Source organism: Nocardia coubleae NBRC 108252, from assembly GCF_001612805.1.
Lineage (GTDB): Bacteria > Actinomycetota > Actinomycetes > Mycobacteriales > Mycobacteriaceae > Nocardia > Nocardia coubleae.
In genome coordinates this window covers 169,473-225,360 of sequence record NZ_BDBD01000016.1, presented here as the reverse complement: position 1 = coordinate 225,360, position 55,888 = coordinate 169,473, and the positions used below count along the sequence as shown (strand labels likewise).

Sequence of the window (55,888 nt, the reverse complement as noted above, 5' to 3'; positions counted from 1 at the left end):
CCGAGGTGCCCGTGCACCACCTGCGACCAGATGGAGCCGTCGAGTTCGTCGTGCGTGTCGCCGAGCAGGATCAGCGATTCGCCCGGCTCGAGGCCGAGACCGGTCGGGATGCGCCGGTGCACGTCGTCGATCACGCCGAGCACGCCGACCACCGGGGTTGGCAGGATGGCGTCCTTGCCGGTCTGGTTGTAGAAGCTCACGTTGCCGCCGGTGACCGGGATGCCGAGCGCCGCGCAACCGTCGGCGAGACCGCGCACGGCCTGCTGGAACTGCCACATCACGCCCGGGTCCTCCGGCGAACCGAAGTTCAGGCAGTTGGTGACGGCCTTCGGGGTTGCGCCCGTGGTCGCCACATTGCGGTAGGCCTCGGCCAGCGCCAGCTGGGCGCCGGTGTACGGGTCCAGCTTGGTGTAGCGGCCCGAGGCGTCGGTGGCCAGGGCGATGCCGCGCCCGGACGTCTCGTCGATGCGAACCACACCGGCGTCGGCGTGCTCGGCGAGCACGGTGTTGCCGCGCACGTAGCGGTCGTACTGTTCGGTGATCCACTTGCGGCTGCACAGCTGCGGGCTGGCCAGCATGGTCAGCAGGGTTTCGCGCAGCTCGTCGGCGGTCTTGGGCCGGGGCAGGTTCGCGGTGGTGTCGGCGATCAGCGCGTCCTGGTAGTCCGGGCGCTGCACCGGGCGCTCGTACACCGGGCCCTCGTGGGCGACGGTGCGCGGCGGCACGTCCACCACGGTCTCGCCGTGCCAGCTGATGACGAGGTGGTCGCCGTCGGTGACCTCACCGATGACGGTGGCCAGCACGTCCCACTTCTTGCACACCGCCATGAACGCGTCGACGTTCTCGGGGGTGACCACCGCGCACATGCGCTCCTGCGACTCGCTCGACAGGATCTCGGCGGGGGTCATGTGCTTGGCGCGCAGCGGCACCTTGGTGAGGTCGATGTGCATGCCGCCATCGCCCGCCGCGGCGAGTTCGGAAGTGGCACAGGACAGTCCGGCGCCGCCGAGGTCCTGGATGCCGACCACGAGGCCGGCCTTGTACAGGTCGAGACAGCACTCGATGAGCACCTTCTCGGTGAACGGGTCGCCCACCTGCACGGCGGGCAGCTTCTTGCGGCCGGTGCCGGACTCGTCGCCGGAGAAGCTGTCGGAGGCGAGCACCGACACGCCGCCGATGCCGTCGAGGCCAGTGCGCGCGCCGAACAGGATGATCTTGTTGCCCGCGCCCGAGGCGAAGGCCAGGTGCAGGTCTTCGGTGCGCATCGCGCCCGCGCACAGCGCGTTCACCAGGGGGTTGCCCTGGTAGGAGGCGTCGAACACCGTCTCGCCGCCGACGTTGGGCAGGCCGAGGGAGTTGCCATAGCCGCCGATGCCGCGCACCACACCGTCGACAACGCGACGGGTGTCGGGGGCGTCGGCCGCGCCGAAGCGCAGCTGGTCCATCACCGCGATCGGGCGCGCGCCCATGGCCATGATGTCGCGCACGATGCCGCCGACGCCGGTGGCCGCGCCCTGGTACGGCTCCACGTACGACGGGTGGTTGTGGCTTTCGACCTTGAAGGTGACGGCCCAGCCGTCGCCGATGTCGACCACACCGGCGTTCTCGCCGATACCGGCCAGCATCGAGGCCTTCATCTCGTCGGTGGTGGTCTCACCGAAGTAGCGCAGGTGCACCTTCGAGGACTTGTAGGAGCAGTGCTCGCTCCACATCACCGAGTACATGGCCAGCTCGGCGTCGGTGGGCCGACGGCCGAGAATCTCCTTGATGCGGGCGTACTCGTCGTCTTTGAGACCGAGTTCCTTGTACGGCTGCGGAGCATCCGGGGTGGCTGCGGCGGTGGCGACGGTGTCGACCTGCAGTGTCACGGGAGACCAGGGTCCTTTCGGCCGGGGGGAACTTGGCTCCGAGTCTATCGGTAGGGCCGTCGCGGCCCGCCGCCTGTACTCCCCGGCCGCCGGTGGTGCGCGGATTCGGTCTGGTCACACTTGCGGTTCGACGCGGTGAGCACCCGTTACGCTGGCGCCGTGAACGAAAGTCCGGGGGTTGCCGAGCAGGTAGAGCCGCCGTTTTCCGCGCGCATCGCGTCGGGCGCGAGGGATCGGGAACAGAACTCGCCGCCGGTTCGGCACCGCGGGCTGCTGGTCGCCGCGATCACGTTGTTCGTGGTCTCCGGCGTGATCGCCTTCGTCGCGAACTGGTGGACCGGCTTCATCGACCTGCAGGTCTACCGCACCGGTGCCCGCGTCTGGCTCGACGGCGGCGACCTGTACGGACCGATGCCGCCGGTGCGCGGGCTCGGGCTGCCGTTCACCTATCCCCCGCTGGCCGCCTTGTTCTTCGTCCCGCTCGCCCTGCTGCCGCTGGTCGCGGCCGAGGTGCTCGTGCTCACCACCTCGTTGCTCAGCCTGGCGATCGCGCTGTGGCTCGTGCTCATCCGGGTGCGGCCCGAGTTCGACCGGATCACGGTGCTCGCCGTGGTGATCGCCGGTCTCGGCTTGGCGCAGTTCCTGGAACCGGTGCGGCAGACGGTCAATTTCGGGCAGATCAATCTGATCCTGATGGCCGCGGTCACCGCCGACATCCTGGTGCGCAAACCGTTCTGGCCGCGCGGAATGCTGATCGGCATCGCCGTGTCGATCAAGCTGATCCCGGCCGGTTACCTGCTGTATTTCCTGCTGCGCCGCGATTGGAAAGCCGCGGCGACGCTGGTGGTTTCGGCCGCCGGTGCCGTCGGCGTCGGCTTCTTGCTCTTTCCGAGCGACTCGGTCCAGTACTGGTTCCACACCGTCACCGACACCGGCCGCATCGGCACTCCGTATTTCGCCGGGAACCAGTCGATCAAGGGCACTCTGTACCGGCTCGGCATCGACTCCTCGGCGGCCACCGCGCTCTGGATCCTGCTGTCGGCGTTGACGATCACGCTGGCGGCGGTGTGGATGTACCGGCTCATCGAGGCGGGTCGTGACGTCGCGGCCCTGCTGGTGAACGCCGCCGCGATCCTGCTCGTCTCGCCGGTGTCGTGGTCGCATCACTGGGTGTGGGTGGCGCCGGCGCTCGTCGTCGCCGTCGACCTGGCGGTGCGCAGGCGTTCGCGCGCGTTCACGACGCTGGTCGCCGTGTTCACGGTGGTGTTCGTCATCGGCCCGCAATGGTTGCTGCCGCACAACAGCGATCACGAGCTGGACTGGGCGTGGTGGCAGCAGATCATCGGAAGTACCTACGTGTGGGCCACTTTCGCGGTCCTGGTGTACGCGGTGATCACCTACCGGCCTCAGTCCAGTGGCGTCGGCGTGAGGAAGGCGGCCAGCGCCGAGGCGTAGGCGGGGATGTCGGCGGCGCCCATCAGTTCGCGGCAGGAATGCATGGCCAGCTGCGGTGCGCCCACGTCGACGGTGGATATTCCGGTGCGGGCCGCGGTCATCGGGCCGATGGTCGATCCGCACGGCAGATCGGCGCGGTGCACATACCGCTGCAACGGCACCTCGGCCTGGGCGCACGCCAGCGCGAACGCCCCGGCACCTGCGGCGTCGGTGGCGTAGCGCAGGTTCTGGTTGACCTTCAGCACCGGCCCGCCGCCGACCTCGATCCGGTGCGCGGGTTCGTGCCGGTCGGGATAGTTCGGGTGCGTGGCATGTGCCATGTCGCCGGAGGCGACCACCGAACCGGCCAGCGCGGCAAGGTAATCCGCACGTCCGCCACCACGGGCGAGCACGATCCGCTCGAGCACGGCGGGCAGCAGATCCGATTGGGCGCCGCGATCGGACTGACTGCCCACTTCCTCGTGGTCGAACATCACCAGCACCGCCGTGGCCGCGCCGGGGTCGTCGGCGGCGGCGAGGAACGCCTGCAGTCCCGCGTAGCAGGTGCCCTGATTGTCCAGGCGCGGTGCGCTCACCAGGTCGTGATGGCGGCCGACGATGGTGCTCGGCGCCAGATCGTGCGTCATCAGTTCCCAGCCGAGCACCGAGTCACCGTCCACCCCGGCGCGCTCGGCCACGAAGTCCAGGAACGAGGCGGGCGAATCACCGATGCCCCAGATGGCGTTCACGTGACGCTGCGGGTCGAGCGTCACCCCACGCCGGTCCTCGGACAGGTGGATCGCCAGCTGCGGCACCCGCAGAATCGGTTCGTCGACGCGCACCAGCACATCGCGCATCCGCGCACCGTCGCGCACACTGAGCCGCCCCGAGATCCCCAGCTCCCGGTCGAGCCACGAATTCAGCCAGGCACCACCGTAGGGTTCGAGCCCGACCAGCTGCCACCCGGACCCGGCCAGATCCGGATGCTGCTTCACCCGCAGATTGGGGCTGTCGGTATGCGCCCCGACCACGCGAAACGGGTCGGCGGGCGCCGCGTCGTAATCGGCCCAGGCGATCAGCGAACCGCCACGGACCACATAGTGTTTCCCACCCGCGTCGTCCCAGGACCGCGCCTCGGTCAACGGCGTGAAGCCATTGGCATCCAATTCCGCCGCGACGGTCGCGCACACATGAAAAGGCGACGGCGAAGCATCGATGAACGCACACAATCCACTGGCCGTGGCCGCAGTCAGAGATACCGGCATAGGGCCGATCCTAGGGGCAATACCGTCGGCTCCGGCGGCCGAACGCCGGGACCGGCACCCGCTACTGGTCTGCGATCACCGCGAGCGCGGCGACGAGGTCGTTGTAGCGCCGGGCTCCCAGCCGCGCCTTCAACTCCTCTTCGGCCAGCTGTTCTTCCCGCCGGATCTTGGCCACGAGCTTGGCGCCGAGGCTGCTCAGCCCGATGAGAATCCGCCGCCGGTCATCGGTCGCCGCGACGCGGAAGATCAGGCCGCGCTCGGCGAGATTGTCGGCGTGCCGGGTGGCCGAGGACGGGGCGAGGCGGGCCTGCGCAGCCAGCTCCGACATGGTCACGCCGTGCTCGGTGGACAGCTGGGTGAGAATCGCCCAGTGGTCGTCGGTGAGGTTGTCGGCCGACAGCGCCGCGTCTAATCGGCGCACCCAATTTCGCTCTGCCGAGCGCAGCGCGCCGTGCAGCGTGGAACAGCCACTTATGATGGACACCGATCGCATTCCCACCTGCCGAGAAATTCATTCGAACAATGCTGCTCGAGCTAGGCGATAGAGTACAGAATGCCCACCTTCGACGAGAGCCGGGATGAGACGATCGAGATTCTCTCGATCGTGCCCACCCAGGGCCCGGGTGGCATCATCGCACCGTCCTGTACAGCGGCGATATCGCTGGCAGTAGACGAAATCAACAGCGGCACAGGGATTCTCGGCCGGGAGATCCGGCTCACGACCATCGACGGCGGCCGCCCACCGAGCGTGGTCGCCACCGAAGTCGAGGCGCTGCTGGCCACCGGAATGGTCGGCGCGATCACCGGCTGGCACACCTCGGCCGTGCGCCGTGCGGTCGCCACCGCCGTCGACAGCCGGGTGCCGTATCTGTACGCCACCGACCACGAAGGGCTGCCCGACGAGCGCGCGGGCGTGCTGATGGTCGGCGAACATCCCGATCACCAGACCGTGCCCGCCGCCGCGTGGATGGGCCGGGAGCTGGGGGTGCGGCGCTGGGCGGTGATCGGCAACGACTACGTTTGGCCGCGCCATACCGCGCACGCGCTGCGTCGTGCGCTGCCCTCACCCGCCGATATCGTGCTGGAACGCTATGTGCCGATGGGCACCACGGATTTCGCGAACTTCCTGGACGAACCTGCCCTGCTGTTCGCCGATGCCGTCCTGATCCTGATGGTCGGTGCCGATACCGCCCGCTTCAACAGGCAGTTCACCGCGGTGGGGCTGTCGGATTTCCTGCCGCGTCTCAGCCCGGCGGTGGACGAGAACGTGCTGCTCAGCGCGGGCCCCGGCGCCAACAAGAACCTGTATGTCGCCTCGAGCTTCTTCCTCGACGACAACGACGGCCGCCGCGCTCGCTACCGCCGCCACCAGGGGAAGTTCGCCCCGGTGCTCACGACGTTCGGCAATTCCACCTATGAGGCGGTGCATCTGCTGCGCGGTGTGGCCGACACCGTCGGCACGCTCGACGTGCCGACCGTGCAGGCCCGGCTGGCCGAGGGTCTCGCCGTCGAAGGCCCGGCCACCCGGCGCGGTTTCCTCGGCAATCAGGCCGTCGGCCCCACGCACCTGGCGCGGGCCGACGGGGTCGATTTCGACATCATCGACCGGTTGGACTGATTCAGGCGTTGACGAAGCTGTCGATCACGGAGAAGAACATCCCGAGACCGTCGTCGCTGGGCCCGGTGAGCGCCTCGGTGGCGTGCTCGGGGTGCGGCATCAGGCCGACGACCCGGCCGTTGGCCGAGGAGATGCCCGCGATTCCGCGCTGCGAACCGTTCGGGTTGTCACCGGAGTAGCGGAACACCACGCGGCCCTCACCCTCCAGCTCGTCGAGCACCTGCGTCGACGCCTGGAAACGGCCCTCACCCGACTTGAGCGGGACGAGGATCTGCGCGCCCGGCTCGTACCGCGAGGTCCAGGCGGTGTTCGTCGCCTCGACCGTGAGCCATTCGTCCCGGCAGATGAAGTGCAGGCCCTCGTTGCGGGTGAGCGCACCGGGCAGCAGCCCGGCCTCGCACAGCACCTGGAAGCCGTTGCAGATGCCGAGCACCGGCAGGCCCTGGCCCGCGGCGCGGATCACTTCGCCCATCACCGGTGCGAACCGGGCGATGGCGCCGCAGCGCAGGTAGTCGCCGTAGGAGAAGCCACCGGGCACGATCACCGCGTCGACATCCTTGATGTCGGCGTCGGCGTGCCACAGGCTCACCGCGTCGGCGCCCGCCAGGCGCACCGCGCGGGCCGCGTCGACATCGTCGAGCGTGCCCGGGAACGTGATGACCCCGATGCGAGCACTCATGAGACCCGGACGACCTTCCAGTCCTCGATCACCGTATTGGCCAGCAGCGCCTCGGCGATCTGTTCGAGCTGGGCGTCGGAGACGCTGTCGTCCACCTCGAGCTCGAATCGCTTGCCCTGCCGTACATCCGAGATGCCGGCGAATCCCAGACGTGGGAGCGCGCCGACCACGGCCTGCCCCTGGGGGTCCAGAATCTCGGCCTTCGGCATGACCTCGACCACGACTCGTGCCACGCAATGCTCCTCATGTGGTGTGGGGGTTACGCAGAAATCCTAGTTGACCCGGCCGTCGTGCCCGCGTTCCGGGGTCGGTGGCGCATAGCATCGGGTCATGCGTATCGCCCACTTCGGCCATTCCTGCATCCTCGTGGAACTGCACGGCGCGAAAGTGCTGTTCGATCCCGGCACCTTCGCGCACGGGTTCGAGGGCATCACCGGTCTGGACGCGATCGCGGTGACCCACCAGCACCCCGACCACATCGACCCGAACCGGATCGCCGACCTGATCGACGCCAATCCGGGCGCGCGGCTGCTGTCCGACCCGCAGACGGCCCAGCAGCGCAGCGAGGGCTGGGAGCCGGTATCGGCCGGTCAGGTGCTCGACATCGGCGACTTACAGATCACCGGTGGCGGCGGCCGCCACGCGGTGATCCACCCCGAGATCCCGGTGATCGACAACACGGTCTTCCAGCTGGGCACCGCCGCCGACCCCGCCCAGCTGGTGCATCCGGGTGACTCGCTGTGGGTGCCGCCGGTGCCGGTCGGCGTGCTCGCCATCCCGGCCGTCGCCCCGTGGATGCGGATCTGGGACACCGTCGACTACCTGCGCGCGGTCAACCCACGCACCGCCCTGCCGATCCATTTCGGCATCATCGATCGCTCCGCGCACGGCATCTACTTCGGTCGCCTCGCCGAGATGGCGCCGGCCGGTACCGAGTTCCGGGTGATCGACCCCGAGGACCAGGACCAGTTCTAGCGCCCGTAGGTGCTCAGGAACAACGCCTCGGCCAGCGCCATGTGCTCGATCTCGCTCGGATCGACGCTCTCGTTGGGCGCGTGGATGAGGCACTTCGGTTCCTCGACCCCGATCAGCATGATCTCGGCCTTCGGGTAGGTGTCGGCGAAGACATTGCACAGCGGGATGGAACCGCCCTGACCTTCCGTCGTGGCCGGTCGGCCGTACGCGGTCGCCATCGCCTCGGACATCGCGTCGCGGGCGGGGCCGTGTTCGGCGGCGACGAACGGTTCGCCGAGCCCCTCCAGTTCGATGTCGAGCCGCGCGTTCCACGGCGTGTGCGCCCGCAGGTGCTTTTCCAGCAGTTCGTAGGCGTGTTGTGGGTCGGTGCCGGGCGGAATGCGCAGGTTGAGCCGTGCCCGCGTGCTCGGCTGGATCGCCGCCGACGAGCCGACCACCGCGGGCACGTCCATGCCGAGCACGGTCAGCGCCGGACGGGCCCACAGCATGTCGGCGACGGTGCCACCGCCGATCAGGTCCACGCCGTCGAGGACGCCCGCGTCGGCCCGGAAGTCCTTGGGTGGATATTGCACCCCGGTCCACTGCTGGTCGGCGGTGAGGCCGTCGATGGTGGTGTTGCCGTGCTCGTCGCGCAGGGACGACAGCAGCTGGATCATCGCCGCCAGCGCGTCGGGTGCCGGCCCACCGAACATGCCCGAATGCATCGGCCCGGCGAGGGTCGTCACGGTGACGACGACATTCACCTGCCCGCGCAGGGTCTGGGTGAAGGTCGGCAGGCCGACGGCGAAATTGCCGCAGTCGGCGACCAGGATGGCGTCGGCGGTGAGCAGCTCGGGATTCGCGACGACGAATTTCTCCAGCCCGCCGGTGCCCTGTTCCTCCGAACCCTCCGACACCAGCTTGATGCCCACCGGGAAATCGGGTCCGATCGCGCGCAGGGCCGTGAGGTGGGTGACGATATTGCCCTTGCAGTCGGCAGCGCCGCGGCCGTACCAGCGGCCGTCCTTCTCGGTGAGCGTCCAGACCGGGGTTTCCCATGCCTGGTCATCGAGTGGTGGTTGCACGTCGTAGTGGCAGTACAGCAGCACCGTCGGGCTGCCGGGCGGACCCGGCCGGTGCCCGATCACGGCCTGGCTGCCGTCGGGCGTCTCGTGCAGGCCGACCGTCAGCCCGAGCTCGGTGAAAGCGTCGGCTACCCACTGCGCGGCCCACGTGCAGCCTTCGGCCGGGAACTGGCGCGGGTCGGCCACGGACCGGAACGAAACCAGCTGTGCGAGGTCGTTTTTCGCCTCGCCCATGAGTCCGGAAACCTTGGCGCGCAGCGCGTCGACATCGGGAGCCTTCGTCATCGGTGGCCTCACTTCGTCGTGTCGTCGAGATGCAGGGTGTCGAGATGTGCACGGTAGTCGGCCAGGTGCTGCGGGCAATAGACGGCGATCGCCTGGCCGACCGCCTCGGCGGCCTCCTTCGAGCCGATCACCGGGCGCTGTCCAGGCCCGGACGCGCCATTGCTCAGTGCGGCTTGGTATTTCGCCTTGATGTGGGCCGCGTCCGGATCCTGGCACACCGAACCGCCGTCGTCACCGAGCGCCGAGGCGATGACATCCGGCTCGGGCGCGGGCAGCCCCGCGGCGAGCAAATTGCTGTGCAGCTGTTGGGCTTTCGCGGTCGCCTCGTTGTTCCGGTGGATTTCGTCGAAGGTGAGCAACCCGATCAAGGCGAAGACGACGAGCAGCACGGCGGCCGTGAGGTATATCCAGATCCTGGTGCGATCGGGGGCATCTGCGGTACTCATCACTCGGCCTCCTGCGGAACGGCGATCTTCCAGCTTTCGCGGCGATTCCGATAGAACAGATAGGGAATGAGCAACCCGACGATGCCCATACCGCCGCCGACGATCGCGAAATACATCAGCGGATTACCGCTACCGAATTGCGAGGGCGGCACGAAACCGATGGCGAACGCCGCCACCGAGGACACCGATCCGAGCAGACACAGCGCGTACAACGCGGGCGCCCGGTAACCACGGGGATGATCCGGGTCGTCGCGACGCAATTTCGCGGCCGCGGCGAACATCAGCACATACATGATGAGATACACCTGCGTGGTGATCACCGACAGAATCCAATACGCGCTCGACACATTGGGAATCAATGCGTAGAGCAAGGCGATGGCCGTGGTGAAAACTCCTTGGGCGACGAGCATGTTCTGCTGCACACCGTGCTTGTTGAGCCGGGTGAGAACCGGCGGCAGATATCCCTCGCTCCGCCCGATCAGCAGCAGCCCCTTGGAAGGTCCCGCCAGCCAGGTGAGCATCCCACCCAGCGCGGCGGCCACCAGGGCGATGCCGACGATCGGGGTGAGGAATCCGATGTGAAAATGGCTGAAGAATCCGTCGAACGCCTGCATCACACCGGCCGTCAGACTCAGGCTGGCCGAGGGCACTACCCAGCTGATCGCCAGGGCGGGCAGGATGAAGATGACCAGCACCAACCCTGCCGCCAATGCCATCGCCTTGGGAAATTCCTTGCCCGGGTTGCGCAGCGACGACACGTGGACCGCGTTCATCTCCATTCCCGCGTAGGACAGGAAGTTGTTCACGATCAGGACCAGGCTCGCCAGGCCGGTCCAGGCCGGTAGCAGATGCGCCGAGTCCATCGGTGCCGCCGAAGGATTGCCCTGGCTGAGGAACACCAGCCCGAGGACGACGAGCAGCGTCCCGGGAATCAGCGTGCCGATGATCAGTCCCATGCTGGACAACCCGGCGACCGTCTTGGTGCCGCGCGAGGACACATACACCCCCGCCCAGTAGACGGTGATGATCACGATCGCCACGTACGGGCCGTTCGACGCGAGCGAGGGGTGAATGATGTAGGCGAAAGTGCTCGCCACATAAGCCAGCAGGCTCGGATAGTAGAAGATCGTCATGGCGAACTGGCACCACACCGCGAGGAAACCCAGCGGTTTACTCAGCCCGTCGCCCACCCATTTGTAGACACCGCCGTCCCAGCCCGATGCCAATTCCGCCGCCACCAGCGAGGTAGGCATGAGAAAGAGAACGGCGGGAACGATGTAGAGGAAAACACAGGCAAGTCCGTAGACGGCCATTGTCGGTGCCGAACGCAGACTGGCCACCGAACTCGTGGTCATCAGCGCCAATGTCACCCAGGACAGGTATTTCGTGGTGGTCGCGGCTTTCGTCGCGGTGCCCGTCATCAGCGCTGCCTCCTGCTGTGTTCACACAACTAGCGGAAACCCTCGAATAACGCTCGAGGATCGTAACCGTGCGGCAGCCGACCGGCGGCTTCGAAACGGGCACGATTACAGCGCGAATATTCGGACAGCGAAGGCAGGGCAGCCGATAGGCCGCCGCCGCGCGCGGGTGATCGCCGATTCGCGCGCGGCGGGGCCGGTCAGGCGGCCTTGCTGGCCGGGACCGGCTCCCAGCGGTAAACGGTGCTGCGGGCACCGTGGTAGAGCGCGAGGTCGACCGCGTCGAGCACGGCCTGACGCGGACCCGAACGCTGCAACTGCGCCCCCGAGATCGCCAGGCGAAGGACGCCGCCGCGCCGGGCCGTGCGGGCCGCGCCCATCACCAGCGCCCGGCACCACCAGGGTTCGGCCCGGAAGCCCTCACCGATGCCGTACACCCGCGAGCGCTGCGCCACATTGTTCTCCAGGTCGAGCATGGTGGTCAGGCCGAGGGCGAGGCGGAAACCCACGTCGGGGAGGGCGGCGAGCGCACCGGCGGAGGCGTCCCAGCGCGGGGCCGCGAACAGCCGGGTGCGCAACTGCACCTGCTCCATCACCCGGTCGGCCGCTTTGAGCCGCAGCGTCGCCTCGTGCCGGGGCAGCGTCGCGAATTCGGCCCGGCGCGACTTGGTGGCCGCCTGGTCGTAGCCGTGCAGCACGATGGCGTCACCGGCCAGCCGCCGCCCGCGCAACCACGATTGCGTCGCCGGGTCGTCGACCAGCCGGTATTTTCCCTTCAGCCGGGGCGCGACCAGCAGCGACAGCCGCACCCCGCGCTGATCCATCAGCTCCGCGAACTCGATCGCGGCATCGCGCGTGGTATCCCGGATTCCCGACACCGAAACGATCAGCTCGCCGTTCATGTGTCAACGATGGCAGCCGGAGGTGACGGCAGCGTGGTTGCGCGATGAACAGTAGCGAGCGTCTATTTGTCGGCCAAGCCCACCGTGTCCAGCACCCAGGCGTACTCGAACGCGACTTCCTTCCACTTCTCGTAGCGGCCGCTCACCCCGCCGTGACCCGCGCTCATCTCCGTTTTCAGCAGCACTTCGCTGTCACCGGTCTTGGTGGCGCGCAGCTTGGCGACCCACTTGGCCGGTTCCACGTACAGCACGCGGGTGTCGTTGAGGCTGGTGATCGCCAGGATCGGCGGATAGTCCTTGGCCTCGACGTTCTCGTACGGCGAGTACGACTTCATGTACTCGTAGACGTCCTTGTCGGCCAACGGGTTACCCCACTCGTCCCACTCGATCACCGTCAGCGGCAGCGACGGGTCGAGGATGGAGGTGAGCGGGTCCACGAACGGGACATTGGCCAGGATGCCCGCGAACAGCTCCGGCGCCAGGTTAGCCACCGCACCCATCAGCAGACCGCCCGCGCTGCCGCCGTCGGCGACGAGCCGGTCCGGTGCGGTGGTGCCCGCGTCGACGAGATGGCTTGCCACGGAGACGAAGTCGGTGAAGGTGTTCATCTTCGACAGGGTCTTGCCGTGCTCGTACCAGAGTCGGCCCATCTCGCCGCCGCCGCGCACATGCGCCACCGCGAACACCATGCCGCGATCCAGCAGCGACAGCCGCGACACCGAGAACGACGGATCGATGCTCGCCTCGTAGGAGCCGTACCCGTAGAGCAGCATCGGCTTGGGGCCCGACGGCAGATCGCGCCGCTGGATCAGCGAGATCGGGATACGGGTGCCGTCGGAGGCGACTGCCCAATCCCGGTGCTGCTCATAGTCTTCGGCGTTGTAGCCGCCGAGTACCGGCTGCTCCTTGCGCAGCAGCAGTTCCCCGGTAGCTGGCACGTAGTCGAACACCTGCATCGGGGTGATGAACGAGGTGACACCCACCCGCAGCGTCGGCTGCTCCCACTCCGGGCTGGAACCCATACCGGCGGAGAACAATTCGAGCCCGAACTCGAGTTCTGTCAGCTCGCCGTAGCCCGCCGGGGTGAGCGGCCACACCGCGAGGCGGGGCAGGGCGCCGCGGCGGTAGCCGAGCACCAGGTGGTCGGCGAAGGCGTCGATGTCCTCGAGCCGCACGTCCTCGCGGTGCCCGATCAGGATCGTCATGGCCGACGGGTCGGTGGCAGGTGCTTGCGCGAGGACGAAGTTCTCCGCCTTCACGCCGTCGACCACGTCGTTGTGCAGGATCAGGAAACGGTCCTCACCCGCGATCACCGCGTGCTCGGCCGAGTACTCCACGCCCTCGCGCCGGGGCAGCAGCACCCGGAACTCGCCCTCGGGGTTGTCCGACTCCAGCACCCAGCCCTCGGTGGTGATCTTGGAACCGAGCCAGATCATCAGGTACTTCTCGGAGCGGGTGGCGCCGACGCTCACCCAGTAGCGCTCGTCCGGCTCGTGGAAGACCTTCACGTCGTCGGTGGACGCGGTGCCGACGCGGTGCCGCCACACGGTGTCGGGGCGCCAGGATTCGTCGACGGTCTGATAGAAGATGTGCGTCCCGTCCAGCGACCAGGTGGCCCCCGGTGCGGCGCCGACGACCTCGTCGGGCAGCAGTTCGCCGGTGCGCAGGTCCTTGATGCGCAGGGTGTAGCGCTCGTCGCCGGTGCTGTCGACCGAGTAGGCGAGCAGGTTGCCGTCGTGGCTCAGCGAGAACGCACCGAGGGCGAAGAAGTCGAGACCCTCGGCGAGCACATTGCTGTCGAGCAGCACCTGCTCACCCTCGATGGAGGTGTCCACCTCGAGTTGCGGCGGCGTCCAGGCGTCGATGCCCTCGGCCTGCGCGTCGATCGGACAGCGGCAGTGCACGCCGTACTGCTTGCCCTCGAAGCTGCGCGAGTAGTACCAGTACTGCCCCAGCCGGGTCGGCACCGACAGGTCCGTTTCCTGGGTCCGCGCCTTGATCTCGTCGAAGATCTTGTCCCGCAGAGGCTGCAGCTGATCGGTGCGCGCCGCGGTGTAGGCGTTCTCCTCCTCCAGGTACGCGATGACCTCGGGATCTTCCTTGTCCCGCAGCCACTCGTACTCGTCGACGAACGTGTCGCCGTGGTGCACCCGTTCGACGGGCACCTTCTTCGCGATCGGCGCCGACACCACCGTCTGATTCTCGCCAGCCATGGGTCCACCGTAGTCGCCGCCCCCGACCCCGGCCCGCCAACTCGGCCGTCACCGGGATCCGCCCCGCTCTGGGCGGTGAGTATTTCTGCGGATGGCGGCTCGGGGCGGGGTCCGTAACCTGCTCGCATGGGGATTCGCGGAACGGTTCGTTCGCTTGTTGTCGCCGGTGCGCTCCTGCTGGCTTCCGGTTCGGTTGTCGTCGCGCCCGCGGTGGCGTGTGCGTGTGGCGGGGTGGTGAGCGGCGACGGCTCGGCACGGGTGGACAGTGAGACCGCCGTGCTCGGCTGGGACGGTCGACGCGAGACCATTCTGATGCGGTTGGGGATGCGGTTCACCGGCGCCGATGCGGCGCTCATCGTGCCGACCCCCACGCCTGCCACGGTGTCGGCCGGTACTGCCGCGTCGTTCGCCGAGTTGTCGCGACTCACGGCGCCGGAGGTGGTCGTCGACCGCTACTGGTTCGACAGCGACAGGTACGAATCCTCCGCCGGTGCACCGGGTTCCGGGCCGGAAGTGCTCGGCCAGGTGCAACTGGGTCCGCTCGAGGCGACAACGCTCCGCGGCGGCGACCTCACCGGTGTGCGGGAGTGGTTGTCCACCAACGGCTATCAGCTGCGGCCGGAGGTGAGCGCCACCCTCGAGCCGTATCTGCGCGAAGGCTGGTCGTTCGTCGCCATGCGGCTCACCAGCCCCGAACCCCTCGACGGCGCCCTCGACCCGGTTCGCCTCACCTTCGATTCCGATCGCCTCGTCTATCCGATGCGCATGTCGGCGGCGGCGACCACGCCCCAATCGGTACACCTCTACGTCTTCGGCGACCACCGCCTTACCCGCACCGACGCCGATACCGAATCCCAGTTCATCACGACCGAATTCGCTTCACCCGTGAGCGCTCTCACCGACCCCGATCTGATCGCGCTCGCCGCGGGCAAGAACTATCTGACCGAACTGTCGGTCTCCATCCCCCGCCCCGCCGCCATCACCACCGACTTCACTTTCGCCCCGGCCGACACCGACGCCATCGTGCGCGACCGCATAGTCGAGAAGGAGTACGTCGAAATCCTCGGCTTCCCAGCCGGTTACGTCCTTGTCGCCGTGGCGCTTTCGATCCTGGCCGTGGCGGGCGGCGCATTGCTGCGCCGCCGCAGGACCCGCTAGGCCCCGAGAGCGGGCCCGATGGTGGGCCAGGAGTGGTGCAGGGCGTCCTGCCAGTAGCCCCACGAGTGAGTGCCGACCGGGTGGTAGTCGATGTCGGCCCCGATGCCCGCGGCGGCCAGACGCTGACCGAAGGAAGCCATGCAACCGTTGACGCCGACCTCGATGGGACCGCCGAGAACGATGTTCTCCGGCAGCTGAGGCTTGAGCTGGGCCTCGTGGTGGCCGGGGATACCGGTGCCGGTCGACATGTACAGCGCCTTGCCGCGCAGGTTGTCGAGCAGCTGGGCGGGGTCGTGCGCCGCCCATTCGGGACTGCCCGGCGCACCCCACATATTGAGCGGGTTACCACCGCGGTTGGTGATGGAGAACATCATCGCGCCCGCCGCCATGCCCATGTCGGGGCACGCGCTGTAGCCGGCGACGGCCCGGTAGAGGCCGGGGTTGCGGGCGGCCAGGATGTAGGCCGCGTTGCCGCCCATCGACAGGCCGCCGATGGCGTTCACGCCGTTGCCGTCGAAGCGGGCGTCGATCAGGCCGGGCAGTTCACGGGTGAGGAACGTTTCCCACTTGTACCGGCCGAAACGCGGGTCGTCGGCGATCCAGTCGGTGTAGTAGCTGGCCTGTCCGCCCATCGGCAGCACCACGTTCACGTGCTTGCCACGGAAGAACGCCTCGGCGTCGGTGGCATTGGTCCAGGTGCTCTGGCCGATGCCCGGATCGAGGCCGTCGAGCAGGTAGTACGTACCGCGCGCTCCGCCACCCGCCGGGTGCAGAACCTGCAGCTCGATATTGCGACCCATCGCGGGCGAGGTGACGGTGATCGCGGTGCGGTTCGGCGTGAGCACACGCTCCCCGACGATGTCCGCGGCCGCGGCGGGTGCGGGCTGCAGAACGCCCGGACCGATGAACGCGATGGCGAATGCCAGCACTGAAGCAGCAACACCTGAACGACGCACGATCTACCCTCCATAACCGCATGCCAATGACAGTCCAAAGTAACCCACCGATGAACGTCGAGGAAGCATTCGGCGATTTGGGCGTTTCTTCGGCAAACTTTCGGGTATGTATTGCCCGCTTCGTCCGAAATCGCAGGTCAGCGGGTAAGAGCGCCCCGGATCGAACCGGCGAGATAATCCAGATCGGCGCGCGCGGGCGAGGTGGGTCGTGCGCGCAATCCGAAGCCGTCGCCGGGCGTTCTCGGAATGACGTGCAGGTGCACGTGGAATACCTCTTGGCCGGCCGTAACACCGTCGGCGAGAAAGAAATTCACGCCGTCGGCGGCCACCTCGCTGTCACGCAGGGCCGCCGCGATCCGCTGCCCCACCTGAAACAGCTTGCCGCCCAACACCGGATCGAGTTCGGCAAGGCTCGGCGCGGCCACCTTGGGCACCACGAGCACATGACCGGGCGTCACGGGACGAATATCCATGAACGCCAGCACATCATCGTCCTCGTACACCTTGGAAGCGGGCGCCCGACCGGCGACGATGTCGGAGAAGATCGTGTACGGATTCATCCGCGCACGGTATCGAAAACGCACGAGAGCCCGCCACCGCCGCCGCAGGGCGGGCAGTGGCGGGCTCACGCGCACGGCTCTACAGAATCGGCGAGGGGGTGTACCGCGCGGCCTCCGGGTTGGCCTCGACCAGCTTCTGCACCTGGGCGATCACCTCGGACACCTGATCGGTGGCCGCGCCGATGAACGCGGACTTGTCGGCCAGTGCGGCATCGAGTGCGGCGCGGTCGAGCGGCATCCGCTCGTCCGCGGCAAGCCGGTCGAGCAGATCGGGTTCGCGACCCTGCTCACGCATGGCCAGGGCGACGGCGACCGCGTGCTCCTTGATGACCTCGTGCGCGGTCTCACGGCCGACACCGGCCCGCACCGCCGCCATCAGGATGCGCGTGGTGGCCAGGAACGGCAGGTACCGGTCGAGCTCGCGCGAGACCACCGCCGGGTAGGCGCCGAACTCGGCGAGCACGGTCAGGAACGTCTCCATCTGCCCGTCGATGGCGAAGAAGGCATCGGGCAGCGCGACGCGACGCACCACCGAGCAGAACACGTCGCCCTCGTTCCACTGCGCACCCGCCAGCTCGGCGGCCATCGAGCCGTAGCCGCGCAGCACCACCTGCAGGCCGTTCACCCGCTCGCAGGACCGGGTGTTCATCTTGTGCGGCATGGCCGAGGAACCGACCTGACCCGGCTGGAAACCCTCGGTGACCAGCTCGTGGCCCGCCATCAGGCGGATCGTGTGCGCGAACGACGACGGCCCGGCACCCAGCTGCACCAGCGCCGAGAGCACATCGTGGTCGAGCGAGCGCGGGTACACCTGGCCCACGCTGGTGAAGACGTTCTTGAAACCGAGGTGGGTGGCCACCTGCTGTTCGAGGGCGGCGAGCTTGCCCGCGTCACCGTCGAGCAGGTCGAGCATGTCCTGGGCGGTGCCCATCGGGCCCTTGATGCCGCGCAGCGGGTAGCGGTCGATCAGCTCGCGCAGCCGGGTGAGGGCGACGAGTACCTCGTCGGCGGCGGAGGCGAAACGCTTGCCGAGCGTGGTGGCCTGCGCGGCGACATTGTGCGAGCGACCGGCCATCACCAGCGCCTGATACTCGGCGGCCCGCTCACCGAGCCGCGCGGCGATGGCGACACCGTGGTCGTAGACGTGTTCGAGCGAGAGCCGGATCTGTAGCTGCTCCACGTTCTCGGTGAGGTCGCGGCTGGTCATGCCCTTGTGCACGTGCTCGTGCCCGGCCAGCGCGTTGAACTCCTCGATGCGGGCCTTCACATCGTGACGGGTGACCCGCTCGCGTTCGGCGATCGAGGCCAGGTCCACGTGATCGATGACCCGCTCGTAGTCCTCGACCACCCCTGCGGGAACGTCGATCCCGAGCTGCGACTGGGCGCGCAGCACCTCGAGCCACAGCTTGCGCTCGAGCACGATCTTGTTCTCGGGCGACCAGAGCGCGACGAGCTCCGGGCTGGCGTATCGGGTGGCGAGGACATTCGGGACGAGGCTCACGAGCACTCAGTCTAGTTGCCTGACCCGTTCGCCCTGCTGGGGCATCATGTTGGGCACCACGGGCGGGGCCACGATGTCGATCATCTCGAGCAATCCGGCTCGGGCGGGGCGGCGCGGCTCGGGGTGTCCCTCGATCAGCGCGGCGACGACGGCACCGTCGACGACGGCGACGAGCCTGCGTAACTGCTCGGGGCGCACCACCCGGTCGGAGCGGCGCAACACGTCGGCGAGCAGGTCTTCGAGCTGGGTGCGTAGTCGTAGCTGGACCTCGCGTAGCTCGGGGTGCCGCGCGGAGGCGACCGACCGCTCGTAGCGGGCGATCAGTTGGCCGCGGGCGTCGAGATCGCTGTCGTCGGGGCCGACCAGCAGGTCGAGCACCAGGTCGACGGTCGCCTCGGTGCCGCGCCTGCGGTGGCTCACATCGCCGACGCGGCGGCGCATCGCGTCGAGTTCACGGGCGCCGCTGAACTCCACGGCGCTGGCGATCAGATCTTCCAGGGAGGCGAAGTAGTAGGTGGTGGACGCGAGGGGAAGATCGGCTCTCGAGGCCACCGAACGATGTCGCACGGCGTCGAAGCCGCCTTCGAGCAACAGTTCAGCCGCCGCCGCCACCAGAGCCTGGCGACGTCGTTCGCCTTTCGGAGTCGTCGCGGTGGTCACCGTGCCATCGTGCCAGTCATCATCAGTTCAACCGTGCGCAATCGTCATCGGGGAAACGCTGGGAATTCGGGATATCTGAGTTTTACCGTATCCCGGCACCGATGTGTTCGTACTAGGGAAAGTTGTTGGGGGACATCACCGTTGACAACCGGTCCAGCGCTGCGGAAATGTCGTTTGTGGCGCCTGCGAAGGAAAAGCGAATCGTGCGAAGACCGCGCTCGGTATCGAAGTCGAGACCCGGTGCCACCGCCACTCCGGTTTCGGCGAGAACCCGTGCGCACCACTCCAGTGAATTACTGGTCAAATGACCGATATCCGCGTAGGCGTAGAAGGCGCCGTCGGCGGGCGCCAGATCGGTGATGCCGAGCGCGGGCAAACCCTCCAACAGCAACGCCCGATTGGTCGCGTACCGGCGCACGTGCCCGTCGAGTTCGTCCTTGGCCTCGGGTCCGAAGGCGTGCACCGCCGCGTACTGCGAGATCGCGGGCGGGCACACGGTCATGTTCGACGCCAGCCGCTGCAACGCGGGACGCAGGTGCGCAGGCGCGAGCATCCAGCCCAACCGCCATCCGGTCATCGAGAAGTACTTCGACACCGACCCGATCACCACCGCGCCGCGGGAGAACTCCCACGCCGAGGACGTCGGCGTGCTCGCGCCCGCGTAGGTGATGCCGTGGTAGATCTCGTCGGAGATCAGCAGCGTGCCGTGCGTTTCGCACCAGCGGGCGATGGCGGCCAGCTCGGCCGGGTCGATCATGGTCCCGGTCGGATTCGCCGGGCTCGCCAGCACCAGCCCCGCGGGCGGTTCGGGTAGCGCCTCGAGCATCGCAACCGTCGGCTGGAAGCGAGTCTGCGGGCCGCAGTCCAGCTCGACGACCCGGCAGCCGAGGGCGGAGAGGGTGTTGCGGTAGGCCGGGTAGCCCGGCCGGGCGACCACGACGGTGTCGCCCACGTCGAAGGCGGCGAGGAAGATCAGCGTGAACGCGCCCGACGATCCGGTGGTCACCACCACCTCGTCGGGGTGCACGTCGTAACCGTAGGTCTCGCTGTGATGGCCCGCGATGGCCTCGCGCAGCGGCAGGATCCCGAACGTCTCGGTGTACCCGAGCAGCTCGTGGTCGACCGCCGCACGTGTCGCCCGCAACACCGGCGCGGGCGCCTGGGTCGACGGCTGCCCCGCCGCGAGTACCAGCACGTCACCGTGCGACCTGGCGCGTTCGGCGGCCGCCTTCCACACGTCCATCACGTAGAAGGGAGGAATGGTCGACCGTAGCGATTCTGTGGACACCCGAGAGACGGTAGATCACCCGATCGCGCGCCTGCACAGATATGGTCGGCACAATGGCTCCGACAGCGAATACGCAGGCACCGACGCCACCGGCAGTGGGGCGCCGGGCAGGGTCGTGGGGGCGGTATGAGGCGGACTGAGGTGCACGGACTCGCGTCGGGTGAGGTGCGGGAGTCCGACCGCGACACCGCATCTGTCGACGACACACCGAACAGGTCGGGCACCTCACGTCCGCGTCGTTCGAATGTGAACGGCCTTGTCCTGCGCGCCAATTGGCGCGAGCACCTGCCTGCGCAGGTTCCGGTGCGGGAGCGGGTGACGGCGTGGGTCGGCAAGTATCCCGCACTCGGGGAGGTCGCGGCCGACCTGCGGCGCGGTGACATTCGGAAAGTGTTCTGGGAGCGGCCTTCTCGGCAGGCGACGGAACTGTGGTCACGCAGGCCGAGCAGCGAGCGGGTGCGTGCGGTGCTCGTCGAGCGGCGTGTGCTCATCGCGGGCGTCGCGGTGGTCGCGGTGCTCGTGGCTTCGGACGGGCAGTTCGGCGGGCTCGTCGACCGGCCGCTCGCACCGGGTGAGGCCCAGCGGGTCGCCATCGCCTATCCCCCGCAGATCCCGCCCAACCCGCAGTCGGTGCGCCGCCTGCTCGTCGCCATCGACAACGGTGAGAAGCGCCGCGAGGCCGCGGTGGTCGCCGCGGCGGCCCGCGCCACCCTGGAACGCGCCAAAGCCGAGGCGGCGGCCGCGTCGTCGGGACAGTGGCAGGACTGGATGGGTGAGCGCGCCCCCGTAGTGCCCGGCGTCATGGTTCCCGGTTCGAGCACCCCGTCGACCGGCGGTTTCAGCCTGCCCGCCAAGGGCCTGTTCACCTCGGGATTCGGCTCACGCTGGGGCACCATGCACCGCGGCATCGACATCGCGGGACCCATCGGCAGCCCCATCTACGCCGTCGCCGACGGCACCGTCGTCGAGGCGGGCCCCGCCCAGGGCTTCGGCCTGTGGGTCCGCATCCGCCACGACGACGGAACCATCAGCATCTACGGCCACATGTACGACTTCTTCGTCTCCCCGGGCGAACGCGTCCCCGCGGGTATGCAGATCGCCCGCATCGGCAACCGGGGCGACTCCACCGGCCCCCACCTGCACTTCGAGATCGTCCAGAACGGCCAGCACGTGGACCCGCAGGCCTGGCTGGCCCGTCACGGGCTCAGCCTGACCTGACCGGCTACCGCTTCCGTTCCGGGACAACGACTTCCGTGGCGCCGATGTCGGTGCGGAAGTGGCTGCCGGGGAGCTTGATCTTGGCGAGGCGGGCGTAGGCGCGTTCGCGGGCCTCGGCCAGATCCTCGCCGATACCGACGACATTGAGAACGCGGCCACCCGCGGAGACCAGCGCCTTGTCCTCGCGCAGGGCCGTGCCCGCGTGCAGGACGAGGGTGTCACCGTCGAGGGCGCCTTCCTCGGCGCCGGTGATGACGTCGCCGGTGCGGGGACGGGCGGGGTAGTTCTCGGCGGCGAGCACGACCGTGATGGCCGAACCGTCCTTCCAGCGCGGCGGTTCGACCTCGGCGAGGCGGCCGGTCGCGGTGGCGTGCAGCAGCTCGGCGAACGGGCTGTCGAGCAGCGCGAGCACCGCCTGGGTCTCGGGGTCACCGAAGCGGCAATTGAATTCGACGACCGCGGGACCGTTGGTGCCGATCGCCAGACCGGCGTACAGCAGCCCGGAGAACCCACTGCCGCGCCGAACCAGTTCGGCGGCAACGGGCTTCACGACATCGTCGACGATCTCGATGAGCGTCTCGGCGGGCAGCCACGGCAGCGGGGTGTAGGCGCCCATGCCGCCGGTGTTGGGGCCCGCGTCGCCGTCACCGACGCGCTTGTGGTCCTGCGCGGGCAGCAGCGGCACCACGGTCTCGCCGTCGACCAGGCAGAGCAGCGAAACCTCCGGCCCGTCGAGGAACGACTCCAGCAGCACCGGATGCCCCTGCTCGAGCAGCTCGGCACCGTGATCGCGGGCGGCCCGGCGATCGGCGGTCACCACAACACCCTTGCCCGCGGCCAGGCCGTCGTCCTTGACCACCCAGGTGGGGCCGAAACGGTCGAGCGCGGCATCCAGGTCGGCCGGGTTGTCGACGATCTCGCTGTGCGCGGTCCGCACACCGGCCGCCGCCATCACATCCTTGGCGAACGCCTTGGACCCTTCGATCCGTGCCGCGTCGGCCGACGGGCCGAACACGGGGATCCCGGCCGCGCGCACCGCGTCGGCCACACCGAGCACCAGCGGCACCTCGGGCCCGATCACCACCAGGTCGGCCGCGACCTCCCGGGCCAGCGCGGTCACGTCCTCGGCCGAGCAGGGATCGACCAGTCGCAGCTCGGCCTGCTGGCCGATACCGGGATTGCCGGGCGCGGCGATCACCGCCGTCACCGACGGATCCCGGCGCAGCGCCAGGACGAGGGCATGTTCACGGGCTCCGGAACCGATGACGAGTACGCGCACCGCCACAGATTAGTCGCGCCGCCGCGCGTCCACTCGCGACCCCCTGATCCCGACATCTGCCCGTCCACCACCGTTCACCCTGGCCGAACCGGGTTCCGCTGGGCCACAATGGAACCAACAGCGGAACCGGGGGACGATCGTGGGACTACTCGACGGCATGATGGGCAACGCGGGTCGCATCGACCCCGCCGCCGCCCAGCAGGAATACGCCAAACTCTTCGGCCAGGGCGAGCAGGTGTACGCCGCCTACCTGCTGGTCCGCGACGCGATGCTGTTCACCAACCGCCGCCTCATCATGATCGACAAACAGGGCGTCACCGGCCGCAAGGTGAGCTACCACAGCATCCCGTACCGCTCGATCACCCACTTCGCCGTCGAAACCGCGGGCACCTTCGACCTCGACGCCGAGCTCTACATCTGGCTCAGCGGCAGCCACCGGTGAAGCAACGCTTCAACCGTCAGGTCGACATCTACGAGGTACAGGGCATCCTGTCCCACTACGTCGCGATCTAACTAGGCTCGCCTGCATGGCATCCGTTTTCAGCGCGATCATCGCAGGTCAGATCCCCGGCCGGTTCGTCTGGGAGGACGACGAATTCGTCGCCTTCCTCACCATCGCCCCCGTCACCCAGGGCCACACCCTCGTGGTGCCCCGCGCCGAGATCGACCAGTGGCAAGACATCGACCCCGACGTGATGGCCCGCCTGATGGCCGTCGCCCAGAAGATCGGCCAGGCCGTCCGCACTGCCTTCGAGGCCCCACGCGCCGGCCTCCTCATCGCCGGCCTCGAGGTCCCCCACCTGCACACCCACGTCTTCCCCGCCTACTCCATGGGCGACTTCGACATCTCCGGAGCCGACAACTCCCCTACCCCCGAATCCCTCGACGAAGCCCAGTCCAAAATCAAAGCCGCCCTCCGCGACCTGGGCTACGGAGCCAACGTCCCGGCCTGATCGCTACTGGTGCCCGTGCCAACCCACGGGCACCGCCACGGCGATAACTCGGTCGCCGCCGATATGGACACCGTGGATACGGTGGGCGAGCGGCTTTACGTCGCCCGGCCCAGCCGCAACGCTCGCGGGCCGCGGGAGGCTGACAGCGTCGGCCCGTCAACTCGAGGGGTTGGTCAGTAATGGAACCGGAATGGGTCGGCGTGCGTCTAAAGACATCGAGTGGTTCTGTGCGAAGAGGAGAGACGATGCGACTGGTGGGGATCGCCGTGGGGGTGGGCGTTGCGCTCGTGCTCTCCGGGTGTGGGCAGAGTGTGGACGGGCAGCCGGAGGTGAGTGGGGCTCCGTTGACGAAGGAGCAGTTGTTCGAACCGTGTGGGGTGCCGGAGAGTGCGTTGGTCGCGGCGGGAGCCGATCCGGCGTCGAAGGATGACAATCCGTTCTCGGTGCCGAGGGCTGAGTGGAAGGGGTGCGGATGGCGAGCCGATGGCCATTTCATCTACTTGAGTTCGACAACTCACTCGATGCAGGAAATTCGCGAGAACGACTATTTTCACGATTTTCAGGACGTCACGATCGGCGGCCGAAAGGCGGTGCAATACCTCCTGGGGACGCGAACGCCTCCGAACCAATGTGAAATTGCCTTCGATACCAGCAAGGGGCGCGTCACCGTCACAGCGACCAAGTTCATCGACAACAACTCGCCTGCCGACCCATGCGTGTTGGTCAACGAAGCCGCACCACATTTCGTCGACGTAATTCCGAAATAGCACCTGGTAGCGATCTAGGACAACCCATGGCACCCAATCAACTTGCCCAAGAATTCCAAACACTGGCTGGGGAAGCCGCCGCCGGCCGGCTCATCATCGAGTCCGACGCGGCCGAACGCTGTGCAAAATGGTGCGAGGACTATATCGTCGAGCTGCAAACGCTCGCTGGACGCACCCAACGAATGGTGGTAGTCGACTCGTTCGGTGACCTGAACTCCGCCACAACTCTCGGCAAGAAGTTCGCCGATCTCGCAGAGGGTGGCCCAGGCTCCGGTTCCTACACAGATGCCGCCAGCCAGCATATCGAAATCCTTCGGAACATGGCCGATATGTACCGCAAAGCCGGTGCCGCATTCAAGAACTGCGACGAAGCCTCTCAACTGGCGATCAAGCAGCAGACCAACAAGCTCGACTGACTACTGGGGGAAACCATGCCGTTCGTAGCTTTTATGACCGGACTGTCGAATCTACGCGCGGCCACGGATCGCGTCGGCTCACTGTTCGATTCCGATATCTCGCCGGCGCAGTCCGAACTGGACGCGCAGGCCGACGGAAACAAGGAGCGGAACCGCATCTACGGCGAGAACCAGGCCCTGGCCTCGGGTTTCTCCGGGGAGTACACCCAGCAGGTCGTGCCGCCGGTGATGGAATCTTTCACCGACATGTCGCATTCCCGCATCATGCAGTTTGTCGAGTCGATCGACATCGGCCAGATGAGTACAAGCATTCAAGGCTGGACCCAGCTGGCCAACGACACGACGGCCAAAGCGACCGCCTTCCACGACAACATCAGCAAGGAGATGGAGCGTGGGTGGGCCGGTAGCGCTGCCACTCAGGCGCTGGCCAGTACCAAGGCGTATCTCGCGGATATCCACAAGGTCGATCAGGCCGCCAAGTTGATCGCCAACAAGATGGACGAGGCGCGGTCGGGCTTTCAGCAGGTGAAGTACTCGGTCCCGCACGAGTCCGACGACCAGGGCGACAGCAAATTGGGAATCCTGGTGTCCGTTCTCTCGCCCGCCACCGGGAAGATCATCGATAGCGCAAGCGCCGGCCGGGCGGAAGCCGCGCAGGCCGCCGCCCGTGAAGTCATGCGAACGGTCTACCAGCCGGTTGCCCAGCAGTCCGACACCCAGGTCCCCAAGGTGCCGGGACCGTCCAAACCGCAGCAGGACAACCCGGGGAACGGCGATCCCGGCGACGGCCCCGGCAGCGGAAACACCAACGGCGACAACAACAACACCGGTGGAACCCCGGGTACAAACCCGGCGAACACGACCACCGAGCCGGAAGACCCGACAACGACCGAGCCGGGCGACGAGGACAGCGGCGACGATTCCTCATCGTCGACGGAGGAACCCGCCGCCACGACACCCGAGGACACGACACCGGCCTCCACCCCGGCGACGAACCCAGCCGCAACCACGCCCGCAGGCACCACCCCGAACGGCCTGGGCTCAGGCGGCGGCGCAGGCGCAGGTGCGGGCGCGGGCGGCGGAAGCCCGAGCGTTCCCGGCGCGGGCAGCTCCCTCCCCGGCGCAGGCGGTGCCACTCCCGGCGCCGGAGCAGGCCAGAAGCTCGCCGCGTCCGCAGGCGGCTCGGCCGGCCGGGCGGGGATGCCCGGCATGGGCGGCATGGGCGCACCGGGCGCGCGCGGCGGCAAGGACGACGAGAACGAACACGGTGCTCCCGACTATCTGCGCGGCGTGCACGAGGAACTGCTCGGTCCGGACCGGGCGCACGTCCCGCCGGTCATCGGTGGGGACGCATGACCGACAATTGGGAGCTCACCCAGTTCGAATTCTGGGTCGCCTGGGAAACTCTCGGCCGCGATCGCATGCCGTGGCCGCTGACCTTCACCGCGGGTGTGGAAACCCAGGCCGAGTTCGACCGTGAATGCCGGATCGCCGCCGACTCCCTCATCGCCAAGATCGGCGACGACGAGTCGCTGTACCACGCCCTGCACGCCTTGGCGCATCCGGAGATCCGCATCGAATTGTTCGGTCACCGTTTCGACGGCCGGACCCGCATGGTCCGAGCGTGTGCGACAACCGAGTCAACCATCGGCACCGTCGCGGCTCAACTCCCCGGCCCCGAATACGGCCAGGGCGGCAATATCCTCATCTACCTGCGCCCCGCCCACGCCGTGACCCAGCGGCTGATCTCCGTCCTGCCGACGGTTCCGCCGGGCACAAGCCAGGGTTTCGACCTGCACCGAGACGAATTCACCACCACCCCAGACCCTTACGCCACCCGTCGTACTCCGGCCGAACACGCCCTGGCGTTCCTCGAACGCCCGTTCCGCACCTACGCCGAATTCCGCGTCGACAAGGGCCCTGCCCTGGACGGCTGGCAAGAGGGTGGCACAACACTCCAGGTCATCGACTACACCGACGACGGCCGCTATCTTCTTCGAGACGCGACCCGAGTCTCGGCCCACCCCCTGACCACCGACCGCTTGAACAACGAGCTCCAAAACCTCATCGCCCGAGCGGCCGCCGATCAAAACCAGTCGGCTTGGTAGGCAGGCACTTTCACTGCGCGGTGTAGCCGCCGTCGACGAGGTGATAGCTGCCGGTGATGAAACTGGCGGCGTCGCTGGCGAGGAACAGGACCAGGTTGGCGACCTCCTCCGGCGTACCGAGGCGGCCGATCGGATGCTTGTCTTCCAGGAACTTGGTGGTTTCGGGATCGTCGGCCAGGAGCGGGGTGCGGATGTAGCCGGGTCCGACGGCGTTCACACGGACATTCTGCCGCGCGTATTCGAGCGCACCGTTCTTCGTCAGCCCGAGCAGCGCGTGCTTGGCGGTGACATATCCGGCGTATTCGGGATTTCCGACACTGGCGAGGATCGAGGCCATATTCACGATCGCCCCGCCACCGTTCGCCGCGAGTACCGGCAATTGCTCGCGCATTCCGTAGAACACGGAATCGAGATTCACCGCCATCACCTTGCGCCACCCCTCGATCGAATAATCACCGATCGCGTTGCGCTCCCCCGTGATCCCCGCATTGTTCACAGCGATCCCCAACGGCAACATTTCCTGTGCTGCGGCAACACTCCTTGCCACGTCCCCAGGATCAGCCGCATCCCCGGCCAAAGCCACCGCAGTTCCCCCGTTGACCACGATCTCGTCGGCAACCTCTCGCGCCGCCCCCTCGTTCAGATCGAACACCACCACCGACGCCCCGTTCCCCGCCAGCCCGAGCGCCACCGCCCGCCCGATCCCCGACCCCGCCCCACTCACCACAGCCGACCGATGCCCCACCTCGTAAACAGCCACGCCGATCCTCCATCCCGTTGCTACCGCACCGATGAATCAGGACGAGCTCACCATTTCACAGTAGACAGACAGTCGGCCTGTCGAGCGATGCCGCACGAAAAAGCCCTGACCCGAACGTCGGGTCAGGGCTGAGAGAGCCCCCTGTCAGGATTGAACTGACGACCTTCGCTTTACAAGAGCGGTGCTCTACCACTGAGCTAAGGAGGCGGGTCCCCGGAGGGCAGCGACCATCATAGCCGGACACGTCCGCCGCGTGACACCGAGTTCGGTGTCACGCGGGGACGCCCAGCGAGCGGTCCCGGCGCAGTATTCGGAAGGTACTGCTCAGGACTGGGCGCGGGCGGCGTCGTCGGCGGCCATGGCGTCGCGCAGGCTCTTGGGACGCATGTCGGTCCAGTTCTTCTCGACGTACTCGACGCACGCGGCCCGGCTTTCTTCGCCGAACACGACACGCCAACCCGCCGGGACCTCCGCGAACGCGGGCCACAGGGAGTGCTGCTCTTCATCGTTGACCAGAACGAAGAAGCGGCCGTCCTCGTCGTCGAAGGGGTTGGTGCTCATTTCACCTCACTGGATACTGGCGCTGTGTACGGGATCGCTGAGGCCGGCAAGCCCCGAGCGTTGTGTCGACCCTAGCAAGCCATACGTTACGCGTAGGCGGTTACCTCAGCTCGCGAAGAAATCGAGCAGGATCTTGTTCACGGCCTCGGGCCGTTCAAGGTAGCCGAAATGACCCGCGTCGGGGATTTCCTGGTACCGGGCACCGGGGATGGCCTCGGCGACCTCGCGCGACAGGTACGGGGGAATCATCCGGTCGTCGGCGAAACCGATCGCCAGACAGGGCACGGTGATCGCGCGGTAGGCGGCCACGCGGTCGAAGTCGTGATCCATGGCGCGCTGGGCGCGGATACCCGCGGTGGCCGGTCCGCCGGTGAACTCGAACAGGTCGAGCCAGTCGCGGGCGGCGTTGCGGTCGGCCATGGTGGCGGGCGACAGGTTCATCACCGCGGTGACGGCCGCCTCGAACTTGGCGGGCAGTTGCACGCCCGAGGCGTCGAGGTCCTGCTCACCGGCCGACAGGGTCTTCTGGAACTGGTCGAGACGGCCGTGACCGGCCATGAACACGGCCTTGCGCACGAGATCAGGGCGGGCGAGGGCCAGTTCCTGGGCCACCCGCGCACCCATCGACGTGCCGGCGACCAGCGCGGGACCCTCGTCGAGGAGTTCGATGAGCGCGGCGGTGTCGGCGACCAGCTCCTCGATGCGCATACCGCCCGCGGCTTCGTAGGACGGCGCGATGCCGCGGTTGTCGAAGGTGCAGACCCGGTATCCGGCCGCGACCAGCGCGGGCACCTGGTGCAGCTCCCAGACGCGTCCGGGCGAACCGGTTCCCATGATCAACACCACCAGCGGACCGCCGCCCTTGACGTCGGTGCCCTTGGTACGGTCGCCCTTGACCTGATAGTTCAGTGCGATGCCGTTCACCGTGGCCAGTGGCATGGGGAAACCTTTCGGTCGGGTTGACGAACCAATCCACGGTAACCGGCGCCCGATACTATTGACTACTCGCACGAAGAGCGTTGGAAAACCGGGAGGACGAACCACTATGGCCGCGAAGAGCACCGCCAACGACATCGCCGACGACGAGCTCGAGCCGCTGGCCGACGAGACCGCTCGTCAGGCGCAGCGCGTGGTCGCGGCATATGCCGAGGACGCCGACGAGTGCCGCATGCTGCTGTCGATGCTCGGCATCGGCCCCAGCTGAGAACCACCTAACTACAACCTCAAAACGGCACCCTGCGACGCAAAGGATGCGTGAGTGGACCAGATGATCGATGAACAGTCCAACGACCGTCCGTCCGGAGAACCCGTGGCACCCTCGGGTGCGGGATCGGGATTCGTCGTCGTCGCCAACCGGCTCCCGGTCGACCTCGAGAAACTGCCCGACGGCACCACCCGGTGGAAGCGCAGCCCCGGCGGTCTGGTGACCGCGCTGGAACCGGTACTGCGCAGCAACAAAGGCGCCTGGGTCGGCTGGGCCGGGGTGCCCGATGTCGACGTCGAGCCGATCATCGAGGACGGGCTGGAGCTGTATCCGGTGCCGCTGTCGTCGCAGGAGGTGGAGGACTACTACGAGGGGTTCTCCAACGGCACGCTGTGGCCGCTGTACCACGACGTGATCGTGCGGCCCGTGTACGACCGGGCCTGGTGGGCGGCCTATGTGGAGGTCAACCGGCGCTTCGCCGAGGAGACCGCGAAGGTGGCCGCCGAGGGCGCGACGGTCTGGGTGCAGGACTACCAGCTGCAGCTGGTGCCGAAGATGCTTCGCATGTTGCGCCCGGATCTGACCATCGGGTTCTTCCTGCACATCCCGTTCCCACCGGTCGAGCTGTTCATGCAGATGCCGTGGCGCACCGAGATCGTCGAGGGCCTGCTCGGCGCCGACCTGATCGGTTTCCATCTGCCCGGTGGCGCGCAGAACTTCCTGTACCTGGCCCGCAGGCTGGCCGGTCAGCCCACCTCGCGCGGCACCATCGGTGTGCGGTCGAAGCTGGGTGTGGTCCAGGTCGGTTTTCGCACGGTGCGCGTCGGCGCGTTCCCGATCTCGATCGATTCCGCCGAACTCGACGAGCACTCACGCCGCCGGTCGGTGCGTGAACGCGCGGCCAAGATCCGCGCCGAACTGGGCAACCCCAAGAACATCATGCTCGGTGTCGACCGCCTCGACTACACCAAGGGCATCGACATCCGCCTCAATGCCCTCCAGGAGCTCCTGGAGGAGGGTCGCGTCGACCCGGCCGAGACAGTGATGGTCCAGCTGGCCACGCCGTCGCGTGAGCGCGTACAGAGCTACATCAAGATGCGCGGGGACATCGAACGTCAGGTGGGCCGGATCAACGGCGAATTCGCCCGCGTCGGCTACCCGGTGGTGCACTACCTGCACCGGCCGATCCCCCGCGACGAGCTGATCGCCTTCTTCGTGGCCGCCGACGCCATGCTCGTCACACCGCTGCGTGACGGCATGAACCTGGTCGCCAAGGAGTACGTGGCCTGCCACAGCGACCTCAACGGCGCCCTGGTACTCAGCGAATTCACCGGTGCGGCAGCCGAATTGCGGCAGTCCTACCTGTGCAACCCGCACGACCTGGACAGCGTGAAGGACGCGATCGTCGGCGCCCTCGACGACGACCGCGACACCAAACGCCGTCGCATGCGCTCCATGCGCCGCCAGGTCCTCACCCACGACGTGGACCGCTGGGCCCGCGCCTTCCTCGACGCTCTCTCCCAGGGCAATGTGGCCGGCTCCGCGCTACTCAGCGAGGACGACGACAACTACCCCGACACCAGCCGTTAGGACTCAGACCGGCGTGACCTGGGAAACCAGCCAGCGATCGCCGGTCTTGTCCAGCGAGACCCGGACGCGACTGCCCGAGGCGGTGCCCTGCGGCGCGTCCTTGCTCGTGGTCACCTGATTCAGGTACAGCAGCACCACCGCGTGCTCGGGTTCGGCGGAGATCACGCCTTCGGCCTGCGTTGTCGCCTTGACCGTGAGCTGCTTCTCCTTGGCGCCGGGCGCGATGGCTTCCTCGATGAGCCGCAGGTAGTCGTTGCGGAAGGACTCGCTCAGGCCGTCGGCCGCCTTGGGCAGCTCGGTGTCGACGGTGACGTGTTCATAGCTGAACATGGCGCTCACCGTGCGGCTCGCCGTGCTCATCGCCTCGCCGCGGGCCTGCTCGGTGCGGTCGTGCTCCCACAGCTGATAGCCGCTGACGCCGAGCACGGCGGCGGCGATCAGGCCGAAGACGGCGAGGACGCCGAAAATGATCTGTGCGCTTCTGCGGCTCATCCGACGAACTCCACTTTCGACACGGTCATGCCCGTCTCACCGTTGGTCACGGTGATGCGGAATCGGTACTGACGCGATTGGGGTTCGGGCGAACCGTTGTTGGTCACCGTCTGCTTCGCGGCGACGAGCACCTGCGCGGATTCGAGGTCGGCCGAGACGATGGCCGACTCGACAACACTGCCGTTGGACACCACGTTGGCCTGCTTGACGACATCCATGAACGGGTCGACTCGACCGTCGAACTCGGACTTGAAGTCGCCCGAAGCCACGGCAAGGATGCGGTCGATGTCTTCCTTGGCGGATTCGGCGCGGATGGTCGTCAGGTTCAGCACGGCCTGACGTGCGGTCTCGGTGTACTCCGCGCGCAGGTCCTCTTCGGCGTCGGTCATGAACGCGGCGACAGCGGAAACCCCCGCGCCGACCATGAGCGCGAGCACGAGGACGGCCGCCGCCGCGACGGCGAGGACCCGACGCACGCGCGACTTCTTCTCCGCGTCGGGGACGTTCGGCACCGCCGAGTCCTCGGACTGCGCGATGCCGCCGGTGAACTTCACGGTCGGAGCGGACGAATCGACGGCGTCCTTGTCGATCTTCTCGGTCGGGGCGGCGGGCTCGACGGCATCCTTGCCGAACTTCACCGTGGGTGCGGCGGCGCCCTTCGCGAACTTCACCGTGTCCGCCGACTGGGCGGCCTCAGCGGCTGGTGATACGGATTCGCTCTTACTCACGGCCACCGTCACGGCCGCCTTCTCCTCGGCCGGTGGCCCGGCCGAGCGTGCTGCCCGGCGACGCGGGCGGCGGTTGTCGTTGTCGTTCATCGTTGCTGCTCCTCCAACATCGCCTGCCAGCTGGCCGGAACGGTGCCCGAACCATCGGTGGCGATGTCACCTTGGCGGTAGGTGCGTCCGTCTGTTCCCAGGTACGTACCCGTCGACGGATCATAGGGGCGCGCTGCGGCGGGCGTCACAGCGCCCGTCGATGCGCCTGCCGGTGCGGACGCCGGAGCGACCGGCTCGACCTCGCCGAACGGCGGGTTGTTGCCCTCGGGCACGAACCCGGTCCGGCACAGTTCGGGGGTGGGTGCGCGGCGGCCGGGGAACTCCATGCACGGGGTGTTGCGGATGCCGCGGACCGCGATGTTCGAGTCCTGCGGGACCTTGCAGTACAGCCCGGGCGGAGTGTCCATCGGCGTCAGCTCGCTGGGCTGGCGCCACTGCTCCGCGGGCAGGAAGCCGGTGGTGCAGGCGGGCGGGTCGTTGAGCACGGTCATGAAGTCGACCATCACGCCGTACTTGGCCGGGCCGCGGATGGCGGTGCGCAGCGCCGCGATCAAGGGTGGGAAGACGACCAGAAGTTGTTCCACGCTGGCGTTGTACGTCACGCCGACCTGCCCGAGGCTCACCAGGTTTCGTGCCAGCAGCGGCAGGGTGGGACGCAGATCCTGGAACTGCTTGTTCACCACCTCCATCGCGGAAGGGCCGTTGTTCAACAGGTTTCGCAGCGTCGGGTCGCTTTCGCGGAGCTGGTCGGTGATCGTGGCCAGATCGTTTGTCCAGGAGCGGATATCGGCCTCGGACTCGATCTGGGTGTCGAGCAGCGGGCCGATCTGGTCGAGCAGCTTCTTGGTCGGTTCGATGTCGGTCTCGGCCTGCTGGATCAGCAGCGCCGCGGAGTCGATGAACCGTTGCAGGTCGGGTCCGGCACCGTTGAACGCCAGGAACGCCTCGTCGATCACCTGGCGCAGGCGGGTGTCGGCGACGGTGGCGAGCAACTTGTCGGCTTGATCGAGCATCGCGCCGACGTCCTGCGGCAGGTGGGTGCGCTGCACCGGGATCACCGAGCCGTCGCGCAGGTGTCCGTCGGCGGGCTGTTCGCTCGGCACGAGGTCGACGTACTGCTCGCCGATCGCCGAGACACTGCGCACCCAGGCGCTCGAATCGGCGGGGACCTTGTAGTCGCTGTCGATCGAGAGGTCCGCCTCGACGCCCGCGGGCGTGAGCCGCACCGCCTCCACCTTGCCGATGTTCTGGCCCCGGTAGGACACATTGGCCGTCGGGTAGAGCCCGCCGGTGGCGGCGAGCTGCACGGTCACCGCGTACCGGCCGATGCCGAACATCGCGGGCACATGCAGGTAGCTGCCGCTCATCACGACCAGACCGATCACGGTGAGCACCGCGAAGATCGCGAGCTGGGCTCGCACGAACCGGGTGAGTTTCATCGACCCGCCCCTTCCTGGCCGGGCAGCGGCGCGGTGATACCGGGGATGGCGGGCAGGCCGGGAATGGCCGGTAGCCCGGGGATGGCGGGCGCGGGGGCCGGTGCGGGCGCCATCGGCGCGGTGGCCGGGTCACCGGCATCCGTGGCGGTCGACGGCGCGAACGAGCCGACCACACCCTCGACACCGCCGAAGCGACCGCCGAGCGGCGTACCGGTGAGCCAGTTGCTGTCGAGACGGCTGGCGGTCAGGTCGAAGGTGATGAACAGATTCAGGTAGTCGCCCATGATCGCGTTGTCGATATTCCTGATCGGGAACGGGAAGGTCGGCAGGATGCCGAGCGCCTGAATCAGGTTGGTTCCGGTGTCGGCCAGCGTCTGCAGCACGGGGCCGAGACTGCGCAGGTTGGCCACCAGGTCGTCGCCGCTGGTCTTGATCAGTCGTTCGCTGACGTCACCGAGCTCACCGAGCGCCGTGATCGCCCTGGTGATGTCGGCCGATCGGTCGGCCAGGGCGGTGAGCGCGGGATGGATCTGCTCGATCGCCTCGGCGATCACCTCACGCTGACCGGCCAGTTTCACCGCCAGCTGATCCAGACCCTCCATCGCGGCGATGATGCTGCCGGTCTGGCGCTGCAACCCGGTCGTCAGCTCGTTGAGCTGCGGGAGCAGGTCGGCGATCTCGTCCTCACGACCGTTCACCATCGCGTTCAGCTCGGTGGTGATCGTCTCGAGCTGGGCGATACCGCCGCCGTTGAGCACCACCGACAGCGACGACAGCACCTGTTCGGTGGTCGGGTAGGCACCGGCCCGTTCGAGCGGGATGACATCGCCGCCCCGCAACTGTCCGGCCGGCGGTTCGCTTGTGGGCGCGGCCAATTCGACGTGGTTGCTGCCGAGCAGACTGGTCTGCCCGATCTTGGCGACCGCGTTGGCAGGCAGGCGCACATCGGGATTGAGCGAGACCGTCACCAGCGCGTGCCAGCCTTCGACCTCGATCCCGGTGACGTTGCCGACCTCGATGTCGTTCACCCGCACCGGCGAATTCCGGGTCAGCGTCGTGACATTGGGCATCTGGATGCGCACCGTGTAGGAGCCGTCCATCCGCCCCTCGGAGCCCGGCATGGGCAACGAGTTGAGCCCGTCGAACTGACAGCCGGTGGTGCCGAGCGCCACGGCGACGCCGACGGCCAGCCCGGCGAGTATGCGCCGCCTCATCGCGGTCCTCCTGGAATAGCAAGCCCCGCAAGGCCTTCGGGCACGGTGATCGGCGCCGCGCCGGGCGGCTGGTCCTGCTGGACCGCACCTTCAAGGCTCGGGTCGCTGTACACCAACTGCTCAGGGAAGGCGGTGACGCCGCTGGCCGGGTTGGTCATGATCGGCACATAGTTCATGGCGAGCGAACTGATCACGGGCGCAAGGAATTCCGCGCACAGGTCCGCGGATTTGTCGGAGTTGTTGTGTTCGATGGCCCGGATCGACCCGCACAGGAAGCTGAGCGGATTGGCCGTGTTGTTCAGTGCGACAGCGCCGGTGAGCGAGCCCTGAGCCGGTTTGTAGAGCTGGTAGAAGTTCACCATCGCCGTGGGGCCGGAGTGCAGCACCCGTTCGATCTCGGGCCGATTGTCCACCAGGGTCTGGGTGACGTCGGCGAGCCGCTCGACGCCCTCGGTCAGCTCACCACCGGTGCCCTCGAGGAACCGCTTCACATCAGCCAGTGCCACATCGAGACTGTCCAGACCGGCGCCGAGTTCTTCCGACGCACCGGCCAGCACCGACGACACCGACGCGAGCCTGCCGCTGAACTGCACGATCTGCTCGTTGCTCGCCGAGAGCACCTCGACGAACTTCTGCAGGTTGCGGATGGTGGCGAACAGGTCGGTCCGCCCGTCGGACAGGGTGGTCAGGGTCGCGGACAGTTCACGCAGGGTGTCGCGGAACTTCTGGCCGTTGCCGTCGAGGTTCTGGGCCGCGGTGTCGACGAAGCGGCCGAAGGAGCCCTGCTTGTCGTCACCGACCGGACCGAGCGCGGCCGACAGTTTGGTCAGCTCGGCCTTGATCTCGTCCCACTCCACCGGCACCGCGGTGCGCTCGAGCGGAATCTGCGCTCCGTCGGCCAGTTTCGGGCCGCCGCTGTAGGCAGGCGCGAGCTGCACGAACCGGGCCGAGACCAAGGACGGCGCGATGATGACGGCGCGCGCGTCGGCGGGCAGGTCGATATCGCTGTCGATGCTCATCTTCACCTGAACCTGGCCGCGGCCCGGTTCGATGGAGTCGATGCTGCCGACGGTGACGCCGAGTACCCGCACCTCGTCGCCCGCGTACAGACCGGTGGTCGAGGTGAACGAGGCGGTCACCGTGTTCTTTCCGACTCCGGTCACGAGGTAGACACCGACCGCGACAAGCGCCGCGATCACCACCACCGCCACCGCGATCGTCCAGCGCGGCAACCCGCGCACCTGCTGGGTGACACTCATCGCGGCGGATCCTCCTCGGCAGGAGCGATATACGGCGTCCTGGGGTGGGTGAAGATGTCGATCACGTCCTGGGGCAGTTGTTCGGGCCAGACCAGCGCGTCGACGAGTGGACGGAGCTCGACACTTGACGCGTTCACCACGTAGGCGTTGAACCAGGGCCCGTTGCCGACCTGCTCGCCGAGCGCGGCGGCGTAGGGGCCGAGACCGTCGAGGGCGTCGTTGAGATTCTGCTTGTTGCGCTGGAGCAGGGCGAGGACCGAATTCAGGCGGTCCAGCGTCGGCCGCATCTGCGGCTCGTTGTCGGCGACCAGGCCCGAAAGCTGTTTGGCCACATCGTCGATGTACACGACGAGCTGGTTGATCGCGGCCCGGCGCCGGTCGAGCTCGCCGAGCAGCGCGTTGCCGTCGATGAGCAGCGTGTTGAGCTGGGTGCTGCGGTCGGCCAGGATCTTGGTGACGTTCTGTGCCCTGGCCAGCAGGTCGGTCAGCGCCTGGTCGCGGGTGTTGATGCTGCGGGAGAGCGCGGTGACACCGTCGAGCGCGTTGCGCAGCGGTCCCGGCGTATCGGCGAACGCCGCCGACAGCGTGTCGAGGGTCTGGTCCACCTGCTCCAGGTCGAGGTCGCGCACCGTCCCGCCGAGATCGCTCAATGCTTCGTTGAGCGAGTAGGGCGAGGTGGTCCGCTCGACCGGAATGGTGTCCCGCGCGCCGATGGCGCCTGGGCCGTCCGGCACCACGTCCAGCGATTTGCGGCCGAGCACGGTGTTGGTCTTGATCGCGGCGGTCGTCTTCTCCCCCAGCACGATCGACTCGTCGAGGTCGAACTTCACCAGAACCTTGTCGCCGTCGAGGCTCACCTGCCGTACCTCGCCGGAGCGCACACCGGCCACATGCACCGGGTCGCCGGGGACGAGACCGCCCGCGTCGAGGAAGTTCGCGGTGAAGGTCGCACCCGAGCGGATGAACGGCAGGTCGGTGAATTGCAGCGTCGCGAGCGAGATCGTCAGCGCCAGCACCACGCCGACGATGCCGATAGTCGCCGCGGGCGACTTGTCGTCATTCATTGGGCTTACACCTTCCGGTGACCTGCAGCGCCGGCATGTGGACTTCCATCGGCTTGCCATCGGGGCCACTGATCAAAAAGTTGGTACCGCAGATGTAGAGCTGGAGGAAGGAGCCGTAGGAGCCGATCCGGATGAGCTTCTTGTAGGTATCCGGCAGTCTGTCGAGCACCCATTGGATGTGATCGGACCCCTCGTCCAGGTTGGTGGCGAGCCGACCGGTCTGTTCGATGGTGGAGCGCAGGTCGGGACGGGCTTGCACCAGCAAGTCGTTGACCTCTTTGGTCGCGCCCGCGATCCTCGGCAAGGCGTTGCCGATCGGATCGCGCTCCGCGGACAGGTCGCTGACCAGGCGCTGCAGTTCGTCGATGGTGGTGGCGAATTGGTCGCCGCGATCGCTGACCGTGGCGAGCACGGTGTTCAGGTTGTCGATCACGCTGCCGATCAGCGCGTCGCGATCGGCCAGGGTCTTGGCGAAGCCGCCACCGCTGTTGAGCAGCGACACGAGCGTTCCGCCCTGCCCCTGGAAGATCTGCAGCAGCGCCTCGGTGAGGTCGTTGACCTGCGCCGGGTCGAGCCCGCGCAGCAGCGGCTTGAATCCGCCGAGCAGCAGGTCGAGGTCGAGGGCGGGCTGGGTCTGCTCGAGGCCGATGGTGTCGCCGTCGGAAAGCCGGCGAGCCGAACCCGGCCCCTCCAGCAGCTCCAGATACCGGTCGCCGACCAGGTTCTCGTACTTGATCGCCGCCCGGGTGCTGGCCAGGACCGCGTACTTGGTGTCGACATCGAACTCGACGTGCGCGAGGTTGTCGTCGCCGACCTTCACCGAGGTCACCGAACCCACCGGCACACCGGCGATGCGTACCTTGGCACCAGGCACCATGCCCGAAGAGCTGGTGAACACCGCGCGATAGCCGTTCTCGCTGGAGAACCGCGCCTGACTCAAAACGATTGCCAGACCGGCGAATACCAGCGTCATCACCACGGTGAAGATCGCCAGTTTTATCGTCGTCCCTGTGTTCTTCACCGTGTCACTCCCGGCATTCCGTCCAGCAGCAGCTGGAATACCCGAGGCATGCCGTGGAATTCGTGGCGCGTGGTCGGTGCGTACGGAGCGCCCTCGCTGGTGTCGGTCACCAGGTAGTCCGAATGGCTGTCGGGTACGCGGTCCAGTACGCCTTCACAACGCGGGCCTCCCGTGGCATTCACCTTCGGTAGGTCGTCCGGGTAGCTGTAGGGCTTGGCGCCGAGCATGAAGCTCGCGTTCATGCCGACGCCAGGCAGCAAGCCACCGAACATATCCTCGGCGATCGGCATCAGTGTGCCGAGACCGTTGACGACACAACCCACCGATTCGCGGTAGTCGTACAGTACTGCGGTAGACGGTCGCAGCAGGTCGAGTGCGGTCACCAGGTCGTTCTCGTTCTCCCGCAGGACAGTTCCGGCCGTGTCGGACAGGCCGATCACATTCACCAGCACGTTGTCGAGCTGACCCTGCATTTCGGTGATGGTCTGCGCGGTGCCCGTCGAATTGTCGACCGTGCGCAACAGCGGATCGGCGACATCGGCGTAGATCCCGGTCACCTGCGCGGTCTTGTCCAGGTCCGTCTGCAGCGTGGGCAGGTACGGATTCAGTTCGCGCAGATAGCGATCCGATCGGACGAGCAGATCGCCGAACTTGTCGCCGCGCCCTTCGAGGGCGGTACCGAGCGCGGTCAGGGTCGCGTTCAGCTTTTCGGGCTCCACCTGGGCGAGCACATCGGACAGGTGCTGGAACAGGGTGTTGAACTCGACGGTCACCGAGCTCGCCGAGACGGTGCTGCCCGGCGCCAGCGACTTCGAAGAAGGCTGTTCGGGCACAATGAAATTGACGTATTTGGCGCCGAACACCGTGGTCGAGCGGATGTCGACCCCGGCATTGTCGGGCACGAGCTTCAGCTGATCGGGGTCGAGTTCCAGCCGCAGGGTCGCACCGTCGGCGGCCAGGTCGATGTCGGCGACCCGGCCGATCTCGACGCCACGCACCTTCACCTTGGCGTCGGGGTCCAGCACCAACCCCGAGCGTGGCGCGTCGACCAGCACCACGGCGGTGTTGGTGAACGCACCCTGGAACAGCGCGATCGCGAAGGCCGCGCCCGCGACGAGTACGCCGACGAGGGCAAGCGCCGCGAGCTTGCGCCCGAGCCCGCCCTGCAGTGCGGCAACGATCCGTGAGGTGTCCATACCGCTATCCCGAGAGGTGGAAGTTGCCGGAGGTGCCGTAGATGGCCAGCGAGATCAGCAGCGTCACCGTGACGACCGCGACCAGCGAGGCCCGCACCGCGTTGCCGACCGCCACACCGACGCCGACCGGACCGCCCGCGGCGTGGAAGCCGTAGTAGGTGTGGATCAGCATCACGGCCAGCGCCATCACCATCGCCTGCGCGAACGACCACAGGATGTCGCTGGGGATGAGGAAGGTCGAGAAGTAGTGGTCGTAGACGCCCGCCGACTGCCCGTAGATCACCACGGTGGCGAAGCGGCTGGCGATGAACGAGGCGATCACCGCCAGGGCGTAGAGCGGCACGATCGCGATCATGCCCGCCAGCACCCGGGTGCCGACCAGGAACGGCACCGGCCGGATCGCCATCGATTCCAGCGCGTCGATCTCCTCGGCCACGCGCATGGCACCGAGCTGGGCGGTCGCGCCGGCACCGATGGTCGCGGCCAGGCCGATACCGGAGATCACCGGCGCCGCGATGCGCACATTGATGAAGGCGGCGAAGAAGCCGGTGAGCGCCTCGACGCCGATATTGCCGAGCGAGCTGTAACCCTGCACCGCGATGGTGCCGCCCGCCATCAGCGTCAGGAAGCCGACGATGACCACGGTTCCGCCGATCACGGCGAGAGCGCCACTGCCCATGCTGATCTCGGCGATGAGCCGGATGGTCTCGGTGCGGTAGTGCACCAGGGCGCGCGGTACCGAGCCGAGTGCCTTGACGAAGAAGATCGCCTTGTCACCGAGGGAGTCCATCGCTTTGGACGCCCGCTCGTAACGACGGACCGCGCGGGGAAATTTGGAACGAACTACGAAGGCCATGTGTTCACCGCACCGTGAATTTCAGGCCGATCGCGGTGACGACGACATTCACCACGAACAGCGCCATGAAGGCGAACACGACGGTCTGGTTCACGGCGTCGCCCACACTCTTGGGCCCGCCTTTCACCTGCAGCCCGAGATAACAGGCGACCATTCCGGCGATGAGCCCGAACAGGCCCGCCTTGATTTCGGAGATGATCAGCTCGGGCAGATTGGTGAGCAGCGGAATGCCGTTGACGAAAGCACCGGGATTCACGCCTTGCAGAAACACCGAGAACGCGAAGCCACCGACGATACCGACCGTGCACACCAGGCTGTTGAGCATCAGCGCCACGAACATCGAGGCGAGCACGCGTGGCACAACCAGCCGGCTCACCGGGTCGATGCCGAGCACCTTCATCGCGTCGATCTCCTCGCGAATGGTGCGGGCGCCGAGGTCGGCGCAGATCGCTGTCGCGCCCGCTCCGGCCACGATCAGCACCGTGACGATCGGGCCGACCTGCGTGACGGCGCCGAACGCGGCGGCCGCCCCGCTGAGGTCGGCGGCACCGATCTCGCGCAACAGGATGTTGAGGGTGAAGACGACGAGCACGGTGAACGGGATGGCCACCAGCAGCGTCGGCAGGATGGAGACGCGGGCGACGAACCAGGACTGGTCGACGAACTCACGCCATTGGAACGGCCTGCGGAAGGCGGCTCGTGCCACTTCCGCGCCGAGTTCGAAGAATCCGCCGACTGCCCGCAACGGGACAGCAAGGAGGTCGTTCACCGGCAATCCTCCTCGTTAGACGGGCGAACCATGGCGTCCGCGTTTCCGTACCTCACCGCCACCCCGATCTGAAGACTGCCCAAAGACTAGAACACGTTCTCACGAATGTCTGCGATTTCCGGAGACTTGTACCAGGAGTTTTTCCCGGAAAATGCCATCCGAACTGAAACGACTCCTGACCGCTTCACTCAGACCTCCTGTGAGACACCACACACGCCGACGTCCATGTCTACCAATACCTGGACCGGCGTACAACAGATCTGCGGCGAGCCGGGTCGGCCACTTTCCGCCCGGCCAACATCCGGCAACCCTCAGCCGAGATCGCGAAGCGCTCGCGCCGAGAAAGTGTGATCGGCCGGGCGGCCGGCGAAGTACTGCTGCAGGGTCGAGGCGAGATCGTCCTCGGCCCACTGTTCGCCCGCGGCGTCGAAGCGCTGCTCGACCGTCGGCGGCGCCATCAGCGCGACCATCGGGCCGTAGACCACGAAGACCTGCCCGTTCACCTCGTCGGCCGGGGGTGAGGCCAGGTAGGCGACCAGTTTCGCGACATGTTCGGGAGCGAGCGGGTCGACCTGACCCTCGGGCGCCTCGGAGAAAACAGCCTCGGTCATGGCTGTGCGCGCACGCGGACAGATCGCGTTGGCCCGCACGCCGTAGCGCGACAATCCGCGCGCCGCCGAAAGGGTGAGCGCCGTGATGCCCGCCTTGGCCGCACCGTAGTTCGCCTGGCCTTCCGGACCCAGCAGACCGGCCTCGGAGGAGGTATTGATCAACCGTCCGTACACCGGTTCGCCCGCCGCTTTGGAGGCCGTTCGCCAATACGAGCAAGCATTGCGCGACAAAAGAAAATGGCCGCGCAGATGAACGGCGAGTACCGCGTCCCAGTCTTCGTCGGACATGTTGAAGAGCATGCGATCGCGCGTAATACCCGCATTGTTGACAACGATATCGAGGCCCCCGAGCGATTCCCGCGCGGTGGCGACGAGCGCGTCGGCGGTGGCACGTTCGGCGATACTTCCACCGACGAATTCCGCTTTTCCGCCGAGTTCGCGTATTGCGGCGATCGTTTCGGCGGCCGCGTCCTCGGTGAGGTCGTTGACGACCACCGCCGCGCCCGCCGAGGCCAGCGCGAGCGCCTCGGCCCGGCCGAGACCCGCGCCCGCACCGGTCACGATGGCGACCCGGCCCTCCAGTGAAGTCTGCATCACACTCATCGGGCCGACTTTAGAACGTGTTTCACCATCCGACAAGAGGCGATCACGCCAATCTCAGCGCGGCCTTCGGGCACTGCGCCACCGCCTCCTCCGCATCGGCGACACGGTCGGCGGCGATATCGCCCTCGGCGACGGTCAGCTGATCGTCGTCATCGAGTTCGAACATGTCAGGGGCGATTCCGACACAGACGCCGTTCGCTTCGCAGCGGTCGAAATCGACGATGATCTTCATGGGATCTTCCTTCCAGACGGTCTCGGCGAGAGTAACCCGGATGGCATACCTCGCGCGGCGGAACCGGCACCGATTCACTGTCAATACTGGAACATGTTCCAGTCGCTGTGCAATGATCGGCTCACCGAAGCTGGAGTTCGACACCGAGGTGGGAAGCATGCGCGTCGCGTACACGCCGCAGCAGGAAGAATTGCGCGCCGAGCTGCGCGCGTATTTCGCCGGGCTCATGACACCGGAGCGCAAGAAGGCGCTGAGCCTGCAGACCGGCGAGTACGGCGAGGGCGACGTATACCGCGAGGTGGTGCGTCAGATGGGCCGCGACGGCTGGCTCACCCTGAGCTGGCCCAAGGAGTACGGCGGCCAGGACCGGACCACCATGGATCAGCTGATCTTCGTCGAAGAGGCCGCCATCGCGGGTGCGCCCGTCCCGTTCCTGACGCTCAACTCGGTGGCGCCGACCATCATGCAGTACGGCACCGAGGAGCAGAAGAAGTTCTTCCTGCCCCGCATCGCCGCCGGTGAGCTGCACTTCGCGATCGGCTATTCCGAGCCGGGCGCGGGTACCGACCTGGCCTCGCTGCGCACCGCCGCGGTGCGCGACGGTGACGACTTCGTCATCAACGGTCAGAAGATGTGGACCAGCCTCATCGCCTACGCCGACTACATCTGGCTGGCCGTGCGCACCGACCCCGCTGCCAAGAAGCACAAGGGGATCAGCATGTTCATCGTGCCGACCTCCGCCGAGGGCTTCTCCTGGACGCCGGTGCACACCATGGCCGGGCCCGACACCAGCGCCACCTACTACCAGGATGTTCGCGTTCCCGCGTCGTCGATGGTCGGCCCGGAGAACGGCGGCTGGTCGCTGATCACCAACCAGCTCAACCACGAGCGGGTGGCGCTCACCTCGGCCGGGCCACTGTCGCTGGCCGTGGCGCAGACGACGGCGTGGGCCCGCGACACGCTGCTGCCCGACGGTTCTCGCGTGATCGACCAGGAATGGGCGCGGCTGAATCTGGCCCGCGTACATGCCAAGGTCGAATATCTGAAGCTGCTGAACTGGGAGATCGCCAGCCGCGCCGACCAGGGCGGCGAGGCCGCGCCGCGTCCGTGGGATGCCTCGGCGTGCAAGGTGTACGGCACCGAGCTGGCCACCGAGGCCTACCGGCTGCTGATGGAAGTGGTCGGCGCCGACGCCTACCTGCGCCAGGACTCCCCCGGTGCGGTGCTGCTCGGCAGGCTGGAGCGGATGCACCGCGCCGCCCTGATCCTCACCTTCGGCGGCGGCACCAACGAGGTGCAGCGCGACATCATCGCCATGACCGCCCTGCGCCAGCCCGCCGCCGCCCGCTGATCCACGAAAGCCGGTAAACCGCTATGGATTTCACCCCTACCGAAGCCCAGACCGACCTCGCCCGCCTCACCGGCGAGGTCTGCGCCAAACTCGTCACCGCCGATCGGCTGCGTGAGCTCGACACACCGGGCCGCTTCGACGAGCAGCTGTGGAAGGCGCTCGCCGAAACCGGCGTGCTCGCTGCCGCACTGCCGGACGCGCTGGGCGGCAGCGATTTCGGCGAGCTCGAGCAGTCCGCTGTCCTGCGTGAACTCGGCCGTTCCGTTGCCGCGGTGCCGTACCTGTGGTCGATCGTGCTCGGTGCGGGTGCGCTCGCGCGGTTCGGCGCGGCGGACCAGCATGCGCTGGCACAGCGCGCAGGGGCGGGTGAGGTGGTGCTGACGGCGGCCCTGTCGGCGTCGCTGCACGATCCGATCGGTGCACCCGGGATCACCGCGACTCCTGCCTCTGCCGACAGCCCCGCCTCCGCGGCCGATCCGGCGAGCAGCAACCCGACCGCCGCCGGTATCTCGGCCACCGATTCAGCCGGTGACGATTCGCCTTCGCGCGGCACGGGTGCCGCGTGGACATTGACCGGCGTCGCGACGACCGTCCCGTACGCGGACCGGGCAGAGCGAATCCTGGTCCCGGCGTTGATCTCCGGCAATGACTCGGCTGCAGGCACCGTGGCGGTATTCCTGGTCGACCCGGCGAATGCCGTGGTGACGCCGCAGCAGGTCGTCGACCTGTCCCCCGAATTCCTCGTCGAGTTCGCGAATACCCCGGCCGAACTGCTCTGCACCGTGGAATCCGGCGCCGACATCCTCACCTGGCTGCGCGAGCGCGCCTGGCTCGGCCTCTCCGCCCTGCAGCTCGGCACCCTGGAACGCGCACTCGACATCACCGCCGAGCACACCCGCACCCGCGAACAGTTCGGCAAGGCCATCGGCTCCTTCCAGTCGGTGGCCCAGCGCCTGGCCGACGCCTACATCGACATCGGCGGCCTCCGCCTCACCGTCACCCAGGCGGCCTGGCGCCTGTCCGAGGGCCTGCCCGCCACCGAATCGGTCCACATCGCCAAGTTCTGGGCAGCCGAAGCGGGCCACAAGGTCGCCCACACCGTCGTCCACGTCCACGGCGGCCTCGGCATCGACCGCGACCACATCACCCACAACTACTTCACCGCCGCCAAGCACCACGAATTCGCCCTCGGCGGCGCGACCCCCCACCTCCTCGCCCTCGGCGCCCAGCTGGCGGGATAAGCGACAACCGCCGCGCGCCGCGTTTCGAGCCGGCGGTTCGACCTGCCGGCCGCCCGCTGCGACCACGACTTCGACGCGGTCGCAGCGGTTTTCGCATACTCGTGAGCTCGCGACGCTTCATCCGACGGGTTGCGCATACCGATGCCGACCAGGGCTGTCGTTCACCGACTCATAAGGTCAAGTAGCGCTGCAAGGTCGGCGCGATGTCGGTGACGATCTGAGTTGGAGCGAGAGCCACCACCGGCGGTAGGCGCAGGATGTAGCGGCACAGGGCCAGGCCGAGGAGTTGGGTGACAATCAATCCGGCCCGGCGCGGGGCGTCGGCCGGATCGCCGAAGCGCAGGACCGCGGGGAGGACCTGGGCGGCGAAGATTTCGCGGACTCGCTCGGCTACCGCGTCGTCGGTGATCGAGGTGCGCAGCAGGATCAGCAGGACGGTGTTGTCGTTGTCCTCCCAGATGGTGAGGAAGCGGCGGATCAGTAACTCCCCCAATGCGTTCGGTTCGGCGGCGCCGAGGTCGGGGAGGTCGAGGTCGATCTGGGCCGCTGCGGCGAACAGTCCGTCCTTGGAGCCGAAGTAGCGCATCACCATCGATGGATCGATGTCGGCGTCGGCGGCGATGGCGCGGATGGTGGCCTTGGCGTAGCCGTCGGCGGCGAAGCGGGCGCGGGCAGCGGCGAGGATGGCCGCGCGGGTGGCATCGGAGCGTCGGACCGGCTGCTCTTGCGGTGCGGATGGCATGCCAACGATTGTAGGCCAACAACTGTTGACTTTCTAGCGCCCCCAGCTCTACCGTTATGCCTACAAGCGTTGGCAAACACTCGTTGACCAGGAGTCGAAATGGCCGCCACCACCCTCCCCGCAACCACTTCCGTCGTCATCGTCGGCGCGGGCCCCGCCGGCCTCACCACCGCGATCGTGCTCGCCGAAGCGGGCATCGATCACGTGCTCATCGACCGTCTCGCCGAGGGCGCCAACACTTCTCGCGCCGCCGTGGTGCACGCCAGGACACTCGAGGTGCTCGACGAGCTCGGTATCGCCGACGAACTCGCCGGACTCGGCATCGAGGTGCCGACCTTCAAGGTGCACGACGGCCCGAAGACCCTGGCCACCATCGAATTCGGCGGCCTGCCGACCGCGTTCCCCTACACCTTGATGGTCCCCCAGGATGTCACCGAGCGCGTCCTGCTCGCTCGCCTCCACAAGGCGGGCGGTCGGGTGCACCGCCCGATCACGGTGACCGCGGTCCGTAACGAAAAAGACTCCGCCACCGTCGAATACGTGAACGCCGACGGCACACCGGGCAGCATCGCGGCCGACTACGTGGTCGGCACCGACGGTATGCACAGTGTGGTCCGCGAGCAGGCGGGCATCGGCTTCACCGGCGACACCTACCCCGCGTCGTTCGTCCTCGCCGACGTCCGGATGACCTGGCCGTCCCCGCGTAGCGAGGTATCCCTACACCTTTCACCCGAAGGCGTCACCGTCGTCGCCCCGCTCCCCGACGCGGGCGGCGAGCGCTACCGCGTGGTCGCCACTGTGGACGAGGCACCCGAACACCCCACGCGCGAGGACATCCAGGCCGTCCTCGACGCCCGCGGCCCGGCGGGCGAGGTCCGCGTCGACGAGGTCCTGTGGAGCTCACGCTTCCGCGTGCACCACCGCGTCGCCGACCGGTACCGCGCCGGCCGTGTCCTGCTCGCGGGCGACGCCGCCCACGTCCACAGCCCCGCGGGCGGACAGGGCATGAACACCGGCATCCAGGACGCCGCCCTGCTCGGCACCCTGCTCGCGAAAGTCGCGGCGGGCGAGCCGGATTCCCTGCTCGACGCCTACGAAACGACCCGCAGGCCCATCGCGACCGAAGTCGTCGCCTTCACCGATCGCATGACGAAAATGGCCACCCTCGGCTCCACCCCCGCCCGCACCCTCCGCAACGCCGCCATGCGCGTCCTCACCCGAATCCCCGCCGTCCGCACCCGACTCGCCTACCAACTCGCCGAACTCCGCGCCCGCTGAGCCACCACGCTCTGGTGACGGCAAAGCCCGAGAGGCCGCCGCCACCAGAGCGTGGTGATCACATGTCCAGCGGTGGCGCAGGCCCGGTAGACGCGAATCGGCCCGCTCAGCGAGATGCTGGGCGGGCCGATTCGATGGTGTCACCTCAGGAGGCGCCTGCGTCGGCGTGCTCATCGGCGGGACGGGCGTCGGTCTGCTCCTTGGCCCAGCGGTAATCGGGCTTACCGGCGGGTGAGCGCTTGATCTCGTCGACGAACCACAGGCTGCGTGGCTGCTTGTAGGAGGCGATCTCCTGGGTGAGCAGCGGCCTCAGCTCGGTGAGGGTGGGGCGCTTGTCACCGCGACACTGGACAACGGCACACACCCGCTGACCCCACCGCTCGTCCTCCACACCCACGACGAGCGCGTCGAAGATCTCGGGGTGGGCCTTGAGCGCGCCCTCCACCTCTTCGGGGTAGATCTTCTCGCCACCGCTGTTGATGCTCACCGAACCACGGCCGAGCATGGTGACGGTGCCGTCCTCCTCGACGCGCGCGTAGTCGCCGGGGATGGCGTAGCGAATCCCGTTGTACTCCTTGAACGTCGCGGCCGACTTCACCTCGTCCTTGTAGTAGCCGAGCGGGATGTGGCCGCTGCGCGCGAGCATGCCGACGACGCCGGAACCCGGCTCCACCGGCTTGCCGTCCTCGTCGAGCACCTGGGTGGCCGCGTCGATCTTCACCCGCGGACCACCGGTGTGGGTGGCGCCCTTGGTTACCAGCGCCAGACCGCCGAAGCCGGTCTCCGAGGAACCGATGGAGTCGGAGATCATCCGGTTGGGCAGCACCTCGAGGAACTTGTCCTTGAGCGAGGGCGAGAACAGCGCGGCGCTGCTGGCGAGCACGTACAGCGTCGAGAGGTCGTAGGGCTCACCGGTTTCCGGGTTGCCCTCGGCGAGCGCGTCGAGCATCGGGCGCGCCATCGCGTCACCGGTGATGAAGAGCAGGTTCACGCCGTGCTTGTCGACGGCCTGCCAGACACCGTGCCCGCTGAACTCCGGAATCATCACGGCCTTGCCACCACCGAACAGGCTGTGGAAGGTGGCCCACTGCGAGCCGCCGTGGATCATCGGCGGGATCGGGTAGCGCACCATCTGCGGATTGGCGGCGCCGACCTTGGCCAGCTCCCATTCGTCCTTGACGTATTCGCCGGTCACGAAGTTGATGCCCGCGCCGAGCACCCGCCAGACGTCCTCGTGGCGCCACATGACGCCCTTGGGCAGGCCGGTGGTTCCGCCGGTGTAGAGCATGTAGATGTCGTCGGGCGAGCGTTCGCCGAAGTCGCGCTCGCCGGACGAGTCGGCAAGAACCGCCTCGTATTCCACCGTTCCCGGTGCGGTCGGGGTGTCGGTGCCGTCCTCGACGACGATCACCGTCTTCAGGGCGGGCACCTTGTCGCGCACCGCGGCCACCCGGTCGCTGTAGCGGCGCTCGTGGATCAGGGCGACCATGTCCGAGTTGTCGAAGATGTGTAGTAACTCGTTCTCGACGTAGCGGAAGTTGACGTTGATCATCACCGCCCGCGCCTTGAAGACGGCGACCATCGCTTCGACGGCCTCCACGGTGTTCCGGCTGTAGATTCCGACTTTGTCGCCGGGACGCACACCCTGTTCCAGCAGGTAGTGGGCCAATTTGTTGGCCCGCTCCTCCAGTTCGGCGTAGGTCGACTCGCGATGTTCGCCGACCAGCACGATCCGGTCGGGCATCAGGTCGACGGCGTGTTCGACGAGATCGGCTATGTTGTAGCTCACAAAGACAAAAATAGAACGTGTTACTGTTTCTGACAAGGCTTAACGTCAGGAGACATCGAATGGCCCACTGTCTGGTCGAGAAGCGAGACCACGTCCTCATCGTCACCATGAACCGTCCGGAGGCGCGTAACGCCTTGTCCGGCGAGATGATGGCGATCATGCGCGACGCCTGGGACCAGGTCGACAGCGATCCCGACATCCGCGTCGCGGTCCTGACCGGCGCGGGCGGCGCGTTCTGCGCGGGGATGGACCTGAAGGCGATGAGTTCGTCGCATCCGGGTGACACCGCCGCGGGCGGCGGCTGGGACCCGGCCTACCTCCCGGCCCTGCTGAAGGGACGGCGGCTGAGCAAGCCGCTCATCGCCGCGGTCGAAGGCCCGGCCATCGCCGGGGGCACCGAGATCCTGCAGGGCACCGACCTGCGCGTGGCCGGGGAAAGCGCCAAGTTCGGCGTCTCCGAGGCCCGCTGGGGCCTGTTCCCGCTCGGCGGTTCCGCCGTGCGCCTGGCCCGCCAGATCCCCTACACCGTGGCCGCTGACCTGCTGCTGACCGGTCGGCATATCACCGCAGCCGAGGCCAAGGAGATCGGCCTGATCGGCCACGTGGTCCCCGACGGCACCGCCCTCGACAAGGCCCTCGCCCTGGCAGGCCAGATCGCCGACAACGGCCCCCTCGCCGTCCAGGCGATGCTGCGCACCCTGCGCGAAACCGAGGCCATGCCGGAGAACGAAGCGTTCCCCATCGAGGCGAAGATCGGCATCGAGGTCTTCAAATCGGCCGACGCCAAGGAAGGCCCCCGGGCCTTCGCCGAGAAGCGCAAGCCGAACTTCACCGGCTCCTGACACGCCACAGGGCGCCGGGGCATGTGCCCGGCGCCCTGTCCGCAACGGTGCTTACGCCCCGGGGTAGTTCATGAAGAACGGCTCCCACTGGTGGCCGTCCGGGTCGATGAAGGTGCGGCCGTGCATGCCTACCTGTGCCTCTTCGGCGCGCTTGTCGTCGTTGACTTCCTCGCGCGCACCGGCCGCGACGGCGGCGTCGGTCAGCGCGTCGACCTCCTCGGCGCTCCCCAGCGACAGCGCGTAAGCCGCGGCGACCTGGCTGCCGGTATCGGCGATGGGACGCTTGCTGAACGTCGTGAAGAAGTCCTTGGTCAGCAGCATGAGGCAGATGTTGTCGTCGACGACGATGCAGGCCGCGTTCTGGTCGGTGAAGTCCTCGTTGACCTTCCACCCGAGCGCCTCGTAGAACCCCTTGGAGCGGTCGAGGTCGGCGACGGGGAGGTTGATGAAGATCATCTTGCTGCTCATGGTTTTCAGCCTTTCGGAGCGTCGTTGCGGTCTCGTTCATGTAGACGCTGTGACGCGTGGGGATTCATCGCCGAACCGGAAAATTCGCGAAATCTCGATAGTCCGATTCGTCCTCTGTCGGCTGTCGGACCCCTGTGGCATCGTGAAACCATGACGGACGCCACAACCGCAACCACCGGACCGGACCCCGAGGTCCTCGCCGAATTCGAAACCCACCGGCGCGAGTTGTGCGCGTACGCCTACCGCATGCTCGGCTCCTCCTTCGAGGCCGAGGACGCGGTGCAGGAGACGTTCACGCGCGCCTGGCGCTCCTACGATTCCTTCGAGGGCCGGGCGAGCCTTCGCTCGTGGCTCTACAAGATCGCCACCAATATCTGTCTCGACATGCTCGACCGCCCGCAGAGCCGAGCCAGACCGATGGATCTGAACGGCCCGGGCCGCCCGGATTCACCGCTGCCGATGCCGCAGCCGGATTACGTGTGGATCGAGCCGATCCCCAACGCGCTCGCCTTCGGCGCCGACCCGGCCGAGCACGCCTCGACCAAAGACACCTTGCGCCTGGCGTTCGTGGCCGCGTGTCAGCATCTGCCCGCCACCCAGCGCGCGATCCTGATCATGCGTGAGGTGCTGCGCTTCTCGGCGAGCGAGACCGCCGAGGCGCTGATGATGTCGCCCGCGTCGGTGAACAGCGCGCTGCAACGCGCCCGCTCGACGATGTCGAAGGTGCAGCCGACCGTCACCGACGGCTTCGACGACACCGACCCCGATCAGCGCAAGCTCGTCGACGACTTCGTGAAGGCCTTCGAGGCCTACGACATGGACGCGCTCACCACCTTGCTGAAAGCCGATGTGGCGCTGTCGATGCCGCCCTTCGACCTCTGGATCTCCGGTCCGGAGAACGTGGCGGCGTTCATGCTCGGCACCGGAAGTGCCTGCCGCGATTCGCGGATGGTTCCGCTGGAAGGCGCCAACGGCCTGCCCGCGTTCGGCCATTACAAGCCGAGCGAGGAGCCCGGCGTCTGGGTGCCGTGGTCGATCACGGTGCTCGAACTCGAGGGCGACACCATCGCCGGCCTCAACTTCTTCCTCGACACCCAGCGCCTGTTCCCGCTGTTCGGCCTGCCGCCCGAGTGGCGCGAAGCCGCCTGAGCGGCAGGCTCTTTCAGAGCAGCCGGCGCTTGTACAGCTTCCCGTTGGGGTCGCGTGGCAGCTCCGCACGGTATTCCACCGTGCGGGGCAGCTTGTACTTGGCGAGCTGACCGGCCGCGAAGGCGAGCAGATCGGTGGTGAGTTCGTCGTCGCCCGCGACACCGTCGACCGGCTGCACGAACGCCTTCACCTGCTGACCCCAATCCGGGTCGGGCACACCGAGAACCGCCACGTCGGCGACCTTCGGGTGGCTCATCAGCACGCCTTCGATCTCGGCCGGGTAGATGTTCACGCCGCCGGACAGAATGAGGTCCGAGCGCCGGTCGCAGAGGAACAGATAACCGTCCTCGTCGAGGTAACCGATGTCGCCGACGGTGAACAGATCACCGACGCGCGACTCCTCGGTCTTCTCCTTGGCGTGGTGGTACTCGAAGCTCGAGGCGCCCATCTTCATGTAGACCAGGCCCTCTTTGCCCGGCGGCAGTTCGGTGCCGTCGGTCTCGTCGAGGATCTTGATGACCGACCACGGCCAGGCCTTGCCGACCGATCCCGGCTTGGCCAGCCATTCGGTCCCGGAGATCACCGTGCCGCCGCCCTCGGTGGCGGCGTAGTACTCGGTGACGACCGGACCCCACCAGTCCAGCATCTGCCGCTTGGTCTGCGGCGGGCACGGCGCGGCGCCGTGCACCATGCTGCGCAGCGACGACACGTCGTAGCGGGCGCGTACCTCTTCGGGCAGGGCGAGCAGGCGGTGGAACTGGGTGGGCACCATGTGCGAGTGGGTCACCCGGTGCCGTTCGATGAGGGCGAGCATGTCCTGCGCGTCCCACCGGTCCATCAGAACGAGCTTGTGCCCCAACTGGATCGAGATGGTCGAGAAGTTCAGTACGGCGGTGTGATAGAGCGGCGAACCGCAGATGTGCACGTGGTCGTCGTAGGGCGCCAGCCCGAAGAGGCTGAAGAACGCCTTGTTCGGCGCGGGGACCTCGTCGGGATCGGCGCCGGTCAGCGGGCGGCGAACGCCCTTGGGGCGCCCGGTGGTTCCGGAGGTGTAGAGCATCGGTGCGCCGACCGAACGCTCGCCCGGCCTGCCGGTATCGGCCGCGCCGAGCCACGACACCGGCCGGAAGCCCTCGATGGTGCCCACGGCGAACCGCGCGTCGGCGGGGAGTCCGGCCTCGTCGGCGGCCGCGGCGGCGGTGGCGGCGAACCGTTCGCTCGCCAGGAAGGCCGAGGCTTCACTGTCCTGGAGGATGTAGGCGATCTCGGGCGCGGTCAGATGCCAGTTGACCGCGACGATGTAGAAACCGCACTGGTAGGCGGCGAAGTACGCGGCGATCGCCTCGACGCCGTTGTGCAGCATGCTGACAACGACGTCTCCGGTTCGCAATCCGATCCCGCGTAGCCCGTTGGCGTACCGGTTGGCGAGGGTGGCCAATTCTCGATAGGTGATCTCCCGGCCGTCCGGGTCGACGACGGCGACCCGCTCGGGTTCGGCCGCGGCGATATTCCACAGTCCGAGGATTTCCGTTGTCTGCTGACTGCTCACCCCTACGAATTTAGAACGTGTTCTACCGCGTAACAAGGGGTTGGAGCCGACGAAGTTGTTCAGCATCGGAAACCGAGATCAGCATCATGGTCACACCGGCGTCCTCCCATTCCCGCAATCGGGTGCGGACGTGCGCCTCGTCGCCGAAGATCGCGGTGTCGGTGATGAGCTCGTCGGGCACCGCGGCGGCGGCCTCGGCCTTGCGCCCGGCCCGGAACAGCGCCGAGATCTCGTCGACCTCCTTGTCGTAGCCCATCCGCTTGTAGACCTGGGCGTGGAAGTTCAGCTCGGGTGCGCCCATGCCGCCGATGTAGAGCGAGGTGACCCAGCGCATCCGCTCGATCTCGGCGGCCGGATCGTCGGTGACCACCACCTGCGCGCTGGCCGCGATCTCGAAATCCGCACGTGAACGCCGTGCGCCCGGCCGCGCGAAGCCCTCGTCGAGCCACTCGTTGTACATGCCGGCCAGGCGCGGGGCGTAGTAGATCGCGAGCCAGCCGTCGGCGATCTCGGCGGTCTGCGCGATGTTCTTCGGCCCTTCGGCGCCGAGCCAGATCGGCAGGTCGGCGCGCAGTGGATGGACGATCGGCTTGAGCGGTTTGCCCAGGCCGGTGGCGCCGGGACCGGTGTAGGGCAGGCCGTAGGCCTGGCTGTCGGAGGTCACGGGAGCCTCGCGCGCCAGCACCTTGCGCACGATGTCGACGTACTCGCGGGTGCGCCGCAGCGGCTGCGCGAACGGCTGCCCGTACCAGCCCTCCACCACCTGCGGGCCGGATACGCCGAGCCCAAGAATGGCCCGGCCACCGCTGAGATGATCCAGCGTGAGCGCGTGCATGGCGGCCGCCGCCGGGGTCCGCGCCGACAACTGGGCGACCGAGGTACCAAGCCGCACGCGCTGCGTGGCGGAGCCCCACCAGGCCAGTGGGGTGAAGGCATCCGACCCCCAGGACTCGGCCGCGAACACCGCGTCGAACCCGGCCTCCTCGGCCGCGACGACCATCTCGCCCGCGTTCGTGGGCGGCTGCGCACCCCAGTATCCGAGTTGCAGTCCGAATTTCATGGCCGACGCCCTTTCCGGCGAATCCTTGCGTGCAGAATAAGAACCTGTTCTACTCGATATCGTGACCCAGGGGAATACCGCAGTGGAAGTATTGAGTGCACCCCTTCGGGTGCAGTTCGACTACACCAGATCCGTCGGACCGATCATCGGAGCCTTCCTGACCGGACTGCGTGAACGCCGCATACTCGGCGTGCGCGGCAGTGACGGCCGGGTGCTCGTGCCCGCCCAGGAATACGATCCCATCACCTCGGCCCCGCTGGCCGAACTGGTGCAGGTGGAGACGACCGGCACGGTGCGATCGTGGACGTGGGTGGCCGAGCCGCTACCCGGTCAGCCGTTCGACCGCCCGTTCGCCTGGGTGCTCGTGCAGCTCGACGGTGCCGACACCAGCATGCTCCACGCCCTCGACGTGACCGAGCCCGCGCAGGTGAGCACCGGTATGCGGGTGCGCGTGCGCTGGGCCGAGGAACGCGCGGGCACCATCGCCGACATCGCCTGCTTCGAGCCGGGCGAGGGCGCGACCGCGCCACCCGCCGAGTACGCCGCCGAGCCGGTGACCGTGCTGGTGACGCCTGTCGACATGAGCTACAAGCACACCGCCTCGCCCCAGGAGAGCGTGTACCTGCGTGGCCTCGCCGAGGGCAAGCTGATCGGCGGCCGCTCCGAAGCGGGCGGGGCCGTGTATTTCCCGCCGCGCGGGGCCAACCCGACCGACGGCACCCCCACCGACGACCTGGTCGAACTGCCCGACAAGGGCACGGTGACCACCTTCTGCATCGTGAACGTGCCGTTCCTCGGCCAGCGGATCAAGCCGCCCTACGTCGCCGCCTATGTGCTTCTCGACGGTGCCGATATCCCGTTCCTGCATTTGGTCCTCGGGTGCGAGGCGTCCGAGGTGCGCATGGGTATGCGGGTCGAGGCCGTGTGGAAGCCCCGCGAGGAGTGGGGCCACGCGCTGGCCAATATCGACCACTTCCGCCCGACGGGTGAGCCCGATGCCCCGTACGAGTCCTACCAGCACCACCTCTGAGAGAGGCGACGTGACTATTCCCGAAATCGCGGTGGTGGGGTTCGCCCACGCACCGCACGTGCCGGAGACCTTCGGCACCACCAACGGCGTCGAGATGCTCGTGCCGTGCTTCCAGCAGCTCTACGCCGACCTCGGCATCACCAAGTCCGACATCGACTTCTGGTGCTCGGGTTCCTCGGATTACCTTGCCGGGCGAGCCTTCTCGTTCATCTCGGCGGTCGACGCGATCGGCGCGGTGCCGCCGATCAACGAGTCGCACGTGGAGATGGACGCCGCGTGGGCGCTCTACGAGGCGTGGGTGAAGCTGCTCTCCGGACAGGCGCAGACCGCACTCGTGTACGGCTTCGGCAAGTCGTCGGCCGGCACGCTGCGCCAGGTGCTGACCAGGCAACTCGACCCGTATCTGGTCGGCCCGCTGTGGCCCGATGCCGTTTCGGTCGCGGGCTTGCAGGCGCGCGCCGGCCTCGACGCGGGGCGTTGGACCGAACAGGACATGGCCGCCGTCGCCGGTGGTGACATCGAATCTTTGCTCGCCGCACCGTATGTCGCCGACCCGCTGCGGGCGCACGACATCGCGCCGATCACCGACGGCGCGGCCGCGATCGTGCTCGCCGTCGGCGACCGGGCACGCGAGCTGTGCGAGCGCCCGGCCTGGATCACCGGCATGGCGCACAATATCGACGCCCAGGGGTTCGGCGTCCGGGACCT

At 67.6% G+C, this 55,888-nt stretch carries 55 protein-coding genes, 1 tRNA gene and 1 pseudogene (2 of these 57 only partly in view); 20 read left to right on the top strand and 37 right to left on the bottom strand.

Annotation, left to right across the window (positions count from 1 at the left end):
* On the bottom strand, positions 1-1,868 hold the 5' portion of the coding sequence (purL, locus tag NCO8_RS16980; protein ID WP_067492323.1) for a phosphoribosylformylglycinamidine synthase subunit PurL. The gene continues 424 nt to the left of window position 1, outside the view; 1,868 of the gene's 2,292 nt are visible here — the first part of the coding sequence; it begins with the start codon at positions 1,866-1,868; the stop codon falls past the left edge of the window.
* Positions 1,869-2,027: 159 nt separating this feature from the next.
* Here purL and NCO8_RS16975 point away from each other — a divergent pair, with 159 nt between their 5' ends.
* Complete coding sequence (locus NCO8_RS16975; RefSeq protein ID WP_245655394.1) at positions 2,028-3,323, top strand: glycosyltransferase 87 family protein; 1,296 nt, start codon at positions 2,028-2,030, stop codon at positions 3,321-3,323.
* Here NCO8_RS16975 and NCO8_RS16970 read toward each other — a convergent pair.
* Entirely contained in the window at positions 3,275-4,567 is a 1,293-nt protein-coding gene (locus tag NCO8_RS16970) for a M18 family aminopeptidase (protein WP_067640768.1), read from the bottom strand. The genes NCO8_RS16975 and NCO8_RS16970 overlap by 49 nt on opposite strands.
* Positions 4,568-4,628: 61 nt before the next feature.
* The gene (locus NCO8_RS16965; RefSeq protein WP_067640766.1) at positions 4,629-5,060 is read right to left on the bottom strand and encodes a MarR family winged helix-turn-helix transcriptional regulator; all 432 of its coding nucleotides are present in this window, start codon (positions 5,058-5,060) and stop codon (positions 4,629-4,631) included.
* Between the two features lie 60 nt (positions 5,061-5,120).
* On the opposite strand from NCO8_RS16965, the gene NCO8_RS16960 reads away from it, so the two are divergent.
* A complete protein-coding gene (locus NCO8_RS16960) occupies positions 5,121-6,185 on the top strand; it encodes a substrate-binding domain-containing protein (protein WP_067640764.1) in 1,065 nt (354 codons plus the stop codon).
* Between the two features lies 1 nt (position 6,186).
* On the opposite strand, the gene purQ is transcribed toward NCO8_RS16960, so the two are convergent.
* Together purQ and purS are read right to left on the bottom strand one after the other, a co-directional pair.
* A complete protein-coding gene (purQ, locus tag NCO8_RS16955) occupies positions 6,187-6,864 on the bottom strand; it encodes a phosphoribosylformylglycinamidine synthase subunit PurQ (protein ID WP_067640762.1) in 678 nt (225 codons plus the stop codon).
* Positions 6,861-7,097, bottom strand: a complete 237-nt coding sequence (purS, locus tag NCO8_RS16950) for a phosphoribosylformylglycinamidine synthase subunit PurS (RefSeq protein WP_056818769.1) — start codon at positions 7,095-7,097, stop codon at positions 6,861-6,863. The genes purQ and purS overlap by 4 nt, the downstream gene beginning before the upstream one ends.
* Before the next feature lie 97 nt (positions 7,098-7,194).
* On the opposite strand from purS, the gene NCO8_RS16945 reads away from it, so the two are divergent.
* Complete coding sequence (locus NCO8_RS16945) at positions 7,195-7,839, top strand: MBL fold metallo-hydrolase (RefSeq protein WP_067492318.1); 645 nt, start codon at positions 7,195-7,197, stop codon at positions 7,837-7,839.
* Here NCO8_RS16945 and NCO8_RS16940 read toward each other — a convergent pair.
* The 5 genes from NCO8_RS16940 to NCO8_RS16920 all read right to left on the bottom strand — a co-directional run bounded on the left by NCO8_RS16940 (position 7,836) and on the right by NCO8_RS16920 (position 14,167).
* Positions 7,836-9,188, bottom strand: coding sequence for a dipeptidase (locus NCO8_RS16940; RefSeq protein WP_067640760.1), 1,353 nt, complete (start codon positions 9,186-9,188; stop codon positions 7,836-7,838). The two genes, NCO8_RS16945 and NCO8_RS16940, sit on opposite strands and share 4 nt — an antisense overlap.
* Positions 9,189-9,196: 8 nt before the next feature.
* Entirely contained in the window at positions 9,197-9,634 is a 438-nt protein-coding gene (locus tag NCO8_RS16935; RefSeq protein WP_067640759.1) for a hypothetical protein, read from the bottom strand.
* The gene (gene gadC, locus NCO8_RS16930; RefSeq protein ID WP_067640757.1) at positions 9,634-11,055 is read right to left on the bottom strand and encodes a glutamate/gamma-aminobutyrate antiporter GadC; all 1,422 of its coding nucleotides are present in this window, start codon (positions 11,053-11,055) and stop codon (positions 9,634-9,636) included. The genes NCO8_RS16935 and gadC overlap by 1 nt, the downstream gene beginning before the upstream one ends.
* A 197-nt stretch (positions 11,056-11,252) precedes the next feature.
* On the bottom strand, positions 11,253-11,954 hold the full coding sequence (locus tag NCO8_RS16925; protein ID WP_067640755.1) for a DUF2334 domain-containing protein: 702 nt from the start codon (positions 11,952-11,954) through the stop codon (positions 11,253-11,255).
* 62 nt (positions 11,955-12,016) lie between these two features.
* Positions 12,017-14,167, bottom strand: coding sequence for a S9 family peptidase (locus tag NCO8_RS16920; RefSeq protein WP_067640753.1), 2,151 nt, complete (start codon positions 14,165-14,167; stop codon positions 12,017-12,019).
* Between the two features lie 126 nt (positions 14,168-14,293).
* Here NCO8_RS16920 and NCO8_RS16915 point away from each other — a divergent pair, with 126 nt between their 5' ends.
* A complete protein-coding gene (locus NCO8_RS16915) occupies positions 14,294-15,325 on the top strand; it encodes a DUF2330 domain-containing protein (RefSeq protein WP_067640751.1) in 1,032 nt (343 codons plus the stop codon).
* Here the strand turns inward: NCO8_RS16915 and NCO8_RS16910 are convergent.
* The 5 genes from NCO8_RS16910 to NCO8_RS16890 form a co-directional block, all read right to left on the bottom strand.
* Positions 15,322-16,254 carry an alpha/beta hydrolase gene (locus NCO8_RS16910; protein WP_243749833.1) on the bottom strand — a complete coding sequence of 311 codons (933 nt, stop codon included), beginning with the start codon at positions 16,252-16,254 and terminating at the stop codon, positions 15,322-15,324. The genes NCO8_RS16915 and NCO8_RS16910 overlap by 4 nt on opposite strands.
* Positions 16,255-16,418: 164 nt before the next feature.
* A complete protein-coding gene (locus NCO8_RS16905) occupies positions 16,419-16,841 on the bottom strand; it encodes an HIT family protein (RefSeq protein ID WP_067492302.1) in 423 nt (140 codons plus the stop codon).
* 79 nt (positions 16,842-16,920) lie between these two features.
* Positions 16,921-18,342, bottom strand: a complete 1,422-nt coding sequence (purB, locus tag NCO8_RS16900) for an adenylosuccinate lyase (protein WP_067640863.1) — start codon at positions 18,340-18,342, stop codon at positions 16,921-16,923.
* Between the two features lie 6 nt (positions 18,343-18,348).
* Positions 18,349-19,002, bottom strand: a complete 654-nt coding sequence (locus tag NCO8_RS16895) for a TetR/AcrR family transcriptional regulator (protein WP_067492301.1) — start codon at positions 19,000-19,002, stop codon at positions 18,349-18,351.
* A gap of 112 nt (positions 19,003-19,114) precedes the next feature.
* Positions 19,115-20,290, bottom strand: coding sequence for a pyridoxal phosphate-dependent aminotransferase (locus NCO8_RS16890; protein WP_157104946.1), 1,176 nt, complete (start codon positions 20,288-20,290; stop codon positions 19,115-19,117).
* Between the two features lie 366 nt (positions 20,291-20,656).
* Between NCO8_RS16890 and NCO8_RS16885 the strand changes: the two genes are divergently transcribed.
* Entirely contained in the window at positions 20,657-21,508 is an 852-nt protein-coding gene (locus NCO8_RS16885) for a M23 family metallopeptidase (RefSeq protein WP_439951680.1), read from the top strand.
* A 4-nt stretch (positions 21,509-21,512) separates the two neighbouring features.
* On the opposite strand, the gene purD is transcribed toward NCO8_RS16885, so the two are convergent.
* Entirely contained in the window at positions 21,513-22,787 is a 1,275-nt protein-coding gene (gene purD, locus NCO8_RS16880) for a phosphoribosylamine--glycine ligase (protein ID WP_067640859.1), read from the bottom strand.
* A gap of 139 nt (positions 22,788-22,926) precedes the next feature.
* Here purD and NCO8_RS16875 point away from each other — a divergent pair.
* From NCO8_RS16875 to NCO8_RS16850, 6 genes and pseudogenes are all read left to right on the top strand, one after another.
* Positions 22,927-23,300: pseudogene (locus tag NCO8_RS16875) on the top strand (PH domain-containing protein).
* Between the two features lie 14 nt (positions 23,301-23,314).
* Positions 23,315-23,740 (top strand): HIT family protein, encoded by a 426-nt coding sequence (locus NCO8_RS16870; RefSeq protein WP_067640747.1) that lies wholly within the window; start codon positions 23,315-23,317, stop codon positions 23,738-23,740.
* A 245-nt stretch (positions 23,741-23,985) separates the two neighbouring features.
* A complete protein-coding gene (locus NCO8_RS16865; RefSeq protein WP_067640745.1) occupies positions 23,986-24,507 on the top strand; it encodes a DUF3558 domain-containing protein in 522 nt (173 codons plus the stop codon).
* 26 nt (positions 24,508-24,533) lie between these two features.
* Entirely contained in the window at positions 24,534-24,923 is a 390-nt protein-coding gene (locus tag NCO8_RS16860; RefSeq protein WP_067640743.1) for a hypothetical protein, read from the top strand.
* 33 nt (positions 24,924-24,956) lie between these two features.
* Complete coding sequence (locus tag NCO8_RS16855; RefSeq protein ID WP_067640741.1) at positions 24,957-26,279, top strand: PPE domain-containing protein; 1,323 nt, start codon at positions 24,957-24,959, stop codon at positions 26,277-26,279.
* The gene (locus NCO8_RS16850) at positions 26,276-27,031 is read left to right on the top strand and encodes an ESX secretion-associated protein EspG (protein WP_067640739.1); all 756 of its coding nucleotides are present in this window, start codon (positions 26,276-26,278) and stop codon (positions 27,029-27,031) included. The genes NCO8_RS16855 and NCO8_RS16850 overlap by 4 nt, the downstream gene beginning before the upstream one ends.
* 10 nt (positions 27,032-27,041) lie before the next feature.
* Here the strand turns inward: NCO8_RS16850 and NCO8_RS16845 are convergent, their stop codons facing one another.
* The 4 genes from NCO8_RS16845 to NCO8_RS16830 all read right to left on the bottom strand — a co-directional run bounded on the left by NCO8_RS16845 (position 27,042) and on the right by NCO8_RS16830 (position 29,291).
* A complete protein-coding gene (locus tag NCO8_RS16845; RefSeq protein ID WP_369689847.1) occupies positions 27,042-27,755 on the bottom strand; it encodes an SDR family NAD(P)-dependent oxidoreductase in 714 nt (237 codons plus the stop codon).
* 171 nt (positions 27,756-27,926) lie between these two features.
* A tRNA-Thr gene (locus NCO8_RS16840) sits at positions 27,927-27,998 on the bottom strand.
* 117 nt (positions 27,999-28,115) lie between these two features.
* A complete protein-coding gene (locus tag NCO8_RS16835; RefSeq protein ID WP_022565839.1) occupies positions 28,116-28,352 on the bottom strand; it encodes an MbtH family protein in 237 nt (78 codons plus the stop codon).
* Between the two features lie 105 nt (positions 28,353-28,457).
* The gene (locus tag NCO8_RS16830) at positions 28,458-29,291 is read right to left on the bottom strand and encodes an alpha/beta fold hydrolase (protein ID WP_067640735.1); all 834 of its coding nucleotides are present in this window, start codon (positions 29,289-29,291) and stop codon (positions 28,458-28,460) included.
* 106 nt (positions 29,292-29,397) lie between these two features.
* Here NCO8_RS16830 and NCO8_RS31870 point away from each other — a divergent pair, with 106 nt between their 5' ends.
* Both NCO8_RS31870 and NCO8_RS16825 read left to right on the top strand, forming a co-directional pair.
* Positions 29,398-29,556 carry a hypothetical protein gene (locus tag NCO8_RS31870; protein ID WP_166655756.1) on the top strand — a complete coding sequence of 53 codons (159 nt, stop codon included), beginning with the start codon at positions 29,398-29,400 and terminating at the stop codon, positions 29,554-29,556.
* Between the two features lie 63 nt (positions 29,557-29,619).
* Positions 29,620-31,146 carry an alpha,alpha-trehalose-phosphate synthase (UDP-forming) gene (locus NCO8_RS16825; RefSeq protein WP_067640857.1) on the top strand — a complete coding sequence of 509 codons (1,527 nt, stop codon included), beginning with the start codon at positions 29,620-29,622 and terminating at the stop codon, positions 31,144-31,146.
* A 3-nt stretch (positions 31,147-31,149) separates the two neighbouring features.
* Here the strand turns inward: NCO8_RS16825 and NCO8_RS16820 are convergent, their stop codons facing one another.
* The 12 genes from NCO8_RS16820 to NCO8_RS16765 all read right to left on the bottom strand — a co-directional run bounded on the left by NCO8_RS16820 (position 31,150) and on the right by NCO8_RS16765 (position 42,681).
* Positions 31,150-31,638 (bottom strand): Rv1363c family protein, encoded by a 489-nt coding sequence (locus NCO8_RS16820; RefSeq protein WP_067492291.1) that lies wholly within the window; start codon positions 31,636-31,638, stop codon positions 31,150-31,152.
* The gene (locus NCO8_RS16815) at positions 31,635-32,456 is read right to left on the bottom strand and encodes an Rv1363c family protein (RefSeq protein WP_067640733.1); all 822 of its coding nucleotides are present in this window, start codon (positions 32,454-32,456) and stop codon (positions 31,635-31,637) included. Before NCO8_RS16815 ends, NCO8_RS16820 begins: the two co-directional genes overlap by 4 nt.
* Positions 32,453-33,856 carry an MCE family protein gene (locus NCO8_RS16810; RefSeq protein WP_067640731.1) on the bottom strand — a complete coding sequence of 468 codons (1,404 nt, stop codon included), beginning with the start codon at positions 33,854-33,856 and terminating at the stop codon, positions 32,453-32,455. The genes NCO8_RS16815 and NCO8_RS16810 overlap by 4 nt, the downstream gene beginning before the upstream one ends.
* On the bottom strand, positions 33,853-35,070 hold the full coding sequence (locus NCO8_RS16805; protein WP_067640723.1) for an MCE family protein: 1,218 nt from the start codon (positions 35,068-35,070) through the stop codon (positions 33,853-33,855). The genes NCO8_RS16810 and NCO8_RS16805 overlap by 4 nt, the downstream gene beginning before the upstream one ends.
* Complete coding sequence (locus NCO8_RS16800) at positions 35,067-36,329, bottom strand: MCE family protein (RefSeq protein WP_067492287.1); 1,263 nt, start codon at positions 36,327-36,329, stop codon at positions 35,067-35,069. Before NCO8_RS16800 ends, NCO8_RS16805 begins: the two co-directional genes overlap by 4 nt.
* Positions 36,326-37,393, bottom strand: a complete 1,068-nt coding sequence (locus tag NCO8_RS16795; RefSeq protein WP_067640721.1) for an MCE family protein — start codon at positions 37,391-37,393, stop codon at positions 36,326-36,328. The genes NCO8_RS16800 and NCO8_RS16795 overlap by 4 nt, the downstream gene beginning before the upstream one ends.
* Positions 37,386-38,414 carry an MCE family protein gene (locus tag NCO8_RS16790; RefSeq protein WP_084457243.1) on the bottom strand — a complete coding sequence of 343 codons (1,029 nt, stop codon included), beginning with the start codon at positions 38,412-38,414 and terminating at the stop codon, positions 37,386-37,388. Before NCO8_RS16790 ends, NCO8_RS16795 begins: the two co-directional genes overlap by 8 nt.
* Positions 38,411-39,610, bottom strand: a complete 1,200-nt coding sequence (locus tag NCO8_RS16785) for an MCE family protein (protein WP_067640716.1) — start codon at positions 39,608-39,610, stop codon at positions 38,411-38,413. The genes NCO8_RS16790 and NCO8_RS16785 overlap by 4 nt, the downstream gene beginning before the upstream one ends.
* A 4-nt stretch (positions 39,611-39,614) precedes the next feature.
* Positions 39,615-40,466 carry an MlaE family ABC transporter permease gene (locus NCO8_RS16780; RefSeq protein ID WP_067640714.1) on the bottom strand — a complete coding sequence of 284 codons (852 nt, stop codon included), beginning with the start codon at positions 40,464-40,466 and terminating at the stop codon, positions 39,615-39,617.
* A gap of 4 nt (positions 40,467-40,470) precedes the next feature.
* Positions 40,471-41,235, bottom strand: coding sequence for an MlaE family ABC transporter permease (locus tag NCO8_RS16775; RefSeq protein ID WP_067492283.1), 765 nt, complete (start codon positions 41,233-41,235; stop codon positions 40,471-40,473).
* A 311-nt stretch (positions 41,236-41,546) separates the two neighbouring features.
* Positions 41,547-42,449 (bottom strand): 3-oxoacyl-ACP reductase, encoded by a 903-nt coding sequence (locus NCO8_RS16770; RefSeq protein WP_067640712.1) that lies wholly within the window; start codon positions 42,447-42,449, stop codon positions 41,547-41,549.
* A 43-nt stretch (positions 42,450-42,492) separates the two neighbouring features.
* Positions 42,493-42,681: a ferredoxin gene (locus NCO8_RS16765; RefSeq protein ID WP_067640707.1), complete on the bottom strand. Its 189-nt coding sequence runs from the start codon at positions 42,679-42,681 to the stop codon at positions 42,493-42,495.
* Positions 42,682-42,838: 157 nt separating this feature from the next.
* Here NCO8_RS16765 and NCO8_RS16760 point away from each other — a divergent pair, with 157 nt between their 5' ends.
* Entirely contained in the window at positions 42,839-44,032 is a 1,194-nt protein-coding gene (locus NCO8_RS16760; protein WP_067492311.1) for an acyl-CoA dehydrogenase family protein, read from the top strand.
* 23 nt (positions 44,033-44,055) lie between these two features.
* Positions 44,056-45,273, top strand: coding sequence for an acyl-CoA dehydrogenase family protein (locus NCO8_RS16755; RefSeq protein WP_067640705.1), 1,218 nt, complete (start codon positions 44,056-44,058; stop codon positions 45,271-45,273).
* A gap of 169 nt (positions 45,274-45,442) precedes the next feature.
* Here NCO8_RS16755 and NCO8_RS16750 read toward each other — a convergent pair whose 3' ends face one another.
* Entirely contained in the window at positions 45,443-46,015 is a 573-nt protein-coding gene (locus NCO8_RS16750; protein ID WP_067640701.1) for a TetR/AcrR family transcriptional regulator, read from the bottom strand.
* A 99-nt stretch (positions 46,016-46,114) separates the two neighbouring features.
* On the opposite strand from NCO8_RS16750, the gene NCO8_RS16745 reads away from it, so the two are divergent.
* Positions 46,115-47,293 (top strand): FAD-dependent monooxygenase, encoded by a 1,179-nt coding sequence (locus NCO8_RS16745; RefSeq protein ID WP_067640699.1) that lies wholly within the window; start codon positions 46,115-46,117, stop codon positions 47,291-47,293.
* A 145-nt stretch (positions 47,294-47,438) separates the two neighbouring features.
* Here the strand turns inward: NCO8_RS16745 and NCO8_RS16740 are convergent, their stop codons facing one another.
* The gene (locus NCO8_RS16740) at positions 47,439-49,082 is read right to left on the bottom strand and encodes an acyl-CoA synthetase (protein WP_067640698.1); all 1,644 of its coding nucleotides are present in this window, start codon (positions 49,080-49,082) and stop codon (positions 47,439-47,441) included.
* A 59-nt stretch (positions 49,083-49,141) separates the two neighbouring features.
* On the opposite strand from NCO8_RS16740, the gene NCO8_RS16735 reads away from it, so the two are divergent.
* Positions 49,142-49,924 (top strand): crotonase/enoyl-CoA hydratase family protein, encoded by a 783-nt coding sequence (locus NCO8_RS16735; RefSeq protein ID WP_067640695.1) that lies wholly within the window; start codon positions 49,142-49,144, stop codon positions 49,922-49,924.
* Between the two features lie 51 nt (positions 49,925-49,975).
* On the opposite strand, the gene NCO8_RS16730 is transcribed toward NCO8_RS16735, so the two are convergent.
* Complete coding sequence (locus tag NCO8_RS16730; protein WP_067492273.1) at positions 49,976-50,392, bottom strand: VOC family protein; 417 nt, start codon at positions 50,390-50,392, stop codon at positions 49,976-49,978.
* 150 nt (positions 50,393-50,542) lie between these two features.
* On the opposite strand from NCO8_RS16730, the gene NCO8_RS16725 reads away from it, so the two are divergent.
* Positions 50,543-51,541 (top strand): sigma-70 family RNA polymerase sigma factor, encoded by a 999-nt coding sequence (locus NCO8_RS16725; RefSeq protein ID WP_067640693.1) that lies wholly within the window; start codon positions 50,543-50,545, stop codon positions 51,539-51,541.
* Positions 51,542-51,554: 13 nt separating this feature from the next.
* Here the strand turns inward: NCO8_RS16725 and NCO8_RS16720 are convergent, their stop codons facing one another.
* Both NCO8_RS16720 and NCO8_RS16715 read right to left on the bottom strand, forming a co-directional pair.
* On the bottom strand, positions 51,555-53,090 hold the full coding sequence (locus NCO8_RS16720) for an acyl-CoA synthetase (RefSeq protein WP_067640691.1): 1,536 nt from the start codon (positions 53,088-53,090) through the stop codon (positions 51,555-51,557).
* Between the two features lie 22 nt (positions 53,091-53,112).
* A complete protein-coding gene (locus NCO8_RS16715; protein WP_067640690.1) occupies positions 53,113-54,150 on the bottom strand; it encodes an LLM class F420-dependent oxidoreductase in 1,038 nt (345 codons plus the stop codon).
* Positions 54,151-54,211: 61 nt separating this feature from the next.
* Between NCO8_RS16715 and NCO8_RS16710 the strand changes: the two genes are divergently transcribed.
* Positions 54,212-55,180 carry a Zn-ribbon domain-containing OB-fold protein gene (locus NCO8_RS16710; RefSeq protein ID WP_067640688.1) on the top strand — a complete coding sequence of 323 codons (969 nt, stop codon included), beginning with the start codon at positions 54,212-54,214 and terminating at the stop codon, positions 55,178-55,180.
* Between the two features lie 16 nt (positions 55,181-55,196).
* Positions 55,197-55,888: the 5' portion of a thiolase family protein gene (locus NCO8_RS16705; protein WP_067640855.1), read on the top strand. The gene runs 322 nt beyond the window's last position; 692 of the gene's 1,014 nt are visible here — the first part of the coding sequence; the start codon lies at positions 55,197-55,199; its stop codon lies off the right edge, out of view.

What these genes read in the sequence shown, in the direction of transcription:
- NCO8_RS16815 (WP_067640733.1), bottom strand. Translation starts at nt 32,456, where the DNA reads ATGAACGACAACGACAACCGCCGCCCGCGTCGCCGGGCAGCACGCTCG.
- NCO8_RS31870 (WP_166655756.1), top strand. Translation starts at nt 29,398, where the DNA reads ATGGCCGCGAAGAGCACCGCCAACGACATCGCCGACGACGAGCTCGAG.
- NCO8_RS16825 (WP_067640857.1), top strand. Translation starts at nt 29,620, where the DNA reads ATGATCGATGAACAGTCCAACGACCGTCCGTCCGGAGAACCCGTGGCA.
- gadC (WP_067640757.1), bottom strand. Translation starts at nt 11,055, where the DNA reads ATGACGGGCACCGCGACGAAAGCCGCGACCACCACGAAATACCTGTCC.
- NCO8_RS16715 (WP_067640690.1), bottom strand. Translation starts at nt 54,150, where the DNA reads ATGAAATTCGGACTGCAACTCGGATACTGGGGTGCGCAGCCGCCCACG.
- NCO8_RS16970 (WP_067640768.1), bottom strand. Translation starts at nt 4,567, where the DNA reads ATGCCGGTATCTCTGACTGCGGCCACGGCCAGTGGATTGTGTGCGTTC.
- NCO8_RS16785 (WP_067640716.1), bottom strand. Translation starts at nt 39,610, where the DNA reads ATGGACACCTCACGGATCGTTGCCGCACTGCAGGGCGGGCTCGGGCGC.
- NCO8_RS16945 (WP_067492318.1), top strand. Translation starts at nt 7,195, where the DNA reads ATGCGTATCGCCCACTTCGGCCATTCCTGCATCCTCGTGGAACTGCAC.
- NCO8_RS16960 (WP_067640764.1), top strand. Translation starts at nt 5,121, where the DNA reads ATGCCCACCTTCGACGAGAGCCGGGATGAGACGATCGAGATTCTCTCG.
- NCO8_RS16760 (WP_067492311.1), top strand. Translation starts at nt 42,839, where the DNA reads ATGCGCGTCGCGTACACGCCGCAGCAGGAAGAATTGCGCGCCGAGCTG.
- NCO8_RS16800 (WP_067492287.1), bottom strand. Translation starts at nt 36,329, where the DNA reads ATGAGTGTCACCCAGCAGGTGCGCGGGTTGCCGCGCTGGACGATCGCG.
- NCO8_RS16865 (WP_067640745.1), top strand. Translation starts at nt 23,986, where the DNA reads ATGCGACTGGTGGGGATCGCCGTGGGGGTGGGCGTTGCGCTCGTGCTC.
- NCO8_RS16755 (WP_067640705.1), top strand. Translation starts at nt 44,056, where the DNA reads ATGGATTTCACCCCTACCGAAGCCCAGACCGACCTCGCCCGCCTCACC.
- NCO8_RS16965 (WP_067640766.1), bottom strand. Translation starts at nt 5,060, where the DNA reads ATGCGATCGGTGTCCATCATAAGTGGCTGTTCCACGCTGCACGGCGCG.
- NCO8_RS16940 (WP_067640760.1), bottom strand. Translation starts at nt 9,188, where the DNA reads ATGACGAAGGCTCCCGATGTCGACGCGCTGCGCGCCAAGGTTTCCGGA.
- NCO8_RS16925 (WP_067640755.1), bottom strand. Translation starts at nt 11,954, where the DNA reads ATGAACGGCGAGCTGATCGTTTCGGTGTCGGGAATCCGGGATACCACG.
- NCO8_RS16725 (WP_067640693.1), top strand. Translation starts at nt 50,543, where the DNA reads ATGACGGACGCCACAACCGCAACCACCGGACCGGACCCCGAGGTCCTC.
- purQ (WP_067640762.1), bottom strand. Translation starts at nt 6,864, where the DNA reads ATGAGTGCTCGCATCGGGGTCATCACGTTCCCGGGCACGCTCGACGAT.
- NCO8_RS16745 (WP_067640699.1), top strand. Translation starts at nt 46,115, where the DNA reads ATGGCCGCCACCACCCTCCCCGCAACCACTTCCGTCGTCATCGTCGGC.
- NCO8_RS16835 (WP_022565839.1), bottom strand. Translation starts at nt 28,352, where the DNA reads ATGAGCACCAACCCCTTCGACGACGAGGACGGCCGCTTCTTCGTTCTG.
- NCO8_RS16730 (WP_067492273.1), bottom strand. Translation starts at nt 50,392, where the DNA reads ATGAGCAGCAAGATGATCTTCATCAACCTCCCCGTCGCCGACCTCGAC.
- NCO8_RS16795 (WP_067640721.1), bottom strand. Translation starts at nt 37,393, where the DNA reads ATGAATGACGACAAGTCGCCCGCGGCGACTATCGGCATCGTCGGCGTG.
- NCO8_RS16780 (WP_067640714.1), bottom strand. Translation starts at nt 40,466, where the DNA reads ATGGCCTTCGTAGTTCGTTCCAAATTTCCCCGCGCGGTCCGTCGTTAC.
- NCO8_RS16905 (WP_067492302.1), bottom strand. Translation starts at nt 16,841, where the DNA reads ATGAATCCGTACACGATCTTCTCCGACATCGTCGCCGGTCGGGCGCCC.
- NCO8_RS16860 (WP_067640743.1), top strand. Translation starts at nt 24,534, where the DNA reads ATGGCACCCAATCAACTTGCCCAAGAATTCCAAACACTGGCTGGGGAA.
- NCO8_RS16820 (WP_067492291.1), bottom strand. Translation starts at nt 31,638, where the DNA reads ATGAGCCGCAGAAGCGCACAGATCATTTTCGGCGTCCTCGCCGTCTTC.
- NCO8_RS16830 (WP_067640735.1), bottom strand. Translation starts at nt 29,291, where the DNA reads ATGCCACTGGCCACGGTGAACGGCATCGCACTGAACTATCAGGTCAAG.
- NCO8_RS16855 (WP_067640741.1), top strand. Translation starts at nt 24,957, where the DNA reads ATGACCGGACTGTCGAATCTACGCGCGGCCACGGATCGCGTCGGCTCA.
- NCO8_RS16915 (WP_067640751.1), top strand. Translation starts at nt 14,294, where the DNA reads ATGGGGATTCGCGGAACGGTTCGTTCGCTTGTTGTCGCCGGTGCGCTC.
- NCO8_RS16870 (WP_067640747.1), top strand. Translation starts at nt 23,315, where the DNA reads ATGGCATCCGTTTTCAGCGCGATCATCGCAGGTCAGATCCCCGGCCGG.
- NCO8_RS16735 (WP_067640695.1), top strand. Translation starts at nt 49,142, where the DNA reads ATGGCCCACTGTCTGGTCGAGAAGCGAGACCACGTCCTCATCGTCACC.
- NCO8_RS16770 (WP_067640712.1), bottom strand. Translation starts at nt 42,449, where the DNA reads ATGAGTGTGATGCAGACTTCACTGGAGGGCCGGGTCGCCATCGTGACC.
- NCO8_RS16810 (WP_067640731.1), bottom strand. Translation starts at nt 33,856, where the DNA reads ATGAAACTCACCCGGTTCGTGCGAGCCCAGCTCGCGATCTTCGCGGTG.
- NCO8_RS16920 (WP_067640753.1), bottom strand. Translation starts at nt 14,167, where the DNA reads ATGGCTGGCGAGAATCAGACGGTGGTGTCGGCGCCGATCGCGAAGAAG.
- NCO8_RS16805 (WP_067640723.1), bottom strand. Translation starts at nt 35,070, where the DNA reads ATGAGGCGGCGCATACTCGCCGGGCTGGCCGTCGGCGTCGCCGTGGCG.
- NCO8_RS16850 (WP_067640739.1), top strand. Translation starts at nt 26,276, where the DNA reads ATGACCGACAATTGGGAGCTCACCCAGTTCGAATTCTGGGTCGCCTGG.
- NCO8_RS16935 (WP_067640759.1), bottom strand. Translation starts at nt 9,634, where the DNA reads ATGAGTACCGCAGATGCCCCCGATCGCACCAGGATCTGGATATACCTC.
- NCO8_RS16765 (WP_067640707.1), bottom strand. Translation starts at nt 42,681, where the DNA reads ATGAAGATCATCGTCGATTTCGACCGCTGCGAAGCGAACGGCGTCTGT.
- NCO8_RS16750 (WP_067640701.1), bottom strand. Translation starts at nt 46,015, where the DNA reads ATGCCATCCGCACCGCAAGAGCAGCCGGTCCGACGCTCCGATGCCACC.